We start from the raw sequence: 57,671 nt of genomic DNA on the forward strand, positions 1-57,671 counted from the left end.
TATAGTATATTGCAAACCGTTCATTTTAAATGAACGGTTTTTTTTATTAGAATTTATATGTACAAAATAGGAGACAAGAAGTTAATTAATGGATGGGCATTTTACGATTGGGCCAATTCAGTATATTCATTAGTAATTAGTACAGCCGTTTTTCCGTTGTATTACAGCGGAGTAACGGAAGGTAAAATAGTAAGCTTTTTGGGTATGGATTGGGAGCATCCAGATAGTTTATATAGCTATGCTTTATCGTTTTCTTTTTTAGTAGTAGCTTTTATTTCTCCAATTTTATCAGGTATTGCAGATTATACGGGAAGTAAGAAAAAGTTTATGAAGTTTTTCTGTACACTAGGATCATTATCGGTAATGAGTTTGTACTTTTTTGATGGAATAGACACTGTGTGGATTGGAATTTTATTTACTGTTTTGGCAAGTATAGGTTTTTGGGCAAGTTTGGTATTTTATAATGCTTATTTACCAGAGGTAGCTCATCCAGAACAGCAAGATAGAGCCAGTGCCAAAGGTTTTGTATATGGGTATATTGGTTCTGTTATTTTGCTACTAATAAATTTAGCTATGATTATGTTTCCTGAAACTTTAGGTATTAGTGCAGGAATGGCGTCTAGAATTTCATTTGTTATGGTAGGTTTATGGTGGTTAGGATTTGCTCAAGTTACCTTTAAACGTTTACCAGGTAATGTATATAACAAGAAACCTGAAAAAGACTATATATGGAAAGGGTACAGAGAGTTACAAATAGTAATTAAAGAGCTATTAAATTACCCAACCTTAAAACGCTTTTTAATTTCTTTCTTCTTATTGAGTATTAGTGTACAAACTATTATTTTAATGGCAGCTATTTTTGGTTCATCAGAATTAGGGTTGTCTTCTACGAGTTTAATTATTACCATTTTATTGGTGCAAATTGTTGCAATTTTAGGAGCTGTTTTATTTTCAAGGTTTTCAGAAAAATGGGGAAATATAACTGCTTTAAAAGTAACAATTGCAGTGTGGATGTTAGTTTGTTTTTGTGCTTTTTCTTTAGATAAATCTCAAGAGTATGTTGATATCTATTTTTATGGATTAGGAGGTTTATTAGGGTTAGTACAAGGAGCTATTCAAACCTTAACACGTTCTACGTATTCAAAATTATTGCCAGAAACAGAAGATCATGCTACGTATTTTAGTTTTTATGATGTTACTGAAAAAATAGCCATTGTTTTAGGAACAGCTGTATATGGAGCATTAAATGCAATTACAGGTTCTATGCAATGGAGTGTGTTGTGTTTAGCTATTTTCTTTTTAGCTTCGTTTATTATTTTAAGCACACTTAAAAAGACAAAATATGTAGTATAAAATTGTGCAATATTAGCTACACAAATAATACTTAAAACTATTTTAAAATAAGTTTAAGGAGTTTTTTGGCTATTGCCCTGCGATTAAAAAGGTGCAGAAGCAATAAAACTTACTTGTTCTTTTGAAGTTGGATGTACAAATGTGATTTTTTCAGCATGTAAATACAACCTGTCTGCTTTCTTACCGTATAAATCATCACCTATAATAGGAGTGTTTAGTCCTAAAATGTGTGCTGCATGTACACGTAACTGATGTGTACGTCCTGTTACAGGATAAAAGTAGACTTTGGTTTTATTGTCTAGAGTTTCTATAGTTTCCCATTGAGTCAAAGCTTTTTTTCCATGTTTATAACAAACAAGCTGTTTAGGACGATCATTTAGGTCTACTCTAAGTGGTAACTCAATAATCCCTTTTTTATCTTTTAAAACACCTTCTAATAAAGCTACGTAGCGTTTCTGTATAGTTTTATTAATGAATTGAGCCTGTAAAGCTTTATAAGTGTCTTCATTTTTTGCTATTAATAGTATTCCTGAGGTTGACATATCTAAACGATGTACAACTAACGGACCTGTAGCTTTTGGATATAATTTTTGAATACGACTAAAAACAGAATCTTTAATTTCTTTACCAGCAACTGACAATAATTCATGAGGTTTGTTGATTACTAATAAATCTGCATCTTCATGAATAATTGTAATTTCTTTTTCTTCTTTTAATTGCGCCACTAATGGGTTTTCTTCTACAGTTACTCCTTGTAACATGTGTGTTAAAATAGGTTTACATTTACCAGTGCAAGCAGGGTAGTAGTTTTGATGTTTTCTTATAGAGGTTTGCAAAGGCTTACCCCACCAAAACTCGGCCATACAAATAGGTTTTAGTTGATGTTTGTATGCATATTGAAGTAATTTAGGAGCGCAACAATCACCAGCACCAGCAGGAATATTTTGTGTAGAGTCAGTAAAAATATCTAATAAGTTTTTAGTTTCTCCTCGATAATTAAGAAAAGCATACTTTTTAAATATTTCTTGTTGAGCCCAGGCTGAAATATTTGCTCGTTTCTGCTTTAACTCCTCAATTTGCTGCTGTTTTGTGTCGTATACTTTTTTTAAAGGAGCTATTTTATCGTTTAAATACACTTCATATTCACGTAAGTAAAACTCTTCGTTAATATTTAACTGGTTGTTTTGTTTTGCTAATTCTTTTCTGAGTTTTCTACGTTGTTTAATTTTAGACTGCTCTTTTGTTAAAAGGTTGTCGTGTAGTTGTTGTGTTTCTTGATATACTTTTTTTATTTCAATAAAATCAGAAGCGTTTTCTAAGCTTACTATTTTATGAGTTAATTCATTAAGCTGTTCTTCTGTTTTAATATAAAATTCATTTGTATCTAACACATCAAATACTGGCGGAACAAAATATTTATGTTGTGTGCTTTCAGCTAGTTTTCCTGAAAAAGCGGCTACATATCCTAAACTTCCATCTTGTTGCTCTATAACTAATACTCCAAACATTTTTCCAAGCGCTTTTACATCCTCAGGTTTTTTGATTCCGAAGTTGTGAGAAAAATCGGTTTGATTTACTAAATACTCTTGTAATTCTTTAGTAGCTATTTGAGCTAAGGTGTGAGGTGAATAATTGTATGGATAATCGAATTTTTTAGGTAATTCAATATTAGATATATCCGAAGAAAAAGAAATTATTTTTGTCATCTTAAAAGAAAAAAGTGTTGCTTTCACAACACTTTAAATAAACGATTATTCTCTATAAATTTTATCGTATAAATCTTTATACATTTCTCTAATAATGTTTCGTTTCATTTTCATCGTAGGGGTAAGGTGACCACTATCAATAGACCATTCTTCTGGAGTTAATTCAAACTTTTTAATAGTTTCCCATTTACCAAATTTTGTATTGGCATAATCAACTTCTTCTTGAATACGTTCTATGACTTTAGGATTACTTACCAAGTCTTTATTATCTCCTAAGGTGACGTTATGTCTTTGTGCCCATTCACGTACAAACTCAAAGTTTGGTTGAATAAATGCAGCAGCCATTTTTTCACCTTCACCAATAACCATTACTTGTTCTATAAAACGAGATTGTTTTAACTGACCTTCTAATAATGGTGGAATAATATACTTACCTCCTGAGGTTTTAAACATTTCTTTAGTACGTCCAGTTATTTTTAAGAAACCATCTTCACTTAATTCACCTTTATCACCTGTATGGAAATATCCGTTTTGTAATGCTTCAGCGGTTTTTTCTGGGTCTTTGTAATACCCTTGCATTACGTTAGGACCTTTTACTAGGATTTCACCGTTATCAGCTATTTTTACTTCAACACCATCAATTAACTTACCTACAGTCCCTATTTTAAAACCACCATTACGCATATCATTTACTGAAATAACAGGAGAAGTTTCAGTAAGACCGTAACCTTCCATTACAGGCATTCCAGCAGCTGTAAATACTCTTGTTAAACGAGATTGTAATGCAGCAGAACCAGATACCATTATTTTTAATTCTCCACCTAAAGCAGCTTGCCATTTAGAGAATATAAGTTTTCTAGCAATACTTAATTTCTTCTCATACCACCATCCGTTAGCTCCATATGGCTCATATTGTAAACCTAAGTCTATAGCCCAAAAGAATAATTTCTTTTTAATTCCTGTTAAGTCAGCTCCTTTGGCATATATTTTATCATATATTTTTTCATATAATCTAGGAACAGCGGTCATTACATTAGGCTTTACCTCTTGTGCATTTTCACTTAATTTATCAATAGCTTCTGCAAAATAAATAGAGATTCCACAATATTGATATAAGTATAATAGCATACGTTCAAAAATATGACAAACAGGTAAAAAGCTCAAAGCTCTTCCTTGTCCATTTTCAAGCGGGACTCTTTTTTCACTACTCAATACATTTGAAACTATGTTTTTATGACTTAACATAACTCCTTTAGGGCGTCCTGTTGTTCCAGAAGTGTAAATTAAGGTAGCTAAATCGTCAGTTTTAACAGCAGCTTTACGCTCTTCAACTTCATTTTGATTACTGTTATCTTCTCCTAATGCTAAAACTTCTTTCCAACTTTTTTCTCCTTGAATATCATCAAAAGTAAAAACTTCTTTAAGCTTTGTATTTCCTTTTATTTGATTTAGCTTTTCTAAGATGGTATCATCTGAAACAAAACAATAAGTAGCTTCAGAGTGGTTTAAGATATATTCGTAGTCTTCTTTTGAAATGGTTGGATAAATAGGAACGTTTTGAGCTCCTGTTTGTAATATTCCAATATCACAAATATTCCATTCAGTTCTATTGTTGGTTGAAATTACAGCAATTTTATCGTTTGGTTGTATTCCTAATCGTAATAAACCTCTACTTATAGCGTTGGCTTTTTCTATATACTCATTTGTTGATATAGATTGCCATTCACCATTGTATTTAGTGATAAATGCTTTTTTTAAATTATATTTTTCTTGTTGATAATAAGGAAAGTCAAAAAGACGCGTAATTTCAATCGACATATGTTCAAATTTTTGGGCTTTGCAAAGTATGAAAAATACCCCGATTGCACAAGTTGTAGTTTACTGGTTGATTTATTGAGGATTATATATTTTTTGGTATAGATTATTGTATTTTTCTAAGATAATTTTTCGTCTCATTTTTAATGTCGGAGTTAAATGACCTGCATTTGTAGTCCATTCATCAGGAGTAATTTCAAAACGTTTTATTTGCTCCCATTTACCAAACTTCTCATTACAAAAATCAATTTCTTTTTGAATTCGTTTGATTAGTTTTTTATCTGTAGTCATATCTGTAATAGTATGGTTATGTCTTTTAGCCCATTCTTGAACAAATTCTGAAGCTACTTGGATTAATGCTGCAGGCATTTTTTCTCCTTCACCAATAACCATTACTTGTTCTATAAAACGTGATTTTTTTAATTCACCTTCTAGTATAGCAGGAGCAATATATTTACCTCCAGAAGTTTTGAAGATTTCTTTTTTTCTATCCGTAATCTTTAAAAAACCTTCATTATCTAGTTCTCCGATATCTCCCGTATGAAAATAGTCGTTTTCAATAGATTCGTCAGTTTTTTCTAAATCTTTATAATAACCCATCATTACGTTAGGGCCTTTAACTAAGATCTCTCCATCATCAGCTATTTTTACACTTACGTTTTCAATAACTTTTCCAACTGTTCCTATTTTAAAGCCATTATTTCGCATATCGGTTACAGAGATAGCAGGAGAAGTTTCAGTAAGTCCGTAGCCTTCAAAAACAGGAATTCCTGCAGCTGTAAATACTCTAACAAGTCTAGCTTGTGTAGGAGCGCTTCCCGCTAACATAAATTCTAATTGTCCGCCTAAAGCTTCTTTCCATTTTGAGAAAATAAGTTTACGGGCTATAGAGAGCTTAAACTCATACCACCAACCATTTTCTTTGTATGGTTTATACTGTTCTCCTAGTTGCAATGCCCAGAAGAATAGACGTTTTTTTATACCTTTTAAATTACTTCCTTTATCAACTATCTTATCAAAAACTTTTTCTAATAATCTAGGAACAACTGCCATAAAATGAGGTTGAATTTCACGTAAATTATCCCCAACTTTATCAATACTTTCAGCAAAATGAATTTCAAAGCCCATATATTGACAATAATAAGATGCTGCACGCTCAAAAATGTGACAAATAGGTAAGTAGCTAATAACTCTTTTTTTATTTCCTTGTAAATCGAGTCTTTTCCCTACAGCAAAAACGTTACTAACAATGTTATTGTGTGAAAGCATAACTCCTTTTGGAGTTCCAGTAGTACCTGAGGTATAGATAATAGTAGCTAAATCGTATGGTTCTACAGCTTTTTTTAATTCATTCACTGTTGTTTGATGGGTTTCATCTTTGCCAAGGTTTAGGAAAGAGTTCCATCCATAGTCTGTCTCTAGATCTTCAAAAGTAAACACCTTTTTAAGTTGTGTTTGTTCTTGAACTTTTATTACTTTTTGATAAAGTTCATCATCAGAAACAAAACAATAAACACTATCAGAATGATTTAAGATATAGGCATAATCTTTTTCTGAAAAAGTAGGATATAAAGGTACATTTACAGCTCCTATTTGCATAACTCCTATATCTAAAACATGCCACTTTGGTTGATTTACAGAAGTAATTACAGCAACTTTATCTCCTGGTCTAACACCAAGGTTTAGTAAAGCTTTACTTATGATATTGGCGTCTTCAATGTATTTTTGAGTAGATATACTTTTCCATTCATTGTTTACTTTTGAAACTAAGCAGTGTTGTTGAGGATAGTTTTCTAGTTGATGATAGGGGAAATCAAAAAGACGTGTAACTTTTGAAGATATATGCATTTAAATGGTTTTGGTTGATGCATAAATCTATGAAAATAAAAGAGATAATTAAAAAATAAATTGAGGTTAGTTGTATAGTTTACTAACACTGTTTTTATAAGTTTGACCAATAGGAATCTTATGCTCATGAATTATAATACGATTTCCTTCTATAAACTTAATTTTATCAATAGCAACGATAAACGATTTATGTACTCTTAGAAAATTGTTCTCATTTAACATAGTTTCGTAATGAGAAATCTTTTCATGGCTTATAATCATTTCATCTGTTAAAAATAGTTTAGTATAATTTCCATAAGCTTCTATAAATAACAAATCACTTAAATCAATTTGGTGATGTTTTTTATCTCCTTTAATAAAAAATTTGGTATTGACTTGACTTGGTTGTATGCTTTCTTTTTGGACTGTTTTTGTAGATACAGTATCTGATACTTTATTTACAGCTTTTACCAAACGATCAAAACTAAAAGGCTTTAAAAGGTAATCCACAACATTTAACTCAAAGCCTTCAAGAGCATATTCTTTGTAGGCGGTAGTAATAATGGTTTTTGGTGGATTAGACAGCGTCTTTAAAAAATCTAAGCCTTTTAATTTAGGCATGTTGATATCTAAAAACATAAAATCAACGGTATGTTCATTTAAAAACTGCATAGCTTCCATAGCATTATAGCAACTTTTTTCTAATTGAACATGAGGTAGCATGCTGCAAAACTCTGTTGTAATTTCATGTGCCAAAGGTTCATCATCAATAATTATATATTTAAGCATGCTTCGGTATTTTTAAAAGTGTTTTGTAAATGTTGTTTGTAATATCAATAGTTAGTTCATGTTGTTGCTTGTACAACAAAGATAATCTTCGTTTTAAATTTTGCAGTCCAATTCCCTTAGAGTTAGTTATTTCATTAGGATCAAAATTGTTTTCTATTTCAAAGTAAATAAAATCATTATTATCATATAAATTGACATGAATAAAAGCATTTTCTGCTAGTGTTTCTATACCGTGTTTAAAAGCATTTTCAAGTAAAATAATGTATAGTAGTGGCGGAATATTTAGATTCGTATCTATGTTATGTTTAAAGGTAATTTCAACAGACTTTCTGTAACGGATTTTATGTAGCTCAATGTAATTATTTAAGTATGCTATCTCTTCTGAAATTTTTACAGTTTCTTTTTCCCCGTCATAAATTGTGTAGCGCATCATATCAGATAGTTTTAATATAACTTCTGGTGCTTGAGGTGAGCTTTTAACTGTTAAGGCATACAGGTTATTTAGAGTATTGAAGAAAAAATGCGGGTTTATTTGTGTTTTTAAGAGTGATAATTCTGTTTTAGACTTTTCTTTTTTTAGCTCTTGTATCCATTTCCATTGTTCAAAAACCCAAAGAAAAAAGAAGATAGGAATGGGTATAAAAAAAATATAGAACGGAGTTTCTTGTTTTACCTTTAAATAAGCTTCTAAGTCACCAGAAAATAATCGTAGGTATAAAAAATATAAGAGTAGAGGTGTGTATAGTAGTGCTATGAATTTCCAGTATTTTTTTACGAAGTTGGGCACTAAAAAATAAGCTAGCCCACACCAAAATATCATTAATAGAATGAAGGTGATAGGATTATCTGGAAGCTTCATAAATGAATCAATAAGCACAGTAATAAAAAGTAGTACAAAAAGAACAGCAATACCAAATACAGCTTTCTTTTTCCTTTTTAAGTATTGATAATTATGTATGGGTAAAGCAATAACAAGTGCCCAAAAAACAGTAATTACAATAACCTCAACAGATTGATCATTCGGTATATTTAGAAAATTCAGATAATCTAATAAGATGAATAATGGAACAATAATTAAGAATCCAATAAGAAAAGCTTTGTATTTCTTTAAAAAATCTATCATACCTCAAAATTACTCATGTAAAACTGTTCTCACAATTATATTGATAAACACTGTTGTTTTTTAGATGAATGAATAGTTTTTTTAGACAAACATAAGTTAGCTATTAAAAGAATATGGTGTGTGCTGAAAAGAATATAGTACATCATTTTTAATTTATAAGAAAGGTAAGATGCTAGAGATTTGTTGCAAACAAAACGAATCTTATATGAATACATTAACTATAACAAACCTTTCTAAAACATACCCTAACGGAGTTAAAGCACTAAATGGAATAAACTTAAAAATTTCGAACGGAATGTTTGGTTTGTTAGGAGCTAACGGAGCTGGTAAATCTTCTTTAATGCGTACCATCGCTTCTTTACAAGAACCCTCATCTGGAGAAATTGTATTTAATGATTACAATATTATTAATAAACCAGAGGAGATAAGAAAACACTTAGGGTATCTTCCTCAGGAGTTTGGAGTGTATCCTAAAATATCAGCAGAAAAATTGTTAGATCATTTAGCTATTCTGAAAGGTATTACTAATAACTCAACACGAAAAGAGCAAGTAACTTCTTTATTACAACAAGTAAACCTTTACCAACACAGAAAAAAAGCAGTACATACGTTTTCTGGAGGAATGCGCCAACGTTTTGGGATAGCTCAAGCCTTATTAGCCAACCCCAAACTAATTATTGTAGATGAACCAACAGCTGGGTTAGATCCTGAAGAAAGCAATCGCTTTTTAAATCTTCTGAGTGAAATAGGAGAGAACGTAATAGTTATTTTATCTACTCACATAGTAGAGGATGTTAGAAATTTATGTACACAAATGGCAATTTTATCGGAAGGTCAAATCATTTCCCAAGGTAACCCAAAAGAATTAGTAGCAAGTATTGAACATAATATTTGGACAAAAATTATAACTAAAAATGACCTTGAGCACTATAAAACAATGTACGAGGTTATTTCAACCAAACTAGTGTCAGGAGAAACACAAATAAGAGTTTTTTCTGAGACTTCACTATCTAACAGGTTTGAAAGAATCACTCCGAATTTAGAAGACTACTACTTTGCTACATTGTTTCACCATAAAAAAGCCTAACCTATGTTTAAGAAATTATTACAATTTGAAATATACTATCAGTTAAAACAACGAGCTTTTCCCATATTTGCAGTCTTGTTTCTAGGCTTAGGATATTTTACAGGAAGCCAAGGGCATGCTCCTACAGGAGTTAATTTTAACGCTGTTTATCAAGTTTATTTTCATACAGGTCTTTTTACTTTAGGTAGTGTTTTTATAACCATGTTTTTTGCGGTAACAGCTATTATAAGAGACAAGCAGCATAACATGGAAAGTTTAATTTACAGCTCATCCATAAAAAAGAGTAATTATTTTTGGAGCCGTTTTTTAGGCACTTTTATTTTTAGTGTAGTTGCTTTTACACCTTTTGTTATTGGCTATATTTTCGGGAATCATTTTTCTAATTTAGACGCTGAAAGACTAGGGAATTTTAATGTATTAAACTACTTACAGCCTTGGTTGTATTTAGTGTTACCTAATATTTTTATCTGTACTTCTTTAATATTTGCAGTCAGTACACTTACTAAAAACAGTATAGCCACTTATGCAAGCGCAGTATTTATTTACATGCTGTATTTTGTAAGTTCTATTTTCTTAAACTCACCATTATTAGCACAATCTGTTCCAGCATCGCCAGAAATGATGTCGGTAGCAGCAATAGCAGATTCTTTTGGTATAGCTGCTTTTTTTGAACAAACTCAATACTGGACCGCGTACCAAAAAAACACACAATTGCTTTCTTTTTCAGGATTGTTTTTATTGAATAGAATACTTTGGATAGCACTTTCTATAGGAGTGTTGTTACTAACGTATAAAGTTTTTTCTTTTAGAATGACTACAAAAAAAGTTAAGAAAGAAAAGACAACTAGGAAAGAAAAAGAACAGCTTATATCATACAAGCCTATAAATGGAACAGATGGAGTAGCTACGCAAGTAAAATCACTGTTATCGCTAATACGGTTAGAACTAAAGAGCGTATTTAAGAGCTTACCTTTTTTAGTAATACTAGGTATGTGGTTAATTATTGTTTTTTCAGAATTGTATGCAACTGTTCTTGAAGGAGGTGAATATGGAGTGAGTATTTATCCGGTTACAAATCAATTAATCGAACTCATAACAAGTCCGCTAACTCTTTTTGGATTGATACTACTAATCTTTTACGGTTCAGAGATTGTATGGAGAGAGTATAGTGTCAATTTTAATCTGATTATGGGCGCTACTCCTGTAAAAAACTGGGTGCTTTTTACTGCTAAGTTTATCAGTCTATCATTACTACCAATCTTATTAATAGCATCAGGAGTGCTTATGTGTATAGCTTTTCAAGTAAGCTTAGGTTTTGCTGATGTAAACTTTAGTATGTACACATCTGTGTTTTATTATTATGGTTTACAATTGGTTATATATGCTATGCTAGCCATATTTATAAACAGTATTACGAAGAGTAAATATATAGGAATGGGAGTTTTTGGTTTGTTTGTTATTGTAAGTATGAAAGCTAACCTTTTAGGATTAGAACACCCTTTAACAAGTATAGGGTTTATGCCTAGAGTAACTTTTAATGGTATGAATGCCTATGCCAATAATGCTAAGTTATTTAATCATTTAGGTTTGTATTGGCTAAGTATAGGAGCGCTATTAATTTTATTAGCGTTTAAGATATGGAACAGGGGAATGGTAAAAGGATTTTCTTATAAAGTAGAGCAACTGAAACAAGGATGCAACTTAGGCGAAAAGGTATTGTTTTTAACTTTCCTTTCCGTAGCTATTGGTATGGCAAGCTTGGTCTTTTACAATACAAACTTTGTTGGTGATTATCAAACTGAAAATGATTATTTAAATTTTAGTGAAAATTATGAACGTATGTATAAGCAATATCAAGTATTAGAAAAGCCTTATCCAACCTTGCAAAAAACGGAAGTAACTATTTTTCCAGAGGAAAGAAAATATACTGTAAAAGCAAATTACATTTTAAAAAATACAAGTAACGAAGCTATATCTAAACTGTTAATAACCGAACGAATCCCTGTAAAGCATATTCATGTAAAAAATGCTCTTTTGACTACGAAAGATACAGTACACGGAGCGTATGTATTTGAATTTAAAGAAAAACTCCAACCCAATGATTCAGTAGCATATACTTTTGCTATTGAAAAAGAACTAAAAGGGTATGAGGAAGATAAAAGTATTGTTTATGACGGAACGTATATAACATACAAAAATTTTGAACCTATTATTGGGTATGCTTCTGGATATGAAATAGCAGACAGAATTGAGCGTAAAAAAAGAGGATTACCTGAGAGAATAGAAGAAGATAATTCAGATGCTCATATAGCTCTTGAAGATATTAAAATTGAAAAAGTACAATTTGAAACTATTGTGTCCACAAGTAAAGACCAAATAGCTATAAGCTCTGGAGATTTGATTAAGACTTGGTCAAAAAATAATAGAAATTATTACCATTATAAATCTCAAGGGAAAATATTGCCCATGGTAGCCTATTTTTCGGGGAAATATCAAGTTAAAAAAGCAAAGTATGAAGGTATTTCTATTGAGCAATATTATCATTCAAATCATAATTTTAATATTGATGAAATAGAAGAGAGTACTAAAGAAACCTTAGCGTATTGTCAAGAAAACTTTGGTACGTATAACTTTAATCATGTTCGTATAGCAGAAGTGCCTTCTCATTGGTCATTCGGAGGGTATGCACATCCAGGAGTTATTAGCATGGTTGAAGACCGTTTGTATTTATCAGATGTTCGTGAAGAACACACATTTAACTTAGTTTCTAAAAGAACAATTCATGAAGTAGCACATCAATGGTGGGGACATACATTAACAGCGAAACCTGTTGCAGGAGGTTCTTTATTTGTAGAAGGATTAGCAAAGTATACTGAAGCTGTAGTGATGGAAAAAATGTATGGTAAACGTGCTTTATATGAATTAGCAGAAGCAGCAAGAAGACGTTATTTCTTCGGAAGAGCTTTTGGCGGAACTCAAGAACCACCAATTTATAAAGTACAGGATGAAGGCTATATATCATATGGAAAAGCATACACAGTGTTCATGGCATTGAGAGACTTAATAGGAGAGCAGCAAGTAAATAGAGTATTAAAAACTATTACAGATCGATATCGATTTGAAAACTCTCCCAAAGCACATACTATTGAGCTATTAGATGAATTATATAAAATAGTTTCAGAAGAAAATCATCATTTGATAGGTGATTGGTTTAAAAAGGTAATAACCTATGATTTGGCTGTAGAAAAAAGTACATACAAACAGCTACCCAATGGTACCTATGAGGTTACTGCAACGATAAAAGCAAAACGAATTGAAACATTAGAAAATGGAGAAACTAAAGAAACAGGGATTAATGAACCAATTAAAATAGGAGTTTTTACAATCCATCCATCACTTGTAAAAGATGATAATACTATGCTGTACTATAAATCCAGTCGAATAAACAAAGAACTCACTGAAGTTAGGTTTATAATAAATAAAAAACCTAGTTATATTGCTATAGATCCTTATGGAACTAGAAATGATGAAAATTTAAGAGACAATATATTTAGTTTTTAATAACAAAAACCGCCTTGATTAAGGCGGTTTTTGTTATTAAGTGATGCTTTTAAGCATTTAAAAAGTCTTTTAACTCTTCATATGAGCTAATTTTAGTAGCTCTCTTTTGTTTATCTATAACGGATACTATTTGTGATGGAATTTCAACGGTTACCTCTAAAATATCTTCAACAACATCTAAAAACTTAACAGGATGGGCTGTTTCTAAGAAAATCCCGAATTCATTTTGTAACCCGTATTCTTTCAACCCTAAATAACCAACAGCTCCATGTGGGTCGGCAATATAGGTTGAGGTTTGATAGATTTTTTTTATGGCTTTACGAGTTTCATCATCAGAAAAAGAAAAAGACGAAAAAGCAGTTTTTAAAGCTTCTAAATTATTGTTGAATAATTCTTGGATTCTAATAAAGTTACTAGGGTTTCCAACATCCATGGCATTCGATATAGTTGCTTTAGAAGGTTTTGGTTGATAATCTCCACTTTGTAAGTAATTAGGAACGGTATCGTTTACATTGGTAGCAGCCACAAAATGTTTAATAGGCAATCCTAATTTTTGTGCCATAATACCAGCACAAATGTTTCCAAAGTTTCCACTAGGCACCGAAAAGACAACTTCTTTATGTTGTTTATAAACTTGCTTATAGGCAAAGAAAAAATAAAACATTTGTGGTAACCAACGTGCAACATTTATGGAATTTGCTGAGGTTAACGTACGATTAATTTCCGCATCTAAAAAAGCAGTTTTTACCATGTCTTGACAATCGTCAAAAACACCATCTACTTCTAAAGCTTTAATATTTTGTCCTAAAGTTGTGAGTTGCTTTTCTTGAATATCACTTACTTTTCCACTAGGGTAGAGTATAACCACATCTACACCTTTAACTCCTAAAAATCCATTAGCAACAGCACCTCCTGTATCTCCTGAAGTTGCCACCAAAACTGTAACCTGTTGATTTTTATCACGGTTAAAATAACCTAAACAGCGCGCCATAAAACGAGCACCTACATCTTTAAAAGCCATGGTTGGTCCGTGAAATAATTCTAGTGTACCAATATTATCTTCAATGGGTACTACAGGAAACTCAAAATTGATTGTTTCTTTAATGATTTTTTGTAATACGTCTTTAGGAATTTCATCACCTACAAATTGTTGAATGGCTTCATAAGCAATTTCTTCATTAGAATACTCACCAATATTATCAATAAATTCTTTTGATAGTGGCGTAATATTCTCGGGGAAGTAAAGACCTCTATCAGGAGCTAATCCGTTTACTACAGCTTCTTCAAAGCTAACTTTAGGTGATGTATGATTGAGACTATAATAGTTCATAATTTCGTATTTAGTGTTGTTCTAAAATTTTAATTCCTTCTGTATTAATTTTTGAAAGAATCATGTTAAAATCAATTTGTTTGTCTTGGTATGTGTTTTGAATTGCTTTGTAAACATTCTCAGCAGTTGCATCGCCTTTACATAAAGCAAAAATAGTTGGACCTGAACCTGAAATTCCTGCTCCTAAAGCACCTGCTTTTAAAGCCTCTTTTTTCACTAAATCAAAATGAGGAATTAGTGTTTTTCTAGCTGGCTCAACGATAATATCAATTAGGGAATCTGCGATTAATTGATAATCGTTGGAGTGTAATCCACTAATTAACCCGCCTACATTCGCCCATTGGGTAACCGCATCTTTTAGCGGAACCTCTGTTGGTAGCACGTCTCGAGCATCTTTTGTTTTTACTTCAACTTGTGGATGAATAGCTACCACTCTTAAATCGACAGGAACAGGGATTTTTACAATACTCAAAGGCTCATAACTGCGTACCAACGTGAACCCACCATAAATAGCAGCAGAAACATTGTCAGCAATAGGGGTTCCGCAAGTAGCTTCTTCACCTAACATGGCAAATTGTGTCAATTCAAGAGGGGAGAAGACATTTCCTAGTAACTGATTTACACCAAAAGCAGCCCCAGCAGCACTAGCTGCACTACTTCCTAAACCGCTTCCAGGAGTATATCCTTTGTGAATGGTAATATCGATACCAAAATCAGCAGGGTGTTTTTCTAGCATAGCTAAAGCAACTACTCCCGCAGCATTTATTTGTGTGTCTAAAGGTAAATCTGCTCCTGTTATTTGAGTGATTTTTACACCTTTTGTATCGGTTTTTGTAAAAGTCATAGTATCTCCAACAGTTTCGAGAGCTAAACCTAAAGCGTCGAATCCGCAAGAAACATTGGCAACGGTTGCAGGTGAAAATATTTTTATATAGTTCATTTTTTTGCAATTAAGAACAAGTCGGCATCACCACCTTCTTGATATAGTTTGGTGTAATTTTCTAAAATTTTGAATTCTTGTGTTTCTAAAGCTTCAATCAAATATGCTGGCTCATGATAATGGATGAACATCGAATTTTTTCCATCCGAACTTGATGTTACACGAGAGTCTTTTTCGTAGTCTCCAACCATAGTACTGATGTATAGTAATCCGTTTGGATGTAATATAGTAGCAGCATCTTTTATAAGTTTTAGAACATCTTCTTTCGTTAAATATGGAAAACAAAACCCGAAGATGATGACATCAAAACCTTGATGTAAACTGTTAATTTCTCTACAATCCATCACTCTAAAGGAAGCATTTGGATTGTTTTGTTTTGCCAAAGCCACCATGTTTTCAGCAGCATCAATTCCTAATACGGAAAGTGTAGGATTGTGGTTTAAAAGATAGTGGGTAATCTTTCCAAAACCACAAGCTACATCCAACACATTTTTATGAGTTGGCTCCATGTGTTTTAGAAGCAAGTCATAGCTGTGATTATACACTGTATTATTAGCAAACTTATCTTGATACTCTTGAGCTACGGTATTGTAAATCTGTATGATATTTTGATAACGTTTTTCCATAGATTATTGATTTCCTATTCGTATCACATCAGCAAAAATCCCTGAAGCTGTTACTTCAGCACCTGCACCAGCTCCTTTTATTTGTAACGGATTTACAGGGTATCTATCTGTAAAAAACAACACGATATTGTCGCTACCTTCTAAATTATAAAAAGGATGGTCAAACGGGATGTGTTGCAAGCCTACACTCGCTTTTCCATTATTGAATTCAGCTACATATTTTAAGCGGCAATCTTTGTCGGCAGCATCTTTATATATTTGTTGAAAATGGCTTTCGAATTCGGTTAAAGAAGCATAAAAATCATCATTATTCGTAGTTTTTAAACTTTTTTCAGGTAAAAATGCATTGTTCTCGATGTCTGAAAGTTCTAACTCATAACCACTTTCACGTGCAAGAATTAATATTTTTCTAGCCACATCTACACCGCTTAAATCAATTTTGGGGTCAGGCTCAGTATATCCTTGTTCTTGTGCTTGTTGTACAACATCGTGAAAAGAAACATTCTCATTAAAATTGTTGAACACAAAATTTAACGACCCAGATAACACCGCTTGTATTTTATGTACTCGGTCACCAGAAGCAATTAAGTTTTTAAGCGTATCAATAATTGGCAAACCAGCACCTACATTGGTTTCAAATAAAAATGGCGTATTGAACTTATGAGAGATATGCTTTAATTTTTTGTAATTGTTCAGTTCAGAAGCACAAGCAATTTTATTACAAGTAACCACCCCTATATTATTGGCTAAATAACGCTCATATACTTCAGAAACTTGTTGATTGGCAGTATTATCAATAAAAACTGAATTACGAAGGTTTAACGCTTTTATTCTTTGGAAAAAAAGGTCTAAAGAACTCGCTTCTCCGTTTTGTAATTGTTCTTTCCATGTTTTTAAACTGATACCGCTTTCATCAAAAAGCATTTGTTTAGAATTGGAAATTCCCACAACACGAACATTCAATTTTAGCTGTTCTTTTAAGTATTTTTTCTGCTGATGGATTTGTGCTAAAAAGCGCTCCCCAACATTTCCTACACCTGTAACAAACAGGTTCAGCTGTTTTACTTTTTCCTCAAAAAACTGTTCATGTAGCGTGTTTAATGCTTTTTTTGCATCTGAACTGTTGATTACAGCAGAAATGTTTTTCTCTGAAGCTCCTTGAGCAATGGCACGAATATTTACGTTGTTTTTGCCTAAGGAACTAAACATTTGACCACTCAACCCTTGATGATTTCTCATTTTATCACCTACCAAAGCGATAATGGCTAATCCTTGTTCTACGATAATCGGATCTATTTTATGACGCTCTATTTCTATAGCAAAAGCTTCATTAATTTTTAAAGCTGCTTTTTCTGCATCTTCATCATAGATTCCAATACAAATAGAGTGTTCAGAAGAAGCTTGTGTAATAAGCACCACATTGATATTGTGTAGCGATAAAGTTTCAAACAATCGCTTAGAAATGCCAGAAACACCTACCATGCCGCTTCCTTCTAAGGTTAGTAGTGTGATATTTTCAATATGAGAAATTCCTTTTACAGGTTTTCCGTTTTCGGTAATTTTTGAAATGAGTGTTCCAGCATTTTCAGGATCAAAAGTGTTTTTTATTCGAATAGGAATCTCTTTTTCCAACACAGGTTGAATCGTAGGAGGGTAGATAACTTTTGCTCCAAAATGAGACAACTCCATGGCTTCTTGATACGAGATATGTGGAATAGGAAATGCCTGTTTTACTAGATGCGGATTTGCCGTGTACATACCACTAACATCTGTCCATATTTGTAATTCATCTGCACCTACAGCAGCGGCATAAATAGCCGCAGAATAATCAGAGCCTCCACGACCTAAAGTAGTTGATTTTCCTTCTTTTGTACGAGCAATAAATCCTGGCAACAGCGTTACTTGATGTTTATTAGTTGCAAAATAGGTTTTACAATTAGCATTGGTTAGTTGAAAGTCAACTTGAGCTTTATCAAAATCATTAGAAGTACTAATTAACTCTCTACTGTCTTTATATACTACATCGAGTTCTTTACTAGCTATACTTGCAATGATATATGAGGATAATAACTCTCCAAAACCACTAATGGTAGCTAGTGTTTTGGGTGTAATCTCGTTAAGTAAATAGCAACCTTCTAGCAAGGTTTTTAGTTGTTTAAACAGTGAAGTAATATGAGTTTTAACTTCTTCTTGCTGATTTTTAGGTACTAACTCATGAATTACCTCAAAGTGTAATTGTTCTACTTCTTTGAAGTTTTCAAGATAATTAGCATTGTTTTGAGCAGCTTGTTCTGCCGATGCAATGAGTTTATTTGTTGTTTTACCAAAAGCAGAAACCACTACAATAAGTGGACTGTTTATAGAGGCATTGGCAATAATTTCTACTACTTTTTCTATGTATTGGCTGTTCGCTACTGACGAACCACCAAATTTTAAAACGTTCATTTTAAAAAGATAATAAATTAAAAAATAAGATTTTTAGTGCTATTTATCTGTTTTCAAATCTTTTGAAAAAATAAATATATGCGGAGATGATATGTATAGAAAATAACCCCTAAAGGGTTGTAGTAGTAATTGTAGTTGTTGTGCCAACAAAAGAAGCCGTAGTATTTACAGCTGGAATAGAGATTATATGTCTTTTGTTGTTAAACATTACCCCAAATGTATTAATTTATTTTAACAAACAAGTAAATATGTTTCTTTTTTGTAAAAACCCCTTTTGATAGTTTATAAAATACATCTATATTGCTAAAAAATAAGAAGAATAAAATTGCTAAAAACTTGCATCCTGAAAGAACAATTATTTGAAATATCAACCCAAGACAGCGAAAGAATAGCACTTTGGAAATTGAATCCTGAAATCAATTCTAAAAAACATATTTTTATAACCCATGGAACTTTCTCAAATCGTAAAATATGTTCTGGAATTGCGGAGTATTTAATAGAACAAGGATTTATTTGTTGGATAATGGAATGGCGAAATCACGGAAAAAGTTCAAAGGCTCAAAAAAAATTTGACTTCGAGACGATTGCAAAATATGACCTCAAATCCACATTTGAATTTCTTTTCAACGACCAAAATATTAAAAATATAGATTGCTTAGCTCATAGTGGTGGCGGAATTGCATTAACGATGTTCTTAATCAACAACCCTAGTTATCAACCGAAAATTAATAGTATTTCATTATTTGGAGTTCAAGCTTTTGGAGCAGGAACTGAATTTAGTAATCGAATGAAAATTTTGGCGAGTAAATATTTAACAGCCTTATTAGGAACTGTTCCCGCTAAAACAGCTGGCTCAACTGAACATAGTGAAAGTTATTACACAATGAAACAATGGTTCAATTGGAATTTAAGGCATAACTTTATCGGAGAAAACGGATTTGACTATTTGAGGGAAATGAAAAAAATTAAAATTCCGATTTTATCAATATGTGCGAGTGGAGATTATTTTATTGCACCAAAAGTCGGTTGTGAGAAATATCTAAATGCCTTTGAAAATTCGGAAAACCAATTAATTTATCTATCAAAAGAAAATGGAAACCTTGAAAATTACAATCATAGCAGAATATTAAAATCACAAAATTCAAAGAAAGAAATCTGGCCAATTGTAACTGAATGGATAAATAATAAAAACTATTGCAACAATATATAACCGCAATTACGACGGATTTGACTACACTTCGATTTCACTCAGTGTAAACTGAATCCACTCGGAATTGCTAACGTAAGTTCTTAACCGAAAATTATTAACTTTAAAATAGTAACTGTTAACAACGATATAAAAAATAGAAATGGAAAGATATATTAATGACCTAGAACAAAACACTAATAAACTATTAGTAACCGTTAAGGATTATCCTATTGAAAAACTTACTAAAAAAAATGGTTCTGAATGGAGTATATTAGAAATTTTAGAACACATTTACATTACTGACAAGGCTATCTATAGCATAGTGTCTAAACCCTCGGAAAATGAATCTAAGACTACGGAAATTGTTGGGCGAAACAAACTGGAAACAATTTTAGTAGAACAGAGAAACAAAAAACAGCAATCACCTGAATTACTCAAGCCGAAAGGAGACTTTAAAAATCTAACTGACTTTAATTCAGCTTTTTTAACATTAAGAAATACTATGAAAAATGGCTTGTCTACAGGAAAAATAAGATTTGACAATAGAATACACAATCATTTTCTATTAGGCGAAATGACAATAACCGATTGGCTCAACTTTATCTTGTTCCATACCGAACGACACCTAAAACAGATTGAGGAAAGTAAATAAATATTGTTGTCAACATTGTGTATAAACTAGTCTACTCACGAAAATCTGCGAGGATTTTCAGTTTGGCGTGTACTTACAAATTTAAAAAGAGTATAAATTACGCTAGTACTCATAATCTAAGCTGTTAGGTAATTTAACTAAACTATGATAATAAGAAAAGAAATAAAAAATGACAATGAACTTTATCTATATTTTAATGGGAAATTAATTTATAAAAGATGGTTGAATTTAGGTTACGGAAAAGTTTTTGATACACAGGCTTTTGGAAAATACACTGATTGTAGTATAACGGATTTTGATCTAGAAGAAACACCTGAATTAATTCATGTAAAAGCAAAACTAAAGCTAATATCTAAAGAAGAAGGTGGTCGAAAAACAGGGGTTAAAAGCGGATATCGACCTAATCATATTTTTGAATACCAATCAAATGGACAATTTAAGTATTCATATGTGGGAGATATTCAATTTGACGAAAATGAATTGATTTTACCAGGAGAAACTAAAGAAGTTTTGATTAGGTTTTTATCAAGACAACCAATAGACGAATACATGAATATAGGAAGAAAATGGTGGATTCATGAGGGGACAAAAAAAAATAGGAGAAGCAGAAGTAATTGAAATTCAATTTCCAATAAATGAATAGAAAATTACTTACAACGATATAAAATATTATTAAGTCAAACTTTACTACAACTTATCCAGCTCACTTACTATAAGATCACATCCTTTTTCTATTTCCTCGTCAGAAATAGTTAGGGGAGGAGTAATACGAATGGCTCTTCCTTCAAAAAGTAACCAGAATAAAATCAACCCTTTGTCTAAACAGTTTAAAATTACTTGTGAAGCTTCTTCAGGAGTATCCACTAATAAAGCAAGCATTAACCCCTTTCCTCTAATTTCTTTAACTTTTGGGTGATTTTTAAATTTATTACGGATTAACGTTTCTTTTCGTAAACTTTCTTCCATTAAGTTAGAGGAAGTAATCTCTAGTACCGTAGCTAAACCAGCACTTGCAATTACTGGATGGCCACCAAACGTAGTAATATGTCCTAATTTCGGGTGTTCTTTTAAGCAATCCATCACTTCAAAAGAAGCAATAAAAGCTCCGATTGGCATTCCGCCACCTAAACCTTTACCAGTGATAATAATATCAGGAGTAACATTGTAATTTTCGAACCCCCAAAATGTTCCTGTACGTCCAATACCTGACTGGATTTCATCTAAAATCAATAATGCACCAACTTCTTCACATCGTTTCTTAACTTTTGTTAGGTAATCGTTTTTAGGTTCAATAAAACCAGCACCACCTTGAATGGTTTCTAAAATGACTCCGGCAGTTTTTGAAGTGATTTTTTCTAAATCTAATTCGTTGTTATACTCAATAAATTTACTTCCTGGAATTAACGGACGAAAAGCTCTATTTTGTTGTTCTGCACCACAAACGCTCATTGCTCCTTGGGTATTTCCATGATAAGCATTTTTAGCGGCAATAATTTCACTTCTACCGGTAAAGCGTTTAGCTAACTTTAAAGCGCCTTCGGTAGCCTCAGTACCAGAGTTTACCAAATAAACAGACGAAAGGTAAGGAGGCAAGGTAGCTGCTAAGGCTTTACACAATTCTAACTGTGGCTTTTGAATAAACTCACCATACACCATTACGTGCGTATATTGCTCTAACTGATTTTTTATGGCTTCGTTAACCTTTGGGTGACTATGACCTAAGCTATTTGCAGAAACTCCAGCTACGAAGTCTAACATAGCTTTTCCGTTGCTATCATAAATGTAGCTTCCATTAGCATGTGAAATTTCAATAGCTAATGGGTGAGGAGTGGTTTGACCTTGGTATTTTAAAAAATCGTCTTTCACAGGAATTATTTTAACTTTTTGAGGTTAGGCTTTTTTTGTTTTTCTTCCTTTTTTGAAGTTTCATTAATGAACTGTTCCCTAGCCTCTTTAACAACATCAGGTTGTTTTTTTCTTTTTTGGGGAATAGTAGAAGTAGAGTCTTTTACAAAAATATCTTCTACTGTTTTTGGTTGTTCATCACCACGCCACAAGAAACCTTTAAATTTTTTCTCTTCAGAAGGAAATTTGGAAGGTGGATACGTTTTTCCTTCAGACTTTTTAAAATACGTAGTTTGAATAATTTCTCCATTTTCTAAAATGAATTCAATATCACTTGCTATTTCCTTAGTAATTGTTTCTAGTTTATGAGTATCATCATTATTATTGTAATACAATGATTCTGCATTTCCTTTAACCATCATGGTTCGTAAGTCATCATTTTCAAACTTACCATAAATGTTTCTTCCTTTAATTTGATTAAAGTTATCTTTATGAATGGAGTCTTGTTGAATCATAAATGCATTTTGTAACACCTTTAATGAATCTAGCTTATTACTCTCTTTATGAGTGAGTAATTGGATGCTATCGCCCGTTATTTGACTGTTATTAGACCATAAAATAGGTCTGTTAAACATCCTTGTCAATCCTGTTTCTTGACTGGTATGAATAGAGTCGCATTTACCTTGTAAGTCAGACTTAAATATTTTTACATTATTAAAAATACGAGCAATACGTTTTTCAGGTTTTCCTGTTAGTAAAATTTTGTCTCCAGCTACATACATAGAGTCCTTTTCTAATACTGAAATAGCAACAGCTCTATCAATAATAAACAAGGAGTCTTTGTGCTCGTATAGTTCAGCATAATTTCCTTTAGCTACCATATTTTGCACAGTATCTACCACTTTTATATTGTTGGTTGCAGAAGCAAAACCGTTACGCTTGTCATAGTATAAACTATCGGCAGAAACAGTTCGTTCTTTTAAGAACAATTTTGCTCGTTTTACGAAGTATGAAACATCCGTGTTAGTATCGTAAAAACCTCTTTCGGAATACACTTTAGTACTATCCTTTAAGTTGGTAATGGTGCTTGGTCCGTATAAATAAGCCAAGTTTGTATTGGTATAATAATCTAAATGGTCAGATTCTAAATGGTTATCAGGATTTACAACAGTTACTTTAGATTTTGCTGTAAACTTTTTGTCTCTTAAAAGATAAGTTCCTTTTACACTTTTCAGAGTGTTTTTTGTATCGCGGATAGTTCCCCCATTAGGGTAGTATAATACTTGATTGATTCTATCAAAATGAAGCGTATCAGTTTTTAGCGTCATTTCTTTATCGTTTATTTCTACATTTCCCCAAGATTTGGCCTTTTTTGTATTCCCATTATAAGTAGCAAAATCACTATATTGAATAATACTATCTCCTTGTTCAATAATTACTTCACCAATAGCTTTAAATAAGTTTTTGTCTTTGTAAAGTAGTGCTCTTTTACAATCTAGAGTAGCTCCTTCATGTGACATTTTAACTTTTCCTATCAGTATAGTAGCTCCAGGGTACTTGCTTTCATCAGCAGTACTTAATTCGGTAGAAAGTATCTTGATTTTTTTTGTTTGAGAAAAACTTACAACAGAGAATAATATAAAAATTAATAGAAATAATTTTTTCAAAATAATACGATTTAATGCACAAAAATAATGAAAAGAATATGCCAAAATCTTAATAAAGAAATAAAATTATCAAGATAAATAAAAGGCTGTCATTTAGTAAATGGTTAATTTTGTAACAAATTAAAAAATTATAAAGATATGAGCGCTCATTTTGATTTATCAAAAGAAGAGATGAAGTCTTACGGATATAAAATTGTAGATATAATTGCAGAACATTGGGCTACTTTAGAACAAAAAAAGCCTGTAGCTAGTGCTTCAAGAAAAGAAATGGATAGCATTTTTTTGCAAGAAGCTCCAAATGAAGGAATGTCTGCTGAAAAGGTGTTAGATTTTGTGATGGACAATGTGATACCAAACAGTACGGTTATTTCTCACCCTAAAGCTTATTCATTTGTACCTGGACCTAGTAACTTTATTAGTACTATGGCAGATAGTTTGGCTACTGGATTCAATATTTTTTCTGGTGGATGGATGGTTTCTCCAGCAGCAGCTGAGTTAGAAATTGTAACGATGAATTGGTTACTAAAAATGTATAATTTTCCTGTTGAAAAAGGAGGAGGAATTTTTACCAGTGGTGGTTCTATGGCAAATTTAACAGCTTTGGTTACTGCGAGACGTTTAAAGTGTGGTGATGATTTTTCTAAAGCTGTGATTTATTTGTCTGATCAAGCACACTCTTCTAATATTAAAGCAATTCGTGTTCTAGGGTTTAAAAAGGAACAAATTAGAATTTTACCGACTGATTTAGAGTTTAGAATTAGTATTAACAAACTAAAGAACGCTATAGCAAAAGACCGATTAGAAGGGTTACAACCATTTTGTTACATCGCTTCTGCGGGAACTACTAACACGGGTACTGTAGACCCTTTAGACGAAATAGCAGATATCTGTGAAGAGGAAGATTTATGGTTTCACATTGATGGAGCGTATGGTGGAGCCGCTATATTAGCTGAAAAAGGAGCAAAAGCATTAAGAGGAATTGAAAGAGCTGATTCTCTTACTGTAGACCCGCATAAATGGTTTTATCAACCTTATGAAATAGGATGTTTATTAGTAAAGGATGCTTCTTGGTTAAGTGGTACTTTTAGTGAAAAACCTGAGTATTTACGTGATATAGAAGGAAATGAATCAGAAATTAACTTTTACGATTACGGTATTCAGTTAACAAGACGTTTTAGAGCATTGAAATTTTACATGTCCATCAAAACCTATGGATTAGATGCTTTTAAAGAAGCTGTTACTTACAATATCCAGTTAGCAGATGATGTAGAGAAAATGTTACGTAAAAGTAGAAACTGGGAAATTATTTCTCCTGCAACTTTAGCGGTTATCAATTTTAGATATAATCCTATTGGGTTAAACTTAGAAGAAAAAGAGATTGACGAGTTAAATCAAAAAATTTCTCAAAAGATAATGGAATCTAGAGAAGCATTTTTAGTAACTACTATATTAAATAAGCAAGTAGTACTTAGAATGTGTTTAATAAATCCGAAAACAACGATGGATGATATTAAAGAAACTCTTGAGTTGTGTCATCAATTTGGAGAAGAAATTTTAAAAGAAAAATAAATTAAAAGGAGCTTAAAGCTCCTTTTTTTGTTTTTATGACAAAAGTCATATTTCAAAAGCCTTTCTCTTAGTAGTTTTGCTTGTATAAAAGATAAAAAAGTCTTTTATGCAAGATTATTAATAACTACATCAATAGAAGAGAGATGAAACAAGTGAAAACAATTTTAATGATTTTAGCAGCTATGTTTTTAATGGCTAGTTGTAAAAATGAAAAGTCTGAAAGTATAGCTATGAAGAGCGCTTCAGATATAGCAGTTAAAGGAACGATAGAAGCAGAATTAACAGCTCCTCCTCATGTTCCAGCACCTGTTGGTAATAGATCCGCAAAAAAGTTACTGGTAAACATGGAAATTCTTGAAAAAGAAGGAACTATGACTGATGGTGTAGAATATGTTTATTGGACGTTTGGTGGTTCTGTTCCAGGAAGCTTTATAAGAACTAGAGTAGGAGATGAAGTAGAGTTTACACTATCAAATCATCCAGATAATAGATTACCTCATAATATCGATTTACATGCAGTTACAGGACCAGGTGGGGGAGCAACTTCATCATTTGTAGCTCCAGGTCATGAAAAAACATTTTCATTTAAAACATTAAACCCTGGATTATATGTATATCACTGTGCTACTGCGCCTGTGGGAATGCATATTGCTAACGGAATGTATGGACTAATTTTAGTAGAGCCAGAAGGAGGTTTACCAAAGGTTGATAAGGAATATTACATTATGCAAGGAGACTTCTATACAAAAGGAGAAAATGGAGAGCCAGGTTTACAAGCTTTTGATATGAGAAAAGCAGTAGACGAAGATGCGGATTATGTAGTGTTTAATGGAAGTGTAGGAGCCTTAACGGGAGATAATGCAATTACTGCTAATGTTGGCGAAACAGTACGTTTATTTGTAGGTAATGGAGGGCCTAACTTAACATCATCTTTCCATGTTATTGGTGAAATTTTTGACAATGTACATATAGAAGGAGGGGATGTAATTAATAAAAATGTTCAAACAACTTCTATTCCAGCAGGAGGGGCAGCAATCGTTGATTTTAAAGTTGACGTTCCTGGTACTTTTATTTTAGTAGATCACGCTATTTTTAGAGCTTTTAATAAAGGAGCTTTAGGAATGTTAAAGGTAAAAGGAGAAGAGAGTAAAAAGGTTTATTCAGGGGTAAAACAAGAAGGTATTTATAACCCAGAAGGAGGTACTATTCAAGAAATGCCAAATGGTAAAGAAGATAAGGCCGTTGCTTCTAAACAAGAAAAAACATTAGCACAAAAAATAGCTGATGGTAAACAGATTTATACGAAAACATGTTTTGCTTGTCACCAAGCGAATGGTGAAGGAATTCCAAATGCATTTCCTCCTTTAGCAAAATCAGACTACTTAAATGCTGATGTTAAGAGAGCTATCGATATTGTTTTACATGGTAAAACAGGAGAAATAACTGTAAATGGTCAAAAATATAATAGTGTAATGACTAAACAAGCGTTGAATGATCAAGAAGTGGCAGATGTACTAACTTATGTTTACAACTCATGGGGCAATAATAAAACCAATGTTAGTGTAAATACTGTAATGGAAGTAAAAAGCGCTCACTAAAAACGTAGTTAAAATTTAAATTAAAAGAAATGAAAACTATTTTAAGATTGACAATTTGTATATTTTTCTTAGGCATTTTCCATATGAATTGTCAATCTAAAATGGTTCCTATTAAAGGAGGGAGTTATATTCCTTTGTACGGTAGAGATTCAGCAACAGTTACGATTCAAGATTTTTTAATGGATGTATACCCTGTAACTAATGAAGAATTTTTACAGTTTGTAAAAGAAAATCCGAAGTGGAGAAAATCTAAAGTAATTAAGCTGTTTGCTGATAAAAGTTATCTTATTAATTGGAAAAGTGATACAGAAATAGGAGAGAAGCTTAGTTTAAAATCACCGGTAACCAATGTTTCATGGTTTGCAGCTAAATGTTACTGTGAAAGTAAAGGAAAAAGATTACCTACTGTGGATGAATGGGAATATGTGGGAATGGCTAATCAGAAATTACCCGATGCAAGAACTTTAAAAATGTATAATGAATACATTTTAGGATGGTATGAAAAACCAAGAACTTTCGATAATGTTATAGGGTCAACATTTAAGAATTATTGGGGAGTTTATGATATGCACGGGTTGGTTTGGGAATGGACTTCCGATTTTAATTCAGTATTGGTATCGGGAGAGTCTAGAAAAGACGTTGATAACGATAGTAATTTGTTTTGCGGAAGTGCAGCAATAGGATCAACAGATTTAATGAATTATGCAGCTTTTATGCGTTATGCTACTCGTGGAAGCTTAAAAGCTAAATACACAATGCGAAACTTAGGTTTTAGATGTGTAAAAAATAAAAATACAGCACAATGAAAGTAGTAAAATATATAACGATACTTCTTTTCTCAATTACTTTATTGAGTTCATGTAAAAAAGAAAAGAATAATATGAGTTTAGCAACAGTATATGAATGCCCAATGTTATGTGAGGGAGATAAAACGTATACTGAAGAAGGAGTTTGTCCAGTTTGTAAAATGGATTTAACACAAAAAGATCAAAAAGAGGCTAAAGAAATAGCTTTAGCCACTGATATTTCTGAAAGTTCTATATTCAATTTAACATCAGAATGGAAAACTGAAGAAAACAAAAGTATTCATTTAGAAGATTTAAGAGGAAAAACTTTGGTAATGGTCATGATTTATACTACTTGTAAAGCTGCTTGCCCAAGATTGGTGGCTGATATGCGTAATATTGAGGCTAAAATACCAAAAAAGTACAATAGTGATTTACAATATGTTTTAATCAGTATTGATCCTAAAAATGATACTCCAGAAAAACTTAAATCTTTTGCTAAAGAAAATTATATGGATGATGAGCATTGGACTTTTCTACAAGGTACAGAAGAATCAGTTAGAGAGTTTGCAAATGTATTGGCAGTAAAATACAAACAAATTTCTCCGTTAGATTTTTCACACTCAAATATAATAAGTGTATTTAATCCGGAAGGGGAGTTAGTGCATCAACAAGAAGGTTTAGGTGTAGACAATAAAGAAACTGTAGCAAGTATTTTGGAAACAGTAAAAAAATAAGCTGCCATATGTTTCCTATTAAAAACGTCTTTTAGAAATTTCTAAAAGACGTTTTTTTTATGAATTGTTTTTTTCAAATTGAGCCTGTATAAACTCTTTTGATTTTCCTTTTGGTATTGAAGCAGTTTGCCATTTATCGTTTAAAATCATCTTACCTATATAAGCTATTTGACCTATATGATAAGGAAAATGAGCTATTTGTCTGGTAATACTTTCAATTAGTTTAACTTGTTTATTCCTGATAAGAATTGGTTGATTAAAATTTTCTTCATTTAATGAGTCTAAAGCAGAAAAAAGACAATTCCAACCCTTTTCCCATTGAGCAATTAATTCATTTTTAGATAAATCATGAGTTTCAAATTCAGCATCTCTATCTCTCCAATCTTTTTCTCCATCAGAAGTAAAAAAGTCTGTCCAACGAGATAACATGTTTTCAGATACATGTACAATAATAGCAGCAATGCTATTACTTTCCTCATTGTATTTCCAGTGTAAGTCCTTTTCTTCTAGTTGTGCAATCGTTTTATCAGCTACCTCTTTATACGATTTAAATTGGGTAGTGATATTCTCTAAGTATTCTTTTACCATCATAAAAAAGGAGCTCAATTGAGCTCCTTTAAATTTTATCTATTAATTGTTTGTTTTCTATCAGGACCTACAGAAACTATTTTTACAGGTACACCAGTTTCTTTTTCAATAAACGCGATGTAGTCTAATAAGTTTTGAGGTAATTCATCAGCAGAAGTCATTTTTGTTAAATCATCTTCCCAACCTTTGAATTCAGTATAGTTTACACTTACATTTTCTGGCTCAATATTATAAGGTAAGTGAGAAATTTCTTCTCCTTTATAGTTGTAAGAAGTACAAACTTTTAAAGTATCGAAACCAGATAATACATCACCTTTCATCATCATTAATTGTGTAACACCGTTTACATCAACCGCATATTTTAACGCAACTAAATCTAACCATCCACAACGACGAGCACGTCCTGTTGTAGCTCCAAATTCATGACCAACTTTAGCCATAGTAGCTCCGTCTTCGTCAAATAACTCTGTTGGGAAAGGTCCAGAACCTACACGAGTAGTGTATGCTTTAAAAATACCGAAAACTTCACCAATTCTATTAGGAGCAACTCCTAAACCAGTACAAGCACCAGCAGCAGTTGTGTTTGAAGAAGTAACGAACGGGTATGTTCCAAAATCGATATCTAATAATGATCCTTGAGCTCCTTCAGCTAAAATAGTTTTACCTTCTTTGATAGCGTTATTTAAAAACTCTTCAGAATCAATAAACTGTAATGTTTTTAATTTTTCAATTCCTCTAGAAAACTCAGCTTCTAACTCATCTAAATCATAATCGATTTGAACATCAAAGTATGCTAACATACTTAAATGTTTTTCAGTTAAAGCTCTATATTTTTCTTTCCAGTTGTCTAATTCTAAATCACCAACACGCATTCCGTTTCTACCAGTCTTGTCCATATAAGTAGGCCCAATTCCTTTTAAAGTAGATCCGATTTTTGCTTTTCCTTTTGAAGTTTCAGAAGCAGCGTCTAATAATCGATGTGTTGGTAAAATTAAATGTGCTTTACGAGAAATTAATAATTTAGAAGTATAATCAATGTTATGTTGATCTAAATTTTCTAATTCTTTTTTAAAGATAACAGGATCGATAACTACTCCGTTACCTACCACGTTTAAGGCTGTTTTATGAAAAATTCCTGAAGGAATTGTGTGTAATACATGCTTGTTTCCATCAAAAATTAGGGTATGACCTGCGTTAGGACCTCCTTGAAAACGAGCAATAATATCGTAGTTTTTTGTTAAAACGTCTACAATTTTACCTTTTCCTTCGTCTCCCCATTGTAAACCAAGTAATAAATCTACTGCCATTTAGTGTGTTGTTAAGTGTGTGTTTTATTTGTTGTTTCTTTTTGTTCCGTAGAAGTATAATGAGTGATTGTGAATATCAATATCAAAAACATCTTCAATTGTTTTTTTGATAATTTGAATTCGAGGATCGCAAAACTCTTTCACTTCACCACTGTCAGTAAGTATAACATGATCGTGGTTTTTATCGAAGTAACTCTTCTCATATCGAGCCATTGACTGCCCATCAAATTGGTGCTTACGTACCAAACCGCAGTCTAACAATAAATCCATCGTATTGTAAAGTGTAGCCCTACTAACACGATAGTTTTTGTTTTTCATTTTAATGTATAAAGATTCGATATCAAAATGCTCATCAGCATCGTAAATCTCTTGTAAAATAGCGTAACGTTCAGGTGTTTTACGGTGTTTATTCTCTTCTAAAAAAGAAGTGAATACTTTTTTTACAATTTCTTGATTTTCGGCTGAATTACTCATTTATTTTTAAATTTTACGAAAGGACAAATTTACGTTTATTTCTTGATAAAATACAAGGATGTTAAAAACGAAATTTACAAAGTATTAACACGCTCAACTTTTTGAACGCCTTCTACTTGTTTCATGTTATTAATTAATTTATCTAGTTGAGTCTTGTTTTTTACACTTAACGATAGCTTTCCATCAAATACACCATTGTCTCCAGAAATATTAATACTATGGATAAACACATCCATACTATTAGAAATTATTCTAGTAATGTTATTTACGATTCCTTTATTATCCATACCAGAAAGGTGTAAAATAGCTGTAAACTCTTGCTTGGTAGAATCAATCCATTTAGCAGGCATAATTCTGTAAGCATAGTTAGACTGTAACGAAATAGCATTAGGGCAATCATTTTTATGTACCTTAATTCCTTCATTAATAGTTACAAATCCAAAAACTTTATCACCAGGAATAGGAGAACAGCATTTAGCTAAAGTATAATCTAACGTTTGCTCTTCTTTACCAAAAACTAAAGCATCATATTTATTAGTAACTTCTTCTTTTTCTGATATTTCTTTTGAAGGAGAACGTCTAAAGGTATTCTTGATGAACCCCATAAGACGATTACTTCTTTGAGCAACAAACTCTTTAAGTTGTGTATTGTCTATAGCACCATTACCAACTCGATAAAATAAATCGAAGCTAGTTTTTAAGCCAAAATAACTGGCTAACTCATGAATAACTTTTTCATTTGAGTTGATTTTTAAATGACGTAGTTTTCGTTGTAAAACAGCTTTTCCTTCTTCTGCTATTTTCTTTTCTTCTGCTTTTAAAGCCGATTTAATTTTAGCACGTGCTCTAGCCGTAATAACAAAGTCTAACCAACGCACATTAGGTTTGTTGTTAGAGGCAGTAAGTACTTCCACCTGATCTCCACTTTTTAATTCGTGACTTAACGGCACTAGCTTTCCGTTTACTTTTGCTCCACGACACTTTAATCCAACATCGGTATGTACAGAAAAGGCAAAATCTAATGCTGAAGCTCCTTTAGGAAGTGATTTTAAATCTCCTTTTGGAGTAAATACATAGATTTCTTTGGCATAAAGGTTTAGTTTAAAATCTTCAACAAAATCTACAGCATCTAAACTCTGGTTTTCTAAACTCTCTTTTAAACGATTTAACCATCCTTCTAAGCCATTTTCTTTAACAGAACCTTGTTTGTATTTAAAATGAGCAGCATAACCTTTTTCAGCTATTTCATCCATTCTTTCTGAGCGAATTTGAACTTCTACCCATTTTGCTTGAGGGCCAATTACCGTTATGTGCAATGCCTCATATCCTGTTGATTTTGGTTGGGAAATCCAATCTCTTAACCTAGCAGGATTTGGCTTAAAAAAGTCAGTAACTATAGAATAAATTTTCCAAGCATCAAACTTTTCATCTTCAGAAGTAGGCTTATATATAATACGAATAGCAAACTTATCATACACTTCATCAAAAGTTACGTTTTGTTTACGCATTTTTCTACGAATAGAGAAAATAGATTTAAAACGACCTTTTATTTCATAAGCAAAACCTTCTTTATTTAAAGCTTCTTTTAAAACACTAGTAAAGCTATCAATATACTTTTGTTGGTCTTCTTTGCTTTCTTTTATTTTGTTAGCAATATCTCTATAAACATCAGGTTCTGTATATTTTAAACCAAGATCTTCAAGTTCAGTTTTAATATTATAAAGTCCCAAACGGTGTGCAAGAGGAGCATAAATATACAAGGTTTCAGAGGCTATTTTTACCTGCTTATGAGGAGGCATAGAATCCATAGTTTGCATATTGTGCAATCTATCAGCAATTTTAATAAGTATTACTCGAACATCATCATGCAATGTGAGTAACATTTTTCTGAAATTCTCTGCTTGTATAGAGTAATCTTGTTCTTGCTTTAGGTTTGAGATTTTAGTCAATCCACTGACAATACGAGCTATGTTTTCTCCAAACAAACGCTCCATATCATCTAAGGTATAGTGCGTATCTTCAACAACATCGTGTAGTAAGGCAGCAGCAATAGAAGTTGCCCCCAAACCTATTTCGTCTGCAACTATTTTAGCTACAGCTATAGGATGATAAATATAAGGTTCTCCTGATTTTCTACGTTGTTCAGAGTGTGCTTCTACAGAAATATCAAAAGCTTTACGTATCAGTTTTTTATCATCTTCAGATAATGTTTGATATGTACCTTTTAATAAATTTTTATACCTATTTGCTATCTCTTTGTTTTCTTCTTCTATCGTTGCATTATAACTCATATAATAAAACTCTTTTACTCATTAGGTTTATAATAAAAGTAGTACAAAGAATTATATTGGGCAAGTTTTGTAGGGAAATGTTTGTTGTAAACTTGTTACTTTTACAAGCAAGAAAAAAATACTAGAAAATAGAAAGAATTTAGAGTATATAAAAGATGAAAAAGTACGTATTAAATTTCCTGTTGTTATTTGTTGTTTTTCAAGTGTATAGCTTTCAGGAAGTTGTTGGTGAAGAAAATAAAGCCACAACTTTAATAGAAAAAGAGGTTCAGGAAGAAGAAGTAAAAACTCAAAAAACATATCCTGATAGTTTTATTCCTCCAAAATATATTCAAAAAGAAGTTTATTCGGTTAAAGAAGTTCCAAACCCAAAAAAGAATGGTGCTAATGGATTTATATCTGACCCCAATAACTATATAAATGAAATTGAAGAGCAACAATTAAATTTAAAGCTTTGGGAAATAGAACAAAATACAACAGCGCAAGTAGCTGTTGTTATTCTTAAAAGTATAGGAAAGGAAGTACCTAAAAATTTTACTGTTAAATTATTTGAAGAATGGGCAATAGGCGATAAAGAAGTCGGTAATGGATTACTTATTTTAACGGTAATAGATCAACGAAGAACAGAATTTGAGGTAGGGTATGGGTTAGAGCCTATTTTAACTGATATTGTTTGCCATAGAATAGGAACAGACGAGATTGTACCGTATTTTAAAGAAGGAGAATTTGGTAAAGGATTGCTATCTGCTGTTTCTAGAGTAGAAGAAATAATTAATAAACCTGATATTATTGATGAAATTTATGCTCAGAACATTAATTATTATAATGAAGAGGAAACTAATTTTTTTAAGAATCCGCTTTTTTTATACCTACTTTTTTATTCAATAGTTGGCTTATTTATAGGAGGTTGGTTTAGTATAAAAGCTAAATCAATAGATAAATCTAAGGAAGATCTTTATGATAAATATCAAGATATGAGTAAGCTAGGGTTAGGTTGTTTACTCTTTTTATTTCCATTACCACTTTATTTTATTAATAGATATGTAAAAGCTAAGCTTAAACGATATAGATTTTCTCCTCGTTTTAGTAAAAAGAACGGAAAGCAACTTTACTTAAAAGATGAATGGAGTGAAAACAGTTTTTTAGAGAAAGCACAAATTCTTGAAGAAAAAATTAAGTCAAAAGAATATGATGTCTGGGTTACAGAAGATGAAAGTGATATTTTGATTTTAGAGTATGAAGGTTCTAGTAGAAAGTATTCTAATTGTAAAAAATGTGGTTATAAAACCTATGGAAGAATTAGTACGAAAATTATACGTAAAGCAACTTACGACTCTAGTGGCGAAAAAAAGGAAGACTATTTATGTAAAAACTGTAACTATCAAGAAAGTAAAACAATAATAATTCCAAGATTAGAAAGAAGTAGTAGCTCTTCTAGTTCAGGAGGATCTTCATGGTCATCCTCATCGTCATCATCTTCAAGTTTTGGAGGAGGTAGTTCAGGCGGGGGCGGAGCAGGAGTAAGCTGGTAGATAAAAAAAATAAACATCTAGGCTTTTTCCTGTACATATATTTGTTGATATAGTATAACTTTGTATCATAATTCAGAATTCAGAGGAGACACAAAAAGAGCTAGTCCCCCCTGAAATATCATTTAATTATGGTATTTGAACCTCCGGTCTTTTAAAAAGTTCGGAGGTTTTTTTATTCTTCAGGCAACCTTTTTTCAAATCCAGTAGTCTTTATATTTGTAAGGCTATAAAAACGTACCTATTGATTTGAAAATTATTTCACTACATAATAAAGAAGCTTCGCTTATAAAACAAGCAAAGAAACAGAGTAGAGAAGCTCAACAATTAATATTTGAGCAGCACTCCCCAAAAATGTTAGGAGTTTGTAGGCAGTATGTTAAAGATTTACATCATGCAGAAGATTTAATGTTGCAAGGTTTTTTTAAAGTTTTTACCAATATTGAAAAATTTAAGGGAGATGGAAGCTTTGAAGGCTGGATTCGTAGAATTATGGTAAATACCTGTATAAGTTATTTGCGAAAAAAGAATCCTGTTCAAGTATCAGATGAAGACTTTGTTTTTAATGGTGCTGCAACAGAAAGTCTTGAAAACACATCTGTAGAAGATATACAAAAGTTAATAGATGAATTACCTGAAGGATATAAGTTAGTTTTTAATTTATATGCTATTGAAGGATATAAACATTCAGAGATTGCAGAAAAATTACAAATTTCTGAAAGTACCTCTAAGTCACAATTATTTAAAGCTCGTAAATGTTTACAAGCAAGTTACGAGAAAATTAATCAAGTAAGAAATGTCAAGCAATAATATAGACAAACATATAGCAGAAAAGCTAAAAAACAGAGAACTAAAACCATCTAATTCAGCATGGGAAAGATTAGAGGCTCGTTTAGATAATCAAGAGACAACAAAGAAAAGAAACTGGTTTTTATATGTAGGTTATGCAGCTAGTTTAGCTTTGTTAATAAGCTTTGTAGCTTTCTATTTTACAGGTTCAGATTCAAAAGAAACGATAGAAGAAGTTATAGTTGATATTCCAATTGATACATTAAAAATTAATAATAAAGGCATAGAAAAATTCCTTAGAAATACTGAGGAAGCTGTTGTGGAGGCAGCAGAAAATCAACAAGAAAAGCAATTGCTTAAAAAGAAGAAAAAGATTACTACAACTAAGAATTCTACCTTAAAAGAAAAAGATATAGTCTTTAAAAATATCCAAAATGAAGAACAACCAAAAGAAGAGGAGGTAGTAGCAAAGTTAGATAAGCCAATAGTAACAAAAAAGAAAGAGTTTAATTCAAGAGTTAGAGTGAATAGTGATGACTTACTATTTGCAGTAACACATAGTTCTGAAGAGGTTAAAGAGTACTATGCGAAAAATAAAGTAAAGAGAGAAGATGTGTTAAAAACTATTGAAGACGAGCTGAAAAAGTCAAACTTAAAAATAGACCCAAACATCATTTTAGCAGAAGTTGAAAGAACGATTGATGATGAAGAATTTAAAGGAGACTTTATGCAAAAATTAAAATCAAAAATATCAGACATTGCTGTAGCGATTGTAGATAGAAACAAATAAAGCGCATATTAATTATCGATAATTAACCATTCCAAATTATTATCAATTTAATTTAAAATTATTAAAATGAAAAGAATACTATTATTAGTGTTGTTTGTAACAACTATTGTCCAATCTCAAGAAAAAGTATTTGAAAAAGAAGTAAAGAAAATATCAATGAGTATTGATAGTATTACTAAGCAGCAAAAAGACTCTTTAAAGATTAAAGTAAAAGAGATTAATGCAAAATTAGAAAAGAATAAAATAACATTTGATGAAGCTGCTATATTAAAAAAAGAAGCAGCAGCCTACCATGCAGCTCAAATAGAGAAAAAAGTTAGTTTTCAGGAACAAAAACTACAACAACTTGTACAAGACAAAATTGAAGGTAAAATATTTAGCAATGAAGAAGAATCACGAGAGCAAACTTTTGAAATAGCAAAATTTAAGTTCAGACTAAACTTTTCTGACGATGAAGAAGATGAAGTTGAAAGAGAAAAGAAAAGAAGAAGAAAAAGAACTACAACACAATTTGTTTTTGCTATAGGAGCAAATAATACATTAACAAATAATAAACTAAGCTCTTTAAAGGAGTCAGATTATAAGTTTTGGCAATCGCACTTTTATGAGTTAGGTTTTACATGGAAAACACGGTTGTCAAAAGAACCATCAAAAGCATATTTTAAATACGGTTTTTCTTTTCTATGGAATAATTTAAGAGCTAAAAACAATCAATATCATACTGTAAATGGAAATGAAACAAATTTAAGTATTCACCCAGAACAACTTTCTGAAAGTAGATTACGACATGTACAAATGACCTTTCCAATGCATTTAGAGTTCGATTTTTCGAAAAACAAAAAATATTCTGATGGAGAAATTGTTGATAGAACGCATCAAAGCTTCCAAGTTGGAGTGGGTGGTTTCTTTGGATTCAAGTTAGGAACTCGTCAGTATTTAGAATATAAAAATACCCAAGGAGTTACAGTTGAAGAAGTTCAGAAGAATAACTTTAATATGAACAAATATAACTACGGATTAAGTGCTTATGTTGCTTACCAAGGAATTGGGTTATATGCTAAATATGATTTAAATCCATTGTTTAAAAATACAGATACAAGAAATATTTCATTGGGTCTTCGATTTGATATTAATTAGTAAACTACATTGAGGCTAGCTTTTGAGGATTATTTCCTTTTGACGGTGCCAATAAAAAAGGAGAAGTTTAAACTTCTCCTTTTTTATTTTCTTCCCATTCTTTACGCAAATGCATTGAAAGTTTTCCAGTACCATCATGTTTCCAACCAGGAGGTTTAAAAAAGTACAGAAACCTCTTCCCTAATGTGGTTTTACTAGTAAAAACATCATTGAACATATTATACCATTCAATAAAAGCCACTTTAATTGGGTTATACGTATTTATATTTTTAACTAAACCGTACACTGGTTTTTCTATTTCAGGTTCAAAAGTTCCAAAAAGTTTATCCCAAATAATAAAGATTCCTGCATGATTTCTATCCAGATACTGAGGGTTTGTAGCATGATGAACTCTATGATGACTAGGAGTATTAAAAACAGCTTCAAACCATTTAGGCATTTTATCAATAAGCTCAGTATGAATCCAGTATTGATATAACAAACTAATACTTATTTGAGTTACTATCATTAATGGATGAAAGCCTATAATAGCTAATGGTGCCCAAAATATGAAAGTATAAAAACTTCCTGACCAAGTTTGACGTAAAGCAGTACTTAAATTGTATTTAGTTGAAGAATGATGTACCACATGACTGGCCCAAAAGAGCCTACTTTCATGTGCAATTCGATGGTTCCAGTAGTATGCAAAGTCTTCAGCAAACAATAAAATAAACCAAGCCCACCAAGTAAACGGAATAGTAAATAGGCGATATTGATAAAGAAATAAAAACACTCCAAATATTAATCCTTTGGTAAATAGTCCTATAAAAACATTACCTAATCCCATAGTTATGGATGTAGCAGCATCTTTAAATTCATAATCCTCTAGTTTAACTTTAACAGTTAGTACTACCTCTATAATAACAGTTAAGATAAAAAAAGGAATAGCATAATGAATTAAATTAGGAATTTCAGGGATTTGCATAAAAAAGAGTGTTTAGTTACAAACTTACACAAAATCATTAAATTATTTAAGTCGTAGAGTTTGTTTATGGATTAAAAAGCAGTATATTTGCAGGCTTAAAAATAAATTTTAAATAATTTAATTATGAATCATTACGAAACTGTTTTCATTTTGAATCCCGTTTTATCTGAAACTCAGATAAAGGAAGCAGTAAAGAAGTTTGAGGACTATTTACTTTCTAAAGGTGCAGAAATGATTTCTAAAGAAGATTGGGGCTTAAAAAAATTAGCTTATCCAATCGAAAAGAAAAAAAGTGGATTTTACCACTTATTTGAGTACAAAGTAGCAGGTGATGCAATTGCTCCGTTTGAATTAGAGTTTAGACGTGACGATAGCGTTATGCGTTATTTAACTGTAAAGTTAGATAAGCATGCTGCAGCTTGGGCTGAAAAGAGAAGAAACCGTGTTAAATCTGCAAAAAAGTAAGAAATGGCATCTATAGAACAACAAGCAAAAGGAAACAAGCAAGGAGAAGTACGTTACTTAACTCCGCTTGATATCGAAACTAAAAAGGAAGCTAAATACTGTCGTTTCAAGAAAAACGGTATTAAATACATCGATTACAAAGATGCAGACTTCTTAATGTATTTAGTAAACGAACAAGGTAAAATTTTACCAAGACGTTTAACAGGAACATCATTAAAATATCAACGTAAAGTGGCTCAAGCTATCAAAAGAGCTCGTCACTTAGCTTTAATGCCTTACGTTGGAGATATGTTAAAATAATAAAGAAGTAGAAACATGGAATTGATATTAAAACAAGACGTAGAAAACTTAGGTTTTAAAGACGATGTTGTAACTGTTAAGAATGGTTACGGACGTAATTACCTAATACCTCAAGGATATGCAATTTTAGCTACTTCTTCAGCTAAAAAAGTATTAGCAGAAAACTTAAAGCAACGTGCTTATAAAGAAGCTAAATTAATAGAAGATGCTAACAAAATAGCTGAAACTGTTAAAGGTTATGAAATCAAAATAGCTTCTAAAGTAGGTTCAGGAGATAAATTATTTGGATCAGTAAACAACATTGATGTTGCTGCAGCTTTAGCTAAAGCAGGTACTGAAGTAGATAAGAAATTTATCAAAGTTACTGGAGGTAACGTAAAAAGATTAGGAAAATACAATGCTGCTGTACGTTTACACAGAGCTGTTGTAGTAGACATCGTATTTGAAGTAGTTGCTGAATAGTAACTAAATTGTTAAATACATGTTAATAAAGTATAAATCCGCTCGGTCGAGCGGATTTTTTTTATGCTTAAATTTGGGATGTAACATAAACAAAATCAGAACTATTATGAAGAAATTAATAATTTTTTCTTTTGTTTTTTTGAGTTTATCCATTTATTCCCAGGTAACCACATCAAAAATAAAAGGAACTGTAACAGACAATCAGGGTGAACCATTGTTTGGTGCTAACATTGTTGTTTTACATGAGCCGACAGGTACTATATCAGGAGCTGTAGCCCAAGACAATGGAAGATACACCATACCTAACTTAAGGGTAGGAGGTCCTTATAAAGTAACATTTAGTTATATAGGGTTTAAATCACAAGAAGTAACAAACGTTTTTTTAACTTTAGGTAAAACAACAAATATTGATGGTACTTTATCTGAGGATGGAGAACAATTAGAAGAAATTGTTATATCAACAACAAGAAGTAAAGTTTTTAATAATGATAGAACAGGAGCACAAACAAGTGTTAGTGCAGTTCAATTAAAAACCTTGCCAACTATTTCACGTTCGGCTGCAGATTTTACCCGTTTAGAACCAACTGCGAGTGGAAATTCATTTGGAGGAAGAAACGATCAGTTCAATAACTTTTCATTAGACGGATCTATTTTTAATAACCCTTTTGGTTTAGATTCACCAACACCAGGAGGTCAAACAGGTTCACAGCCAATTTCGTTAGATGCAATTGAACAAATTTCAGTTTCAACAGCGCCGTATGATGTAACTTTATCAGGATTTACAGGAGCTTCTGTAAATGCTGTAACCAAAAGTGGTACTAACGAATTTACAGGTACAGTTTATGGATTTTACAGAAATCAGGATATGACTGGCGGTAAAATCAAAGGTCAAAAAGTTGTAAAACCTAAGTTGAGTCAAAATCAATATGGTATAAGTTTAGGAGGTCCTTTAATTAAAGATAAATTATTTTTCTTCGCAAATTTTGAAAAAGATGATAGAGAAGACTTAGGTACTGCTGGTTGGATACCGAATAAAGGTAGCGGAGCTGTTAATGAATCTAGAGTTTTGGAATCGGATATGATAGCTGTTCGTGATGCTTTAGCTGCTTTAGGATATGATACGGGAGCTTATGAAGGTTTTACTTATGGTTCTGAATCTACTAAAGGAATTTTTAAATTAGATTGGAATATAAATGATAAAAATAGATTAGCATTAATTTATAACTTCTTAAGAGCTTCAAAAGAAACTCCTGCACACCCGACAGCTTTGGGAATTAGAGGTCCAAGTTTTTCTACGTTACAGTTTGAAAATTCAGGATATGAAATTAATAACAACTTAAATTCTTTCCAATTAGAATTAAACTCTAACTTATCAGAAACAACAACTAATAAACTGCAAATAGGTTATACACATTTTGATGATTTTAGAAATCCGTTATCTGCACCAGCACCAGTAATTACCATACAAGATGGTAATGGTAGTAATTATATTATAGCTGGTCATGAACCATTTTCTATCAATAACAAGTTAGATCAACGAGTTTTTCAGTTGACAAACAACATGAACTTTTATAAAGGAGATCATACATTTACTGTTGGTTTTTCATTTGAACAATTTGAATTTGAGAATTCATTCAACTTAACAAATTACGAGTCCTTTAATTTCGGAATTTTCCCATACTACGGATTGTTTAGTCCGTACCCAGATGTTGCAACTTTTTTATCTGCAGCACAACCTGGTGGGGTGGTAGAACAATATTTAGCAGCTACTCAAAATGCTTACAATTCATTTAATGCAAATGGAGATGGAAATGATGGAGGTTGGAAATTATCTGAACTAAATGTAGGTCAATTAGCATTTTATGTACAAGATGAATGGGAAATGAATGATAAGTTTAAATTAACTTACGGAGTTCGTTTTGATAAACCATTGTATTTCAATACTTCTAGTTTAATTCAGAAATTTATTGATACTGATAATGGAGCAACGAGAGATAATTCAGTATTGTATTACAACCCTAATACGGGTGAAGAACAGCAATTACTTTCAACCAAAATGCCTACTAATCAATGGTTAATTTCACCAAGAGTAGGTTTTAACTGGGATGTAAAAGGAAATAATACAATGCAACTTCGTGGTGGTTCAGGTGTGTTTACAGGACGCTTACCTTTCGTGTGGATTGGAAACCAAGTAAGTGGAGCTGACGATGGTTTTTTCCAATTAGTTGATCCTGACTTTAAATTCCCACAAGTTTGGAGAACAAATTTAGGATTAGATTGGAAATTTGAAAATGGAATTATAGCGACCACAGATATTTCTTATACAAAAGATATTAATGGGGCACATGTACAAAACTGGGGGCTTAGAGAACCTAGTGCTACTTTAAATACACCATTTGATACTAGAGAAATATATGAAGGAAGCGATAAAGGTAACAATGCTTATGTATTCACAAACTCTGATAAAGGTCGAGTTTGGAATGCTTCTTTAAAACTTCAAAAAACTTTTGAAAATGGATTGTATACAAGTGTAGCTTATAATTACTTAAATGCAAAAGATGTAAACTCTATTGAGGCAGAAATTACAGGTGATGCTTTTGCTTTTAATCCTGTAGTAGGAAATGCAAATAATGATGTATTATCATATTCTAAATATGGAGATACACATAGAATTATAGGAATTCTTTCTAAAAAGTTTACGTATGGTGGAGATAAGTTTGCTACGACTATTTCAACGTTCTTTGAGTATGCTCAAGGAGGAAGGTTTAATTATACTTATGGAGGAGACATTAATAATGATGGTTCTGCTGTAAATGATTTATTGTATGTTCCAACAAGTTCAGAACTCAATCAAATGCAATTTAGTGATCCTACTCAAGCATCTGCATTTGAAAGCTATATACAGCAAGATGAATACTTAAGTGAAAGAAGAGGGCAGTATGTTGAGCGTTATGGGGCTTTAGCACCATGGAGAGGTAAATGGGATTTAAAAATATTACAAGATTTTAATTTTAATGTATCTGCTGAAAAACAAAATACTATACAATTAAGTCTTGATATTTTAAATGTAGGTAATTTAATTAACTCAGATTGGGGAGTAATACAACAACCTAATAATTTACAGCCTTTAGGAGTTAGTTTAGACGCAAGTAACACACCTACATATACATTTACTCCTAATTCTACAAAAACATTTGGTTTTGATTCTAGTTTACTTTCTCGTTGGCAAATGCAAATAGGTTTACGTTATATATTTTAAAAAAAAGACAGCTTTAAAACTTATAAAACCACTCATTTTTTGGGTGTTTTTTTTGCTTATTAGTTAAAAATTTTATAATAAAGGGTGCTTTTCCTGTTAAATTTTTGAAATAAATAAGTGATATTTGTAGATGTAAATAAAGATAGGGGACTTTAATTACAACGTTTTAAAATATAGTCTTTGAGGGGTTGATTATATTTTAAAAAAACTCTGACCTTAGTAAAGGTCAGAGTTTTTAAGTGTAGGACTATAAAGTAACACTTTCTTGATTCCTAAGAAGATCTTCCATAGTTTCCCTTTTTCTAATCAAGTAATCTTTTCCTTTGTAAATCATAACTTCAGCGGGTCTGAACCTTGAATTATAATTTGAAGCCATAGAAAAACAATACGCCCCTGCGTTATGGAAACACAATATATCATCTTCAGATATTTCGCTTATTCTTCTATTAGAACCAAAGGTGTCATTTTCACAGATATACCCAACAATACTATAAAAACGTTCTCTTCCTTTTGGGTTAGATAGATTTTCTATGTAATGATAAGAGTTGTAAAACATAGGACGTATTAAGTGGTTTAAACCACTATCAATACCAGCAAAAACAGTAGAAGTTGTTTGTTTAATAACATTTACTTTTGCTAAAAAATACCCAGCTTCACTCACTAAAAATTTTCCAGGTTCAAACATTAACGTAACTTCCTTACCGTAGTTTTTACAAAACTCATTAAATCGTGTAGATAACTTTTTACCTAACTCATTTATATCTGTTGAAATATCATCTTTTTTGTAGGGAACTTTAAATCCACTACCAAAATCAATGAAGTCAATATCTTTGAATTGTCTTGCTGTGTCAAATAAAATTTCTGTAGCTCTTAAAAAAGTATCAATATCTAAAATATCAGAACCAGTATGCATATGTATTCCGTTAATATGCATTCCTGTATTTTCAACAACTCTTTTTATATGAGGTACTTGATGAATTGAAATTCCAAACTTAGAATCGATATGACCTACAGATATTTTGCTATTTCCACCAGCCATTACATGCGGATTAATACGAATACAAACAGGAATTTTAGGGTGTTTTTGTCCGAATAACTCTAAAATGGATAAGTTATCAATATTAATTTGAACCCCTAATTTAGCTACTTCTTCTATTTCTTGTAGAGAAACTCCATTAGGTGTATATATAATTTCATGAGGCTCAAAACCTGCTAATAAGCCAAGTTTAACTTCTTGAATAGAAACTGTATCTAAACCACTGTTAAGCTTGTTGAAAACCTTTAGAATATTAATGTTTGATAACGCTTTAACAGCATAATTAATCTTTACGTTTTTTACTTTAGAAAAAGCAGATGTTATCTTTTTATACTGAGAAATAATTTTTTCAGTGTCGTAAACATACAAAGGTGACTGATACTTATCAGCTAGCTTTAAAAGGTCTTGTCTATTCATTTACTTTAATATTTATCGGCAAAAGTATAGAGGTGACTGATTACAAAAAATAAAATGAAAGAAATTTACAAAATTGTGTTTTTTTGTAAAATTAGGGGTTTTACGTCTAGGCAAAAGGGAATTTTCCTATAATATAATCCTTTAAAAAGAATCATATTTGCGATGAAATAAAATTAAGGGGATTTATTTCAAACAGAATGATATTTTTTTAAGGGGTAAAAATATCATAAAAAAACTCTAGCGGAAGCTAGAGTTTTTGATTTTATATATGTTGTATGTAAAATTAATTAAACTTTACAGCTACTTTTTGTGCAATTCCAACAATTACTTCACTAGCTTTAACAATGCTTTCAGCAGGAACATATTCGTAACGTCCATGAAAGTTGTGACCACCAGCAAAAATATTAGGGCATGGTAACCCTTTGTATGATAATTGAGAACCGTCAGTACCACCACGTATAGGTTTAATTAACGGAGTAATTCCCATATCTTTCATTACCTCTTCAGCAATATCAACAATGTGCATTACAGGAGTAACTTTTTCTTTCATGTTAAAATATTGATCTTTAATTTCAACAGAAACTAGTTTTTGTCCACGTTTAGCATTCAAAACTTCAGCTAAATCTAACATAGCTTTTTTACGATTGTTGAATTGATCCATATCATGATCTCTAATAATATAACTCAACGTAGTTTGTTCAACTTTACCTTCCATATGATGTAAGTGGAAGAAACCTTCATAACCAGTTGTTCTTTCAGGAACTTCATCTTCAGGTAAAGCATTGATAAACTCACTAGCAATAAGCATTGAATTAATCATTTTACCTTTTGCATATCCTGGGTGTACAATTTTACCTTGAATAGTAACTGTAGCACCAGCAGCATTAAAGTTTTCGTATTCTAACTCACCAATTTGACTTCCATCCATGGTATAAGCCCATTCAGCTCCAAATTTCTCTACATCAAACATGTGAGCTCCTTTACCAACTTCTTCATCAGGAGTAAAGCAAATACGGATTTTACCATGTTTAATTTCTGGGTTTTGGATTAAATATTCCATTGCAGAAACAATTTCAGTAACACCAGCCTTATCATCAGCACCTAATAAAGTAGTACCGTCAGTAGTAATTATAGTTTGACCTTTATATTGTAATAAATCTTCAAAATAATCAGGAGATAAAACGATGTTCTCTTCTTTGTTTAATAAGATGTCTTTTCCGTCGTAATTCTCATGAATTTGAGGCTTTACATTAGCTCCAGTAAAGTCTGGACTAGTATCAATGTGAGCAACAAAACCAATAGTTGGTACTTCATAATCTAAATTACTAGGTAACGTTGCCATTAAATAGCAATTTTCATCTAATTCAACATCTTCCATTCCTATTTCCTTAAGTTCTTTTTCAAGAACTTTAGCTAAATTCCATTGTTTTTCAGTACTAGGAAATGCTGGGTTATTAGGATCACTTTCAGTATCAATAGTTACATACTTTACAAATCGGTCGATTATATGTTGTTTGTTCATCGTAGTATTTTTAAAGCATCAAAAATAGCCATTTCAAATGTATTTTGTCAATTGAAACAAGATGAAATTTTTAGGAACCTTTCTTTTTAAAATAAGCAATTAACAAATCAACAACATAACTATACGATTGAATCCCTTTAGATTGATTATTGGCTTTAAGATAAGAGTTATACCCTTTCTTGAAATAAGGTTCTATAGGGTTTTTAAACTGTTTCCAGTGTAAGTAAGTAGCTTTATAATCTTTATAAATACCTTTGTTTACCGTTTTAACTATTTCTTTACCTAATTCTTTATCTCTTTTATAAACTTGGCCTATGCAATAGTTATAAGCCATACGGTAGCCAGAATACTTAAAATATAAATCTTTATTAGCTATTGAAGCTAAAAAACTCACAAAATTAGCATCATTCTCAGCTGCCCAACCAATTTGATGTGCCATTTCATGGCAGGTCGTTGCTGGATAACCAGTTTTAGGGATCATGTTGTTTACTTGAGCTTCTCCTGTTATTGGATTTAAATATCCTGAAGTTCCATTATAAGACTGAAATAAACTAACTAAAGAACTTTTAACAGAGGAAGTTTGATAAGCCAGTTGAGGGTATATTTTTGAGAGTTCTTGGAATCCGGTTGGAGCTAACTTATAAATTTCTTTTTGAGAATATGGAACTATTACAGAAACTGAATCATTTTTTGTTATTTGTAAATGAATTTTGTTTAGTTCTGTTACAATATGTTTAGTGGTTGAAATTAACTCATCAGTTGTATAGGTAGATTGTTTTAGTCCAAGATTCTTAGCCAAAGGCTGTCTAAAATAATTTAATCCCCAAAAAGCATAAAAACAAAAATAAATAATAGATAGAATTGCAATAAATTTTACTAACTTAGGAAGGAAGTTTTGAAACCTTTTTTTAATTAAATAATAGATAGATTTTAATAAAATGTAAAGCAAACCAAAACCAATTATATCCCCAACAGAAAAAGGAACCCAACCTAAAATAGTTCGAAAGAATTGAGAAATGTAAGGATAAATTCCGTTACTATAATAAAACTCAATCCACTGTGGTTTTTGGCTAATAAAAAGCACAAAAATTACTTGAACAGGTAAAAATAAAGCAACAAAAAAATATTTTTTTAGGTTATGCATGCCTCCAAAAATAAGAAAGTTGTAACGTTATCAACAAGTTAATAACAGTTTATTTACAAAAAATGTGCATAAAGAAAATTGAGCATAGTCTCTAAAAATATCATCTTAAAAATTTACTTTTGCTGTTATGGAAAGAACCCAATCTCTCAAAGGAACAAAAATAGATAAAGCTAGAATTATAAGCTTAGAAAAAGGAAAGTTACCACCGCAGGCTTTAGAGTTAGAAGAGGCTGTTCTGGGTGCTATGATGATTGATAAAAAAGGGATTGATGAAGTAATTGATATCTTACATCCAGATGCTTTTTATGATAAAAGGCATCAAGAAATTTATGCAGCTATTTATGAGCTTTTCCAAAACTCAGAGCCAATTGATTTACTTTCTGTATCAAATCAATTAAAGAAAAATGGAAAACTAGATTTAGCAGGAGGAGATTTTTACTTAATTGGGTTAACTCAAAAAGTAGCCTCATCTGCTCATATTGAATTTCACTCTAGAATTATCCTAGAAAAGTTTATTCAACGTAAACTAATTACCATTTCTTCAGAAATTATTGAAAATGCATATGATGAAACTGTTGATGTTTTTGATTTGTTAGATGATGCCGAAGGAAAATTATTTGAAGTAACACAAGGAAACCTTAAAAAAGGAGCCGAAAGAGCCGATTCGTTAGTACAACAATCGATTAATAAAATTCAAGAAATATCAACCAAAGAGGGGATGAGTGGTTTGGCAACAGGATTTACCAAACTAGATGCATTAACCTCAGGTTGGCAACCTACCGATTTAATCATTATTGCAGCACGTCCCGGTATGGGTAAAACCGCTTTCGTAATATCGATGGCTAAAAATATGGCAATTGATTTTGGACACCCAGTAGCATTATTCTCACTAGAGATGTCATCGGTACAGTTAATTACCCGTATGATTTCTTCGGAAACAGGATTAACTTCTGAAAAATTACGTAAAGGAAACTTGGAACCACACGAATGGGAGCAATTAAACGTGAAGGTGAAAAAACTTTCTGATGCACCTATTTTTATTGATGATACACCTGCACTATCTATTTTCGATTTACGTGCAAAAGCACGTCGTTTAGTGTCACAACACGGAGTTAAAATATTAATTATTGATTACTTACAGTTAATGACAGCCGGAGGGGCAGGAGGTAACCGTGAACAAGAAATTTCGACGATTTCGCGTAACTTAAAAGCACTAGGTAAAGAATTAAATGTACCTGTAATTGCACTTTCTCAGTTATCACGTGCGGTTGAAACCCGTGGAGGAAGTAAACGTCCGTTACTATCCGATCTTCGTGAATCTGGAGCGATTGAGCAGGATGCCGATATTGTATCGTTTATTTATCGTCCTGAATACTATGGAATGACAGAATGGGATGATGATGATCACTCACCATGTGAAGGACAAGGAGAGTTTATTGTAGCAAAACACCGTAATGGTGGATTGGATAATATCCGTTTAAAGTTTACAGGACACTTGGCTAAATTCTCAGATTTAGAAGAAGGATTTAGCAGTGAATTCCAATCGAGTATGAACTCAGGGTTTAACGATGAAGTAGCGTCTAGTAATTTTGCTTCACCAGAAGATGCTTTTGGACCGAGTGACGATGATGTTCCGTTTTAATCTTTAAATAAAACTTAAAATATTATAGAATACACAATTGCTTAGAAGTAATTGTGTATTTTAGTTTAAAAATAGTAGGTTATGAGAAAGATTTTGTTTTTAGTGTTAGTGTTATTGTCAAGTTATTTATACTCTTGTGATTGTGGTATTGAAACAGTGGTGAATAAATTTGCTTATTCTGCTTTTGTCGCAAAGGGAAAAATAATTAAGAATTATAAAAATTCAAGAGGAGAAAATGTTTATAAAGCAGATATTAAAATAGATAAATTGTATAAAGGGGAGAAGGTTGAGTCAGTTTTTGTTTATGGTAGAAGTGATGAGAAGATGGGAACCTCATGTGATATTTTCATACCTGTGGAAACAGAGTTAATTTTTTATGCTCATAAAGATAAATCCGGTAGACTTATAATTGGAATGTGTTCTGGGCTACTTTATTTAAATAAGAAACCTTCAAGAGAAAAAGAAAAGGAAATAAGAGAATTAAAGATGCTTAAGTCTTTATCTAAGCTAAATGATAAAGATGTAAATAAAGTAAAATTATATCCCTCCAAAATAGGTAGTTTATTGGATGATTTAAAAGGTTCTGATTCAAAAAAGAAATATGGAATTTATAAGTTGATTTTTTCCAAAAAATTAAGGTTAAAAAGAATAAAAGTTGTTGATGGTTTCACAGATAAGAATATAGATGAAAAAATAAAAAGGATTTTTAAAAATGTTAAATGGGAGCTTCTTAGAGATAGAGATTCAATAAAACTAAAAAATAATTACACTTATTTTTTAGATATTTATCATTATCCTAAAGAAAAAAATAATAAAAGTTTTTATACTATATTTAATTTATAAATGAAACAATTTCTTTACATACTAACATTTTTACTTTTTTCTAACTCGCTATGGGCATCATTTATTTATGTACCTATGAGTAACGAAAATCAAAAAAATCATTTAAAAGCCTATGGTATTGTGTACTATGCTTTAGAAAATGGATTAAAGGCAAAATGGTTGTTAAATTATGATGGAGGTGCTTTTTTAATTGAAAATAATGAAGCAGTAGAAAAAGAATGCAAAATACGAGGTGTATCCTATCAAATCATTTCTGATGCTAAGTCAGCATTAATTTTAGAAGAAATTTCATCACCATCTAAAAACCAAGAAGCAGTAACTTTAGAAAAAGCCCCTAAAATAGCGGTGTATTCACCGAAAGATAAAATGCCGTGGGATGATGCAGTAACTATGGTACTGACATATGCTGAAATTCCGTTTGATGTAATCTATGATGAAGAAGTACTAAATGATAAACTATTGTTGTATGAATGGCTACACTTACATCATGAGGACTTTACAGGTCAGTATGGGCGTTTTTATGGAGCTTTTAGAACAGCACCTTGGTACATTCAACAAAAAAAAGATGCAGAAGCCTTAGCTAAGAAACTAGGATACAGTAAAGTATCAGAAGAAAAAGGAGACGTAGCTAAAAAAATCCGTGATTATGTTGTGGGTGGTGGGTTTATGTTTGCGATGTGTTCTGCAACTGATAGTTTTGATATTGCGCTGGCTGCAGATGGTGTAGATATTTGTGAAGGAATGTTTGATGGTGATGCTTCAGAACCTAATTACCAATCAAAAATAAACTTTAATAAAACCTTTGCCTTCAAAGATTTTGAATTGATTCGTAACCCTACTACTTATGAGTTTTCTTCAATAGATATGACTCGTAAACGAAGAATAAGAAAAGAAGTAGACTACTTTGTATTAAAAGAATTTTCTGCAAAATGGGATCAAGTTCCAACAATGCTTACCCAAAACCACACGATGTTAGTAAAAGGTTTCATGGGGCAAACAACATCTTTTGATCCTAATACCATAAAATCTACCATCATTGTTTTAGGTGAAAACAAAACTAATAAAGAAGGACGTTATATTCATGGAACTAAAGGTAAGGGAATGTTTACCTTTTATGGTGGCCATGACCCTGAAGATTATCAGCATAGGGTAGGAGACCCTAAAACAGAATTAGATTTACACCCAACTTCACCAGGATATCGTTTAATATTGAATAATGTACTGTTTCCTGCAGCTAAAAAGAAAAAACAAAAAACTTAAATAATTGTAAATTAGTTATTTATGTTTGTTTTTTGTTAACTCCTATACCTTTTTAATAATCCTTAATATATTAATAACCTACGTTTAAGGTTTTTGTAAAGAAACTAGCTTTTTATTTATATAACTTAGTAAGAGTAAAACCAAAATTCATTTTGTAATGTGTTGAATGTTTTATGATTAGCGCGCAATTTCATATTTCATTCTTTAGTTTAATGGTTTGATCATCTGTTGAATAGTTTTGGTTTTTAGGCGTACACCGAAAAGCCTAAAAAGAGTAGGTAACACTAACTTAAAACTAAATTATTATGGCAACAAATCTAGCAAAGCCATCTAATGGTGCCTTGACTAAAGAGGTAGGAGAAGCAAATATGATATCTCCAACTAACGGAATGTACAACACGCTTTGTCAATCATTAAACTTAAGTGATAAAAGTTTTCAAATGATACAAGGGGTATTACCAGTACAAAATTTAGCTCAAGAACTATATAATTACTTTGATGGCATTCCCCCTAAATCTGTAGGCGTGTTGTATGAAGGAAACCCCTTAAATAACTTAAGTGGTAATTACGCTACTATGCTAAGTAAAACAGAAGATACTAATACGTTCTTGTACAAAATAGCTATGAGTAATTATACAAACTCTAACAATTGGATTGGAGGTAATATGGGGACAAACCCTATTTACACACCTAGCTTAGAGGAGTTAAAGACATTAGTTGATGTAAAAGGATCTACTGCAGATATTCATTTTGATTCATCAACATCAAATGATAATATTGAAAATTCTTGGGCACAGAGTAATGGTTCTTCAGGAGTAGGTTTCTGGGGAAAGAAATCTAATAGTGTATCAAAATCGTTGAATGAAAAAGCTTCAGCAAGCAGAATAACTGTTGACATGCATTTTCATAAATATGCTTTCTTACCTGTTAGAGCTGGTGGATGGTTTTTCTCAGGCTATTTTACAGATATGTATAAAAACCCAGATCAATTTCAATCAAAAGAAGACTGGAATAATTTATTTGGACCATCTGGTACCTTACAAAGAGTAAACAACCAAGCTTTACTTGTATCAGGTTATACAATAGAGGTAAAATCATGGGCAACTTATAGTCAATCTGACTACGAAGAAATTCAAAAAAGTACAGAAACTAATGTATGGCCATTCTATACGTCTGGATCTTCATCAAAAGCTACTTCAAGCTATAAATTTAATGATGATAAATCAATTTCTGTAAGAATTACATCTGAAAAAGGAAATTTACAAATTCTTGGTATGGGAGTAATTCCAACAGATAGAGCAGTAACAGGTGGTAGTGACAATCACATTTTAAAAGCACCTTCAAGATTAATTTAATCTTTATTGGTAAAAGAGCACATGGAAACATGTGCTCTACTTTATCTTTTTTAAATTGAATAATTAACTTAAAACTAAAGGCATGAAGTCCCCCGAGAGCCTCAATTATTTAGTATTAAATGAACTAGCAGGATTGTTTAACGCGCAACTATGTGATTTTACATTTTATGCAACTTTACCAGATTTACCCAAAACAGAAACTGATTTTGTAAAACTTCTTGATTCAGTTCCTATAGGAAACGAGTTTTTTGATAGTACAGTGCCCTTAAACTATTTTAGTGAGGTTTATGGAGAAATTCTGAAGGCGCAGATAAATCAACCTTTATCTATTGAAATAGGTTTGAATAATTATAATAATACTGAAAATTGGATAGTTCCCTATACCGTTCCAAAATATACGCCAACTCTTAATACAGTTAAAGAAGCCATAGAAAATTCAAGTAAATCACATTTGATAGTTAAATCAAATCAGTATCCAATAAGAATCCCTGTTTATCCGGAATTTCCAGTTTTAGTAGTATCTAATCCTTTGACGGAGTTTAATAAACAAGTGGAAAAAGCGATTATTACAACCACTATAACCTTTAATCAGGCTTCAAGTCAAAGGATTTTATTTGGTAATTGGTTTTCATCAGCAGCTTTTTTGTATGCATATCAAACTCCAAGTAATTGGGATGATTCGGTAATTTCATGGGAAACTGTTTTTAATGAAGAAACAGGAATTTTAAAGTATATTAATTCATATATAACAGCGGTTTCTGACATGACCATAGAAATACATATCTCTGGTAATTATAATAGAGAAACTATTACTATGTTAGAATCAGTACCTGAGCAAGTTATTTTTCCTTTTTATCAAAAAATTAATAACTCTAGTATTAGTTATAGATTGGAAGAAGATAAAAGTATCACTATACGATTAGTGGTACCGAAAAATCAAAATTATGTTTTTGGAATGCAATATATAAGCGTTAAGCACTTACTTACATAGACATCAATAGTATGCAGTAACCTTTTTAATTAGTTTCTGTTTTTTCTAACTCTTTAATAAAATAAGAAGGTTTTATACCAGTGAATTTATAAAAAGCTTTTGAAAAAGACTCTGCATTTTTAAATCCGACTTCTTGTGCAATAGCTTTTACAGTATACTTTCTCCATAAAGTATCATTTTTAAGTTTTTCAACCGCATATTCTATCCTAAGTTGATTGACATAATTAGAAAAAGAAGTGTTTTTATATTGATTGATTACTTTTGACAAGTAGCTTGTATTGGTATCTAACCGATCAGCCAATAATTGTAAGTTGATTTTAGAGTTTAAAAAATCTGCATTTTTTTCAAAAGCTTCAAGTCCATTAATAATAAGATTAATAGTTTCGTTAGAAAGTTCATGTTTATTAATGGTTTGTTGTGGTATAGTCTCTGATTCTTTTTTATCTAGAGTTTTGTTTTGATTTGCTAATGCTATAAAACGTTTTTTTAAAGTTTTTTTTTCTTCTGACTTGGTATCCTACTAAAACAAATGATAATGTTAATAAAGAAATATATACTACTTTATTTCTCTTAGACTCATTAATTTCCTTTTCTAATTCTTTTATTACTTGCTTTTTTTCTGATAATAAGTTAGGAATGTCGTATTCCTCAGTGAGCGTTTCCTTTATTTTATTTTCTTCATTTAATTTAAAATCCTTTATTTTCAATAACTTATTTATGTATAATAATTGTTTCTTTAAGTTTTTATTATTCTTACTATGGTTGATTAAATATTTATAAGTGTCTTCTAAATATTTACTAGGAATCTCTCTTACATTAAACAAAGAGTCTGCTTTTAGATGATATTTTAAGGCATTCTTTTTATTTTTTAAGTAGTTATATTGAACACCTATTTTAACATAGGCCCTGATTAAAATTCTGTAATTCTCGTCACTAATGATATAAGGTATAGATTTTTTATATGAAATAATTGATTCATTATAATTTTTCCTTCTATTTTCTATACTGCCTAATACATAAAAAGAATACCCTAAACTCAAACTATCATTTATTTTTTCATACAAGCTTACTGCTTCATTATTATAAAAAAATGCAGAATCAATTTTATTAAGTTTTTTGTAAGCGGAAGCTATATTTAAAGGGAGAGTAGAGAAATCTTGATGACTTAAGTACTTTTTTTGTTTAGCGAATAAGTAAGCTTTTTTATAAAGATCTATTGCATTTTCAACTTCTCCAACTGAGCTTTTAATCATAGCGAGCTGGATAAATAGTAAATGTTTTAGACTATCATTTTTTCTTAAAGTTTGCTTGCTTAGTGTTAACTCTTCTAAAGCTTTACTATTTATTCCTTCGTTAAAATAAAATATTGATTTATGATAATATATTGCAGAAGGGAAATTTTTTGAAGGATGCTTTTTGGTAATATTAATCAAAGAATCACAAAAACGTATATAAATGTTTTTATCATTTAAAATATCAGCTAAAAAAAACTTTCCATGCAACATGTTCATGGTGTCATTTTCAATAATAGCTTTATTATAAATAGCTTTAGCATATATAGCCGCTTTTGAGGTATTATGCTTGTTTTCATAAAATGAATCAACTAGTTCTTGAAATTTTTTTTGAGATAAAGTATCTTTCTTTATTTGGACTTTAGAGAAAATGTCTAAACTAAATCCCATAATAAGAAATAAAAAAAATGTTTTTTTCATAACAGTATAATCAACTTGAACTCAAAAGTACCAAAAAAACTTGACTTTATTTTGTTTGTAATATTTTGAAAGTAAGCTTTTTATATTTAGTTTCAACTCGTTTTTTATAAAATCCGTGTATAACTATTTGTAAATAAAATAAACAAATAAGTTATTTGAATCACGTAAATAAAGGGTTCAATAGCGATTCATTAGAACGGGAAAATTAAACGAAAAAGAAAACTTAATTTAGATGAACCCTTTTTCTTTTACTTAAATAAAAAAGTAATTGCTCATTTTTCCATAATCAATTACATTTGTGGGCATAAAACAAAACAATAATGCCAACAACACAACAATTACAAGAGTTTACACAACAAGTTCGTAGAGACATCGTACGCATGGTACATGCTGTAAATTCAGGACATCCAGGAGGATCTTTAGGATGTGCAGAATTTTTTACGTGTTTATACCAAGAAATCATGGATTATTCTACTGATTTTTCTATGGATGGTAAAAACGAAGATTTATTCTTTTTATCAAACGGACATATTTCGCCAGTTTATTATAGTGTTTTAGCTCGTAGTGGATTTTTTCCAGTAGCCGAATTAGAAACATTTAGAAAATTAGATTCTCGTTTACAAGGGCACCCAACTACACACGAGCACTTACCAGGAATACGTATTGCTTCGGGGTCGTTAGGTCAAGGTATGAGTGTTGCTATTGGTGCTGCTCAGGCAAAAAAGTTAGACGGTGATAACAAAACTGTATATTCATTACATGGTGATGGAGAGTTACAAGAAGGTCAAATTTGGGAGGCTGTTATGTATGCAGCGGCTAAAAAAGTTGACAATTTAATTTCTACGGTAGATGTAAACGAAAAGCAAATAGATGGATCTACTGATGAAGTTTTAGCTATGGGAAGCCTAAAAGCTAAATTTGAAGCTTTTGGTTGGGACGTTGTAGAGATTGCAGAAGGTAATAATGTTGAAGCTGTTTTAGCAGGAATGGCAGAAGCAAAGTCACGCACAGGTAATGGAAAGCCGGTTTGTGTATTATTACGCACAGAAATGGGGAATGGAGTTGATTTTATGATGAATACACATGCATGGCATGGTAAAGCACCTAATGATGAACAGTTAGAGGTTGCTTTAGCTCAAAATCCTGAAACTTTAGGAGATTACTAAGAAAAACTTTATAATCAATATTAAAAACGCCATTACAAACTACGTAATGGCGTTTTATTTTATGAAAATCTTTACAAAAAAAAGTAAGTAATACCGTAAATTTACGTCAGTAATTATATTCAAAAAATAATCAACAGATACACATGAAAATAGGAATTGTATGTTATCCTACCTTTGGAGGAAGTGGAGTAGTAGCAACCGAATTAGGAATGGCATTAGCAGATAAGGGACACGAAGTACATTTTATAACTTACAATCAACCTGTTCGATTAGATTTCTTTTCTCACCGTTTACATTTTCATGAAGTTGTTTTAGAAGAATATCCACTATTCCAATATCAGCCTTACGAGTTAGCTTTATCTAGCAAGATGGTAGAAGTAGTACAAAAATATGACCTTGAAGTATTACATGTACATTACGCGATTCCACATGCATATGCTGCCTATATGGCAAAAAAGATGCTTGAAGATAAGGGGATTGATGTAAAAGTTGTAACGACACTACATGGTACAGATATAACCTTGGTAGGAAGCCACCCAACATACAAAACAGCAGTAGAATTTAGTATAAACAAATCGGATGAAGTTACTGCCGTATCCAACAGTTTAAAAGAAGATACACTTCGATTATTTAATATAGAAAAAGATATTAAAGTTGTATATAATTTTATTGATGGTGAAAAGTATGATAAAGCACATGAAGGAGAGTGTAAAAGAGAAGCATTAGCTAAACCAGAAGAGAGAATATTAACACATATAAGTAATTTTAGACCTGTAAAACGTACTGACGATGTAATTCGAATTTTTAATAAAGTTCAAAAAGAAATCCCTTCAAAATTATTAATGGTTGGTGATGGTCCTGAACGTTTAAAAGCGGAAAATTTAGCTAAAGAGTTAGAAATTGAAGACAAGGTTCTTTTTATGGGAAATAGTACAGAAGTTGCAAAAATACTATGCTATACAGATGTGTTTTTATTACCGTCTGAAACAGAAAGTTTTGGATTAGCCGCTTTAGAAGCTATGGCTGCAAGTACACCAGTTATTTCTACAAATACAGGAGGATTACCAGAAGTAAACATTAATGGAATAACAGGCTTTTTAAGTGAGTTAGGTGATATTGAAGGTATGGCCAATAATGCAATTAATATACTAAAAGATGATACGGTTTTAAATGAGTTTAAAGAAAATGCTAAAGAACATATAAAGTTATTTTCTTTAGATAATATTCTGCCAGCTTATGAAAAACTCTATAAAAAATGTTATGTGAGTTAATAACAGAATTATTGTGTTATATTTTAGAAAGCTAATAAATAGAAAAAGATGATTAAAGAAAAATATCAATGTTCCCTTGAAAAAATAAAAAACCTAGACACTAATGTACCAATTAATTTAGTGTTAAGTGGAGGAGCAGAAAAAGGAGTGGCTCATATTGCTTTATTAGAAAAACTTGAAGAGTTGAACATTAAAATTAATGCTATTTCGGCTTGTAGTTCAGGCTCTCTAGTAGGATCTATGTATGCTTCAGGAATGAGGCCAAAAGAAATATTAAATTTTTTTAAAACGACAGAAATATTTCAGTTTACAT

General features: G+C 31.4%; 47 protein-coding genes (1 of these 47 cut by a window edge). 26 read left to right on the forward strand and 21 right to left on the reverse strand.

Features of this window, described 5'->3' with window-relative positions; all coding sequences use genetic code 11:
• Window positions 1–57: 57 nt before the first annotated feature.
• Window positions 58–1,353, forward strand: a complete 1,296-nt coding sequence (locus VBY68_RS02375) for an MFS transporter (RefSeq protein WP_099214508.1) — start codon at window positions 58–60, stop codon at window positions 1,351–1,353.
• An 83-nt stretch (window positions 1,354–1,436) separates the two neighbouring features.
• Here the strand turns inward: VBY68_RS02375 and VBY68_RS02380 are convergent, their stop codons facing one another.
• The 5 genes from VBY68_RS02380 to VBY68_RS02400 form a co-directional block, all read right to left on the reverse strand.
• Window positions 1,437–3,059 (reverse strand): pseudouridine synthase, encoded by a 1,623-nt coding sequence (locus VBY68_RS02380; protein ID WP_415268756.1) that lies wholly within the window; start codon window positions 3,057–3,059, stop codon window positions 1,437–1,439.
• A 45-nt stretch (window positions 3,060–3,104) separates the two neighbouring features.
• Entirely contained in the window at window positions 3,105–4,877 is a 1,773-nt protein-coding gene (locus tag VBY68_RS02385) for an AMP-dependent synthetase/ligase (RefSeq protein WP_028892070.1), read from the reverse strand.
• 72 nt (window positions 4,878–4,949) lie between these two features.
• A complete protein-coding gene (locus VBY68_RS02390; RefSeq protein ID WP_415268757.1) occupies window positions 4,950–6,722 on the reverse strand; it encodes an AMP-dependent synthetase/ligase in 1,773 nt (590 codons plus the stop codon).
• A gap of 66 nt (window positions 6,723–6,788) precedes the next feature.
• On the reverse strand, window positions 6,789–7,490 hold the full coding sequence (locus VBY68_RS02395) for a LytR/AlgR family response regulator transcription factor (protein WP_415268758.1): 702 nt from the start codon (window positions 7,488–7,490) through the stop codon (window positions 6,789–6,791).
• A complete protein-coding gene (locus VBY68_RS02400; RefSeq protein ID WP_415268759.1) occupies window positions 7,483–8,613 on the reverse strand; it encodes a sensor histidine kinase in 1,131 nt (376 codons plus the stop codon). The genes VBY68_RS02395 and VBY68_RS02400 overlap by 8 nt, the downstream gene beginning before the upstream one ends.
• A 205-nt stretch (window positions 8,614–8,818) precedes the next feature.
• On the opposite strand from VBY68_RS02400, the gene VBY68_RS02405 reads away from it, so the two are divergent.
• Both VBY68_RS02405 and VBY68_RS02410 read left to right on the forward strand, forming a co-directional pair.
• The gene (locus VBY68_RS02405) at window positions 8,819–9,700 is read left to right on the forward strand and encodes an ABC transporter ATP-binding protein (RefSeq protein WP_415268760.1); all 882 of its coding nucleotides are present in this window, start codon (window positions 8,819–8,821) and stop codon (window positions 9,698–9,700) included.
• Window positions 9,701–9,703: 3 nt separating this feature from the next.
• On the forward strand, window positions 9,704–13,261 hold the full coding sequence (locus VBY68_RS02410) for an ABC transporter permease/M1 family aminopeptidase (protein WP_415268761.1): 3,558 nt from the start codon (window positions 9,704–9,706) through the stop codon (window positions 13,259–13,261).
• Window positions 13,262–13,310: 49 nt separating this feature from the next.
• On the opposite strand, the gene thrC is transcribed toward VBY68_RS02410, so the two are convergent.
• The 4 genes from thrC to thrA are packed head-to-tail and all read right to left on the reverse strand — an operon-like array spanning window position 13,311 to window position 18,602.
• On the reverse strand, window positions 13,311–14,591 hold the full coding sequence (gene thrC, locus VBY68_RS02415; protein WP_415268762.1) for a threonine synthase: 1,281 nt from the start codon (window positions 14,589–14,591) through the stop codon (window positions 13,311–13,313).
• 10 nt (window positions 14,592–14,601) lie between these two features.
• Window positions 14,602–15,531, reverse strand: a complete 930-nt coding sequence (locus VBY68_RS02420) for a homoserine kinase (protein ID WP_415268763.1) — start codon at window positions 15,529–15,531, stop codon at window positions 14,602–14,604.
• Window positions 15,528–16,157: a class I SAM-dependent methyltransferase gene (locus VBY68_RS02425; protein WP_415268764.1), complete on the reverse strand. Its 630-nt coding sequence runs from the start codon at window positions 16,155–16,157 to the stop codon at window positions 15,528–15,530. Before VBY68_RS02425 ends, VBY68_RS02420 begins: the two co-directional genes overlap by 4 nt.
• Window positions 16,158–16,160: 3 nt before the next feature.
• Complete coding sequence (thrA, locus tag VBY68_RS02430; protein WP_415268765.1) at window positions 16,161–18,602, reverse strand: bifunctional aspartate kinase/homoserine dehydrogenase I; 2,442 nt, start codon at window positions 18,600–18,602, stop codon at window positions 16,161–16,163.
• Between the two features lie 325 nt (window positions 18,603–18,927).
• Here thrA and VBY68_RS02435 point away from each other — a divergent pair, with 325 nt between their 5' ends.
• The 3 genes from VBY68_RS02435 to VBY68_RS02445 all read left to right on the forward strand — a co-directional run bounded on the left by VBY68_RS02435 (window position 18,928) and on the right by VBY68_RS02445 (window position 21,061).
• Window positions 18,928–19,812: an alpha/beta hydrolase gene (locus tag VBY68_RS02435; protein ID WP_415268766.1), complete on the forward strand. Its 885-nt coding sequence runs from the start codon at window positions 18,928–18,930 to the stop codon at window positions 19,810–19,812.
• A 139-nt stretch (window positions 19,813–19,951) separates the two neighbouring features.
• Window positions 19,952–20,443 (forward strand): DinB family protein, encoded by a 492-nt coding sequence (locus VBY68_RS02440; protein WP_124588507.1) that lies wholly within the window; start codon window positions 19,952–19,954, stop codon window positions 20,441–20,443.
• A gap of 144 nt (window positions 20,444–20,587) precedes the next feature.
• Window positions 20,588–21,061: a hypothetical protein gene (locus VBY68_RS02445; RefSeq protein ID WP_415268767.1), complete on the forward strand. Its 474-nt coding sequence runs from the start codon at window positions 20,588–20,590 to the stop codon at window positions 21,059–21,061.
• A gap of 69 nt (window positions 21,062–21,130) precedes the next feature.
• Here the strand turns inward: VBY68_RS02445 and VBY68_RS02450 are convergent, their stop codons facing one another.
• Both VBY68_RS02450 and VBY68_RS02455 read right to left on the reverse strand, forming a co-directional pair.
• Window positions 21,131–22,309, reverse strand: coding sequence for an aspartate aminotransferase family protein (locus VBY68_RS02450; protein WP_415268768.1), 1,179 nt, complete (start codon window positions 22,307–22,309; stop codon window positions 21,131–21,133).
• A gap of 5 nt (window positions 22,310–22,314) precedes the next feature.
• Window positions 22,315–23,955, reverse strand: a complete 1,641-nt coding sequence (locus tag VBY68_RS02455; RefSeq protein WP_415268769.1) for an OstA-like protein — start codon at window positions 23,953–23,955, stop codon at window positions 22,315–22,317.
• Between the two features lie 138 nt (window positions 23,956–24,093).
• On the opposite strand from VBY68_RS02455, the gene VBY68_RS02460 reads away from it, so the two are divergent.
• The 4 genes from VBY68_RS02460 to VBY68_RS02475 all read left to right on the forward strand — a co-directional run bounded on the left by VBY68_RS02460 (window position 24,094) and on the right by VBY68_RS02475 (window position 28,644).
• The gene (locus VBY68_RS02460; protein ID WP_099214487.1) at window positions 24,094–25,524 is read left to right on the forward strand and encodes a pyridoxal phosphate-dependent decarboxylase family protein; all 1,431 of its coding nucleotides are present in this window, start codon (window positions 24,094–24,096) and stop codon (window positions 25,522–25,524) included.
• Window positions 25,525–25,667: 143 nt separating this feature from the next.
• Entirely contained in the window at window positions 25,668–27,122 is a 1,455-nt protein-coding gene (gene nirK / locus VBY68_RS02465) for a copper-containing nitrite reductase (protein ID WP_121146765.1), read from the forward strand.
• A gap of 29 nt (window positions 27,123–27,151) precedes the next feature.
• Complete coding sequence (locus tag VBY68_RS02470) at window positions 27,152–27,928, forward strand: formylglycine-generating enzyme family protein (RefSeq protein WP_415268770.1); 777 nt, start codon at window positions 27,152–27,154, stop codon at window positions 27,926–27,928.
• Window positions 27,925–28,644 carry an SCO family protein gene (locus VBY68_RS02475; RefSeq protein ID WP_415268771.1) on the forward strand — a complete coding sequence of 240 codons (720 nt, stop codon included), beginning with the start codon at window positions 27,925–27,927 and terminating at the stop codon, window positions 28,642–28,644. Before VBY68_RS02470 ends, VBY68_RS02475 begins: the two co-directional genes overlap by 4 nt.
• A 57-nt stretch (window positions 28,645–28,701) precedes the next feature.
• Here VBY68_RS02475 and VBY68_RS02480 read toward each other — a convergent pair whose 3' ends face one another.
• The 4 genes from VBY68_RS02480 to VBY68_RS02495 form a co-directional block, all read right to left on the reverse strand.
• Window positions 28,702–29,235, reverse strand: a complete 534-nt coding sequence (locus VBY68_RS02480) for a DUF1572 family protein (RefSeq protein WP_415268772.1) — start codon at window positions 29,233–29,235, stop codon at window positions 28,702–28,704.
• A 32-nt stretch (window positions 29,236–29,267) separates the two neighbouring features.
• Complete coding sequence (locus tag VBY68_RS02485) at window positions 29,268–30,539, reverse strand: adenylosuccinate synthase (protein ID WP_121146769.1); 1,272 nt, start codon at window positions 30,537–30,539, stop codon at window positions 29,268–29,270.
• A gap of 24 nt (window positions 30,540–30,563) precedes the next feature.
• Window positions 30,564–31,013 carry a Fur family transcriptional regulator gene (locus VBY68_RS02490; RefSeq protein ID WP_099214482.1) on the reverse strand — a complete coding sequence of 150 codons (450 nt, stop codon included), beginning with the start codon at window positions 31,011–31,013 and terminating at the stop codon, window positions 30,564–30,566.
• Window positions 31,014–31,087: 74 nt separating this feature from the next.
• The gene (locus VBY68_RS02495; protein ID WP_099214481.1) at window positions 31,088–33,304 is read right to left on the reverse strand and encodes a RelA/SpoT family protein; all 2,217 of its coding nucleotides are present in this window, start codon (window positions 33,302–33,304) and stop codon (window positions 31,088–31,090) included.
• A 155-nt stretch (window positions 33,305–33,459) separates the two neighbouring features.
• Between VBY68_RS02495 and VBY68_RS02500 the strand changes: the two genes are divergently transcribed.
• The 4 genes from VBY68_RS02500 to VBY68_RS02515 all read left to right on the forward strand — a co-directional run bounded on the left by VBY68_RS02500 (window position 33,460) and on the right by VBY68_RS02515 (window position 37,549).
• Window positions 33,460–34,836, forward strand: a complete 1,377-nt coding sequence (locus VBY68_RS02500; RefSeq protein ID WP_415268773.1) for a TPM domain-containing protein — start codon at window positions 33,460–33,462, stop codon at window positions 34,834–34,836.
• 246 nt (window positions 34,837–35,082) lie between these two features.
• Window positions 35,083–35,643, forward strand: a complete 561-nt coding sequence (locus VBY68_RS02505) for an RNA polymerase sigma factor (RefSeq protein ID WP_099214479.1) — start codon at window positions 35,083–35,085, stop codon at window positions 35,641–35,643.
• Window positions 35,630–36,412: a hypothetical protein gene (locus VBY68_RS02510; protein ID WP_415268774.1), complete on the forward strand. Its 783-nt coding sequence runs from the start codon at window positions 35,630–35,632 to the stop codon at window positions 36,410–36,412. The genes VBY68_RS02505 and VBY68_RS02510 overlap by 14 nt, the downstream gene beginning before the upstream one ends.
• 66 nt (window positions 36,413–36,478) lie before the next feature.
• Window positions 36,479–37,549: a hypothetical protein gene (locus VBY68_RS02515; RefSeq protein WP_415268775.1), complete on the forward strand. Its 1,071-nt coding sequence runs from the start codon at window positions 36,479–36,481 to the stop codon at window positions 37,547–37,549.
• Between the two features lie 67 nt (window positions 37,550–37,616).
• On the opposite strand, the gene VBY68_RS02520 is transcribed toward VBY68_RS02515, so the two are convergent.
• Complete coding sequence (locus tag VBY68_RS02520) at window positions 37,617–38,513, reverse strand: sterol desaturase family protein (RefSeq protein WP_415268776.1); 897 nt, start codon at window positions 38,511–38,513, stop codon at window positions 37,617–37,619.
• 123 nt (window positions 38,514–38,636) lie between these two features.
• Between VBY68_RS02520 and rpsF the strand changes: the two genes are divergently transcribed.
• From rpsF to VBY68_RS02540, 4 genes are all read left to right on the forward strand, one after another.
• Entirely contained in the window at window positions 38,637–38,978 is a 342-nt protein-coding gene (gene rpsF / locus VBY68_RS02525; RefSeq protein WP_099214475.1) for a 30S ribosomal protein S6, read from the forward strand.
• A 3-nt stretch (window positions 38,979–38,981) separates the two neighbouring features.
• A complete protein-coding gene (gene rpsR, locus VBY68_RS02530; protein ID WP_028892048.1) occupies window positions 38,982–39,278 on the forward strand; it encodes a 30S ribosomal protein S18 in 297 nt (98 codons plus the stop codon).
• Window positions 39,279–39,293: 15 nt separating this feature from the next.
• Window positions 39,294–39,740, forward strand: coding sequence for a 50S ribosomal protein L9 (gene rplI, locus VBY68_RS02535; RefSeq protein ID WP_099214474.1), 447 nt, complete (start codon window positions 39,294–39,296; stop codon window positions 39,738–39,740).
• A 106-nt stretch (window positions 39,741–39,846) separates the two neighbouring features.
• Window positions 39,847–42,999 (forward strand): TonB-dependent receptor, encoded by a 3,153-nt coding sequence (locus VBY68_RS02540; RefSeq protein WP_415268777.1) that lies wholly within the window; start codon window positions 39,847–39,849, stop codon window positions 42,997–42,999.
• Between the two features lie 247 nt (window positions 43,000–43,246).
• On the opposite strand, the gene lysA is transcribed toward VBY68_RS02540, so the two are convergent.
• From lysA to VBY68_RS02555, 3 genes are all read right to left on the reverse strand, one after another.
• Window positions 43,247–44,452 carry a diaminopimelate decarboxylase gene (gene lysA, locus VBY68_RS02545; RefSeq protein WP_099214472.1) on the reverse strand — a complete coding sequence of 402 codons (1,206 nt, stop codon included), beginning with the start codon at window positions 44,450–44,452 and terminating at the stop codon, window positions 43,247–43,249.
• Window positions 44,453–44,735: 283 nt separating this feature from the next.
• Window positions 44,736–45,974, reverse strand: a complete 1,239-nt coding sequence (gene pepT, locus VBY68_RS02550; protein ID WP_273694367.1) for a peptidase T — start codon at window positions 45,972–45,974, stop codon at window positions 44,736–44,738.
• A 70-nt stretch (window positions 45,975–46,044) separates the two neighbouring features.
• Entirely contained in the window at window positions 46,045–47,118 is a 1,074-nt protein-coding gene (locus tag VBY68_RS02555; protein WP_415268778.1) for a DUF3810 domain-containing protein, read from the reverse strand.
• 127 nt (window positions 47,119–47,245) lie between these two features.
• Here VBY68_RS02555 and dnaB point away from each other — a divergent pair, with 127 nt between their 5' ends.
• From dnaB to VBY68_RS02580, 5 genes are all read left to right on the forward strand, one after another.
• Window positions 47,246–48,760 carry a replicative DNA helicase gene (gene dnaB, locus VBY68_RS02560; RefSeq protein WP_047788883.1) on the forward strand — a complete coding sequence of 505 codons (1,515 nt, stop codon included), beginning with the start codon at window positions 47,246–47,248 and terminating at the stop codon, window positions 48,758–48,760.
• Between the two features lie 81 nt (window positions 48,761–48,841).
• Window positions 48,842–49,603 (forward strand): hypothetical protein, encoded by a 762-nt coding sequence (locus VBY68_RS02565; RefSeq protein ID WP_415268779.1) that lies wholly within the window; start codon window positions 48,842–48,844, stop codon window positions 49,601–49,603.
• Window positions 49,604–50,863 carry an asparagine synthetase B gene (locus VBY68_RS02570; protein WP_415268780.1) on the forward strand — a complete coding sequence of 420 codons (1,260 nt, stop codon included), beginning with the start codon at window positions 49,604–49,606 and terminating at the stop codon, window positions 50,861–50,863.
• Window positions 50,864–51,168: 305 nt separating this feature from the next.
• On the forward strand, window positions 51,169–52,218 hold the full coding sequence (locus VBY68_RS02575) for a hypothetical protein (RefSeq protein ID WP_099214468.1): 1,050 nt from the start codon (window positions 51,169–51,171) through the stop codon (window positions 52,216–52,218).
• Between the two features lie 82 nt (window positions 52,219–52,300).
• Window positions 52,301–53,209 carry a hypothetical protein gene (locus VBY68_RS02580; RefSeq protein ID WP_415268781.1) on the forward strand — a complete coding sequence of 303 codons (909 nt, stop codon included), beginning with the start codon at window positions 52,301–52,303 and terminating at the stop codon, window positions 53,207–53,209.
• A gap of 25 nt (window positions 53,210–53,234) precedes the next feature.
• On the opposite strand, the gene VBY68_RS02585 is transcribed toward VBY68_RS02580, so the two are convergent.
• Window positions 53,235–53,510: a helix-turn-helix domain-containing protein gene (locus VBY68_RS02585; RefSeq protein ID WP_415268782.1), complete on the reverse strand. Its 276-nt coding sequence runs from the start codon at window positions 53,508–53,510 to the stop codon at window positions 53,235–53,237.
• Between the two features lie 139 nt (window positions 53,511–53,649).
• Complete coding sequence (locus tag VBY68_RS02590) at window positions 53,650–54,921, reverse strand: hypothetical protein (RefSeq protein WP_415268783.1); 1,272 nt, start codon at window positions 54,919–54,921, stop codon at window positions 53,650–53,652.
• A gap of 320 nt (window positions 54,922–55,241) precedes the next feature.
• Here VBY68_RS02590 and VBY68_RS02595 point away from each other — a divergent pair, with 320 nt between their 5' ends.
• From VBY68_RS02595 to VBY68_RS02605, 3 genes are all read left to right on the forward strand, one after another.
• Window positions 55,242–56,087, forward strand: coding sequence for a transketolase (locus VBY68_RS02595; protein ID WP_415268784.1), 846 nt, complete (start codon window positions 55,242–55,244; stop codon window positions 56,085–56,087).
• A gap of 143 nt (window positions 56,088–56,230) precedes the next feature.
• Window positions 56,231–57,358 (forward strand): N-acetyl-alpha-D-glucosaminyl L-malate synthase BshA, encoded by a 1,128-nt coding sequence (gene bshA / locus VBY68_RS02600; protein WP_099214464.1) that lies wholly within the window; start codon window positions 56,231–56,233, stop codon window positions 57,356–57,358.
• A 48-nt stretch (window positions 57,359–57,406) separates the two neighbouring features.
• A protein-coding gene (locus VBY68_RS02605) for a patatin-like phospholipase family protein (protein ID WP_099214463.1) crosses the window boundary here: on the forward strand, window positions 57,407–57,671 show its start. 530 nt of this gene lie beyond the right edge of the window; only the first 265 of its 795 coding nucleotides appear in the window; its start codon is at window positions 57,407–57,409; its stop codon lies off the right edge, out of view.

This window comes from Tenacibaculum ascidiaceicola, assembly GCF_047470925.1.
In the GTDB taxonomy this organism is placed as follows: domain Bacteria; phylum Bacteroidota; class Bacteroidia; order Flavobacteriales; family Flavobacteriaceae; genus Polaribacter; species Polaribacter discolor.

Bases quoted from the DNA above. Each gene is read 5' to 3' on its own strand.
- VBY68_RS02375 (WP_099214508.1), top strand. From the start codon at position 58: ATGTACAAAATAGGAGACAAGAAGTTAATTAATGGATGGGCATTTTAC.
- VBY68_RS02380 (WP_415268756.1), bottom strand. From the start codon at position 3,059: ATGACAAAAATAATTTCTTTTTCTTCGGATATATCTAATATTGAATTA.
- VBY68_RS02385 (WP_028892070.1), bottom strand. From the start codon at position 4,877: ATGTCGATTGAAATTACGCGTCTTTTTGACTTTCCTTATTATCAACAA.
- VBY68_RS02390 (WP_415268757.1), bottom strand. From the start codon at position 6,722: ATGCATATATCTTCAAAAGTTACACGTCTTTTTGATTTCCCCTATCAT.
- VBY68_RS02395 (WP_415268758.1), bottom strand. From the start codon at position 7,490: ATGCTTAAATATATAATTATTGATGATGAACCTTTGGCACATGAAATT.
- VBY68_RS02400 (WP_415268759.1), bottom strand. From the start codon at position 8,613: ATGATAGATTTTTTAAAGAAATACAAAGCTTTTCTTATTGGATTCTTA.
- VBY68_RS02405 (WP_415268760.1), top strand. From the start codon at position 8,819: ATGAATACATTAACTATAACAAACCTTTCTAAAACATACCCTAACGGA.
- VBY68_RS02410 (WP_415268761.1), top strand. From the start codon at position 9,704: ATGTTTAAGAAATTATTACAATTTGAAATATACTATCAGTTAAAACAA.
- thrC (WP_415268762.1), bottom strand. From the start codon at position 14,591: ATGAACTATTATAGTCTCAATCATACATCACCTAAAGTTAGCTTTGAA.
- VBY68_RS02420 (WP_415268763.1), bottom strand. From the start codon at position 15,531: ATGAACTATATAAAAATATTTTCACCTGCAACCGTTGCCAATGTTTCT.
- VBY68_RS02425 (WP_415268764.1), bottom strand. From the start codon at position 16,157: ATGGAAAAACGTTATCAAAATATCATACAGATTTACAATACCGTAGCT.
- thrA (WP_415268765.1), bottom strand. From the start codon at position 18,602: ATGAACGTTTTAAAATTTGGTGGTTCGTCAGTAGCGAACAGCCAATAC.
- VBY68_RS02440 (WP_124588507.1), top strand. From the start codon at position 19,952: ATGGAAAGATATATTAATGACCTAGAACAAAACACTAATAAACTATTA.
- VBY68_RS02445 (WP_415268767.1), top strand. From the start codon at position 20,588: ATGATAATAAGAAAAGAAATAAAAAATGACAATGAACTTTATCTATAT.
- VBY68_RS02460 (WP_099214487.1), top strand. From the start codon at position 24,094: ATGAGCGCTCATTTTGATTTATCAAAAGAAGAGATGAAGTCTTACGGA.
- nirK (WP_121146765.1), top strand. From the start codon at position 25,668: ATGAAACAAGTGAAAACAATTTTAATGATTTTAGCAGCTATGTTTTTA.
- VBY68_RS02470 (WP_415268770.1), top strand. From the start codon at position 27,152: ATGAAAACTATTTTAAGATTGACAATTTGTATATTTTTCTTAGGCATT.
- VBY68_RS02475 (WP_415268771.1), top strand. From the start codon at position 27,925: ATGAAAGTAGTAAAATATATAACGATACTTCTTTTCTCAATTACTTTA.
- VBY68_RS02480 (WP_415268772.1), bottom strand. From the start codon at position 29,235: ATGATGGTAAAAGAATACTTAGAGAATATCACTACCCAATTTAAATCG.
- VBY68_RS02485 (WP_121146769.1), bottom strand. From the start codon at position 30,539: ATGGCAGTAGATTTATTACTTGGTTTACAATGGGGAGACGAAGGAAAA.
- VBY68_RS02490 (WP_099214482.1), bottom strand. From the start codon at position 31,013: ATGAGTAATTCAGCCGAAAATCAAGAAATTGTAAAAAAAGTATTCACT.
- VBY68_RS02495 (WP_099214481.1), bottom strand. From the start codon at position 33,304: ATGAGTTATAATGCAACGATAGAAGAAGAAAACAAAGAGATAGCAAAT.
- VBY68_RS02500 (WP_415268773.1), top strand. From the start codon at position 33,460: ATGAAAAAGTACGTATTAAATTTCCTGTTGTTATTTGTTGTTTTTCAA.
- VBY68_RS02510 (WP_415268774.1), top strand. From the start codon at position 35,630: ATGTCAAGCAATAATATAGACAAACATATAGCAGAAAAGCTAAAAAAC.
- VBY68_RS02515 (WP_415268775.1), top strand. From the start codon at position 36,479: ATGAAAAGAATACTATTATTAGTGTTGTTTGTAACAACTATTGTCCAA.
- VBY68_RS02520 (WP_415268776.1), bottom strand. From the start codon at position 38,513: ATGCAAATCCCTGAAATTCCTAATTTAATTCATTATGCTATTCCTTTT.
- rpsF (WP_099214475.1), top strand. From the start codon at position 38,637: ATGAATCATTACGAAACTGTTTTCATTTTGAATCCCGTTTTATCTGAA.
- rpsR (WP_028892048.1), top strand. From the start codon at position 38,982: ATGGCATCTATAGAACAACAAGCAAAAGGAAACAAGCAAGGAGAAGTA.
- rplI (WP_099214474.1), top strand. From the start codon at position 39,294: ATGGAATTGATATTAAAACAAGACGTAGAAAACTTAGGTTTTAAAGAC.
- VBY68_RS02540 (WP_415268777.1), top strand. From the start codon at position 39,847: ATGAAGAAATTAATAATTTTTTCTTTTGTTTTTTTGAGTTTATCCATT.
- lysA (WP_099214472.1), bottom strand. From the start codon at position 44,452: ATGAATAGACAAGACCTTTTAAAGCTAGCTGATAAGTATCAGTCACCT.
- pepT (WP_273694367.1), bottom strand. From the start codon at position 45,974: ATGAACAAACAACATATAATCGACCGATTTGTAAAGTATGTAACTATT.
- VBY68_RS02555 (WP_415268778.1), bottom strand. From the start codon at position 47,118: ATGCATAACCTAAAAAAATATTTTTTTGTTGCTTTATTTTTACCTGTT.
- dnaB (WP_047788883.1), top strand. From the start codon at position 47,246: ATGGAAAGAACCCAATCTCTCAAAGGAACAAAAATAGATAAAGCTAGA.
- VBY68_RS02565 (WP_415268779.1), top strand. From the start codon at position 48,842: ATGAGAAAGATTTTGTTTTTAGTGTTAGTGTTATTGTCAAGTTATTTA.
- VBY68_RS02570 (WP_415268780.1), top strand. From the start codon at position 49,604: ATGAAACAATTTCTTTACATACTAACATTTTTACTTTTTTCTAACTCG.
- VBY68_RS02575 (WP_099214468.1), top strand. From the start codon at position 51,169: ATGGCAACAAATCTAGCAAAGCCATCTAATGGTGCCTTGACTAAAGAG.
- VBY68_RS02580 (WP_415268781.1), top strand. From the start codon at position 52,301: ATGAAGTCCCCCGAGAGCCTCAATTATTTAGTATTAAATGAACTAGCA.
- VBY68_RS02590 (WP_415268783.1), bottom strand. From the start codon at position 54,921: ATGAAAAAAACATTTTTTTTATTTCTTATTATGGGATTTAGTTTAGAC.
- VBY68_RS02595 (WP_415268784.1), top strand. From the start codon at position 55,242: ATGCCAACAACACAACAATTACAAGAGTTTACACAACAAGTTCGTAGA.
- bshA (WP_099214464.1), top strand. From the start codon at position 56,231: ATGAAAATAGGAATTGTATGTTATCCTACCTTTGGAGGAAGTGGAGTA.